This window comes from Desulfosarcina sp. (genome assembly GCF_055467485.1).
The window spans coordinates 115,344-172,320 of record NZ_JBUOIV010000004.1 but is presented as its reverse complement, the minus strand read 5'-3'; the positions used below and the strand labels follow the sequence as shown (position 1 = coordinate 172,320).

Here is a 56,977-nt window from a genome sequence, read left to right as displayed (position 1 = left end):
AGAATCCATTTTGAGGCACACTGACTGCCGGTCCTGACGAAAGGCCGCACAACTATCCATGGCAATGGTTCGCCTGCAAAAGTTCCTCTCCGAAGCCGGGGCCTGTTCCCGGCGCAAGGGTGAGGCGCACATCCTTGCCGGTAACGTCGCCGTCAACGGAAACGTGGTGGTCACCCTGGGCACCAAGGTGGATCCCGACACGGATGTGGTGCATCTCAACGGCGTGCCGGTGGGGAAACCGGATCATCTCGTCTACGTGATGCTCAACAAGCCCGAAGGCATTGTGGCCAGCTGCGAGCACCGGGGGGAGCCGGTGGTCACGGACCTGGTCGACCTGCCCCAGCGGCTTTTTCCGGTTGGCCGGCTGGACAAGGATTCCACCGGTCTGCTGCTGATGACCAATGACGGCCGGATCCATCACCGCCTCTCCCACCCCTCATTTGACCACGAAAAAGAGTACGACGTGACCGTGCAGTGGCCCCTTGCCGATCAGGCCCTTGCCGCCATGGAAAAAGGCATGCCGCTGTCCGGCGTGATGACCCGGCCCGCCCGGGTGCGCCGTATCTCCGGCAATCGCTTCCGCATCGTATTGATGGAGGGCAAGAACCGGCAGATCCGCAGGATGGTTAAAAAAGCGGGCAACCGGGTGGTCCGCCTGCACCGCATCCGTGTGGCTGATTTGAAGCTGGGCAACCTTGGGAAAGGATCCTGGCGGCATTTGCGTCCGGGGGAGCTGCGGCAGCTGTTGAAACTGCTGCAGTTAACAGGGTAGAAAAAACAGAAAATAACAAATCACAAATTCCAAATAAATCACAATAAACAAATTCCAAACCGTGCGAAAGGCAATTGCAGCCGGTGATGGCAAACAACCGTCGGTTTTCGATCTCGTTTGAGAGTTGGATGTTGAAATTTATCGGTTCAAAATTTAATGCTTGCAAATGTCTGTTTGCGGATTAACCAGGTTAGACATTCGACATGCGTTATGAAGGCCCCATCTATCGTCCCCCCAGCGAAGCCGGCTCCCTGCTGGTCCAGGCCACCGTCGGCTGCCCCCACAACCGCTGCACCTTCTGCATGGTCTACAAGAAGGGCCCCCGATACCGGGTGCGGCCGGTGGCGGACATTGTCGCCGACCTGGATCAGGCCCGGAACCTTCATGGCCGCGGTGTCCGCCGGCTCTTCTTTCCGGCGGGCAACACCATCGCCATGCCCACCGACGACCTTTGCCGCGTCTGTGCCCATGCCCGGCAGATCTTTCCGCACCTGGAGCGCATTACCGTTTACGGCTCCAGCCAGTACATCCATAAAAAGGGGCCTGATGCATTGAAGCGCCTTTGCGATGCGGGGTTGAGCCGCATCCATGTGGGACTGGAATCCGGAGACGACGAGATATTGAGGCTGATCCATAAAGGCACCACCGCCGGGCAACAGGCGGAAGCCGGGCAATGGACCATGGCCGCCGGCATTCAACTGAGCCTCTATGTCATGCTGGGCATCGGCGGTGCGGCGGGTACCCGGTCGCACGCCACCCGGACAGCCGACGTGCTCAATCGCATCGCCCCGGATTTCATCCGCCTGCGGACGTTTGTGCCCAAGCGCCACACGCCGCTGCTCAAGATGGTGGAAAGCGGCGCCTTTGAGATGCTGGGGCCACACGGGGTGCTCAAAGAGGCGGCCGCGATGATCCGCCGGCTGGACGTGAAGTCGCGGCTGACCAGCGATCACTACACCAATTACATCAACCTGGAAGGCCGTTTGCCCGGGTGTCGCAAGCGTTTGCTGACGCTGATCGACGATGCCCTCAAACGCCCGGAATCGGATTTCAGGCCGTTTTTCATCGGCGATCAATAGGTCGAAAGGGATGTGGGGGATGCTTGACTTGCCGTTAGCCGGTTGGATTGTTCTTTTATCTCGGTTGGATATGATGTATGTTGGCCTCCGATCGCAACCGGACGTCGGCCTGCAGGCGGATTCCGGTATTTGTAAAACGCATTCATTTCAAGGAGAAGCGGGTGATGTTGACCTTTGATGCGCTGGCTGCAAAACAGGAGAAGATAGCGGTGGTGGGCCTGGGCTATGTCGGGCTGCCCCTGGCCGTTCACCTTTCCAGGCACTTCGATGTGGTGGGATACGATTTCAAATCCAGCAGAGTCGCCGAGCTGAAGTCCGGCAGGGACCGCACCCTGGAAGTCTCCGATGAAGAGATGGCCGCCGCCACGGTGGCCTACACGGACGACCCCGCGGCCCTCGGCGACTGCCGGCTGATCATCGTTGCCGTTCCGACCCCCATCGACCAGTACCGCATTCCGGATCTGACCCCCCTGCGCAGCGCGTCCGAATCCGCTGGCCGCCATATGGCCGCAGGCAGTTGCGTGGTTTTCGAATCCACCGTTTACCCGGGAGCCACCGAAGAGGTGTGCGTGCCGATCCTCGAAAAGGAGTCGGGCCTTGTTTTCGGCAGGGATTTCACTGTTGGCTATTCGCCGGAACGGATCAACCCCGGGGACAAGGTGCACACCGTGGACAAGATCATGAAGATCGTTTCCGGGTCCGACGCGCCCACGGCCCGGCTGTTGGAAAAGGTATACGGCAGCGTGGTCAAGGCCGGCATCCACGTGGCGCCCACCCTCAAGGTGGCCGAGGCGGCCAAGGTGATCGAGAACACCCAGCGGGATCTGAACATCGCCCTGATGAACGAACTGTCCATGATTTTCGACATCATGGGGATCGACACCATGGCGGTGCTCGAAGCGGCCGGCACCAAGTGGAACTTTCTGCCGTTCAGGCCCGGCCTGGTGGGCGGGCACTGCATTGGCGTCGATCCGTATTATCTGACCTTCAAGGCTGAATCCATCGGCTACCATCCGGAGATGATCCTGGCCGGCCGGCGCATCAACGACGGCATGGGCAAATATGTGGCCGAGCGGGTCGTCAAGCTGATGATCCAGGAGGGCAGACAAATCAACCGCACCCGGGTCGGCGTGCTCGGCATCACCTTCAAAGAAGACGTGCCGGACCTTCGCAACACCCGGGTGGTCGACATCATCGATGAACTGGCCGATTACGGCATCGATGTCCTGGTCCATGATCCGCTGGCGGACCCCGACGAAGCCAGGACCTATTACGGCGTCGACCTGAAGGCGTTTGATCAACTCAAGGGCGTGGACGCCCTGGTGATAGCCGTTTCCCACCAATCTTTCCGGGATATGGGGCTGGCACACCTTGCCGGATTGTGCGGCGGGGGCCGGGCCGTGATCGTGGACGTGAAAAGCGCCTTCGAACCGGTTGATGCCGAAAAGGAAGGCATCAACTACTGGCGCTTGTAATCACCGTTCGCCTCTAAACGCCAGGGCCGGTCGGAAACGCACCCGGGGGGGCGGAGAGACCTCAACGCACCGCCCTCCCGGCGCCGCCGGTGGTGATCGGCCCTTGTATGCCCCGCAAAGGGATCCGGCTACATGTAATACCCCACGAACTCACCGCATTTGCTGTTGAAATAATCCATGGCCTCCTCGACGGTGTCAAAAATGATCCAGTCGCGCCTCAGGGTGCGGCCGGCCTGCCGTCTGATCCGTTCGATCTCGGTGTTTCCGAAATACTCGAAATAGTCGTGATAATCGGTGGTCAGTTCGTGCTTTCTCATGGACGCCCTCCGTTTACGGGTTTATCGTTTGAATGGATTCAAGACTAACACCCGGTTGTGACAGATGCGGTCACAGCGTTTCCTTTTTTTTCGTTGTGGTTCAAAAAAATGACGGCTATGCTGAATCGACAAACCGACCATTGAAGATGTGCCTTAGACAATCGCTCGAGATTGCCCCCCTTTTTTTCCATCCGGCCCCTTTGCCTGGGGATTTGTCAGGTTAAAGGGGGTGGAGGCGAGGGCTTCCAATTGAACGTTCGATATAGGGTGATTCAGCACATGCCGGATTATTCCGGCCGACGAAACAAGGAGGGAACGAAAATGGTCAAGTGGCTTGGCGTGTGGATCCTTATGGGGCTCGTGAGTTTATGCGGCACGGTATACGCCGGATCGGAGCTCAACATGCAGGACGGTATGTGGGAGATCACCTCTCAGGTGAAAATGCAGGGCATGACCATTCCCCCGATGACCTTTTCCCAGTGTATCACCAAGGACAATGCCGTACCGAAGACCAACTCGCCCGGACAGGACGACTGCACGGTTTCCGACATGAAAACCATCGGCAGCACGGTGTCCTGGTCGGTCGTCTGCGGCGAACAGGCCGGCAATATGAAGGGCAAGGGTAAGATAACCTACCACGGCGACCGGTTCGAGGGCGAGATGACCACTGAACAGATGGGGATGGTCATGGTGACCGAGATGAGCGGCAGGCGCACCGGTTCCTGCCAGTAACGGGTATCGACCCGAATGGCGTCAAGGACAAGATTGCCGCACCATTTTCCGCGATGTCCAATCGGACTGAGCGGCTTGAAAAAGAACGTAGCGGCTTTATTATTGGAAAATGCAGGCCGGTTGCTTGATGAAAATGATCCATGCAAGGGGGTAACTCAATGAAAGACCAGTGGGAACACGAACTGTCCTGTGCGGTTGCCTGTAGTCGATGCAATGCGAAGCTGGCTGCCAGGGACCAGCGAATTCTGTCCGTCTTCGACCACCAGCCCATTTGCCTGACCTGTAAACAAACGGAGGAGAAGCGGCCTGACTATGCTGACGTGTCTAAACATATGATCGGGACCTGCATGATGGAAACCGAGGTGATGTACGGTGATCCAGGCGGATATTGTTATTTTCATTTCTACCCCTTTACCTGTGACGGATGATCGGTTTTGGTCGGGTGAGACCCATGAACTATTTTCTGGATAAATTCCCGCCCACTGTAGAACAGGTCGTGGACAAACTGGTGGTGGACCTGTCGTTTGCCGAAAAAACCCGTCTGGCCAACATGAACGAGCCAGCGCTGGTCCGGTTCCACCGCTCCTACGGCATTTTCCTGCGCAGCGAATTCCGCCTTCCGGGAAACGATCCGTTAATGAAATCGTGCATGTCCACCGCATATGTAAAGACGATCACTCCCGAACAGGCATCCTACGTGATTTTGAAGGAACTCCAGAAACGACTGCAGGCCGGAAACACTTTGAAAGTCGTCAAGTAGAATCCATAAACGAACAAAATGTTGGTCGGGTATTTCCTTGAAAGCTACCGCCCGCATTTACCGTGCCTGTCCGATCCCTGGTCGATTAGCATAGTCCTACGCAGCGATTCTACCGACCCTCTTCCATGTGCTGCAGGCCGCGAACCATAACTATGCCGAGGCGCCGATCGAGCCATACCAGCGGCCACGATGAGCGGGGGTCCCGCTTCACCCCGACAAGCCGCGGGGAGTGTCCTGACACGAGCAGCAGCGCTGAGCGGCACCGCTGGGGTGAACATCGATTTCCACTTCGCCCGCCGATCCCGTTGACAACCACGGGAAGTGCGCCGGCTGTGGTGATTCAATCATGCCGTTCCAGACCCGTGGCGTGAAACAAGGCAGCGGATCGGATACGGCGTGGTTGGGGAGACGAAGAGGGAGGATAATTGACAAACGGTTGGGATCCATATAGGCTAAAGGCAAATATTCGCCTTGTTGAAGCATTTCCGGCCCTGCCCCTCGGTGTGTGACACTTTTCCTCCCGTAAAACAGGGCTTCATCTCCCGGGCTGCAGTGACGATGGCAACGGACAACTCGCTTGCGATACGCACCTTCTACACGCTCTGACCATTTGATATGGCTGTCACGGCTTCGATTCATGGGGGCGGTGGAAAAGCGAATGTGATTGTGTCTATGGTGTGGCAAGCAACGACTCCGGAATTCACCGGAGCGGGCCAATCTTGCCGGAAAGACGCAGATCGGCAAGTGACGCTGCGTTGGTTTTTAGCCTTGCCGCAGCGCGACGCCATGGCTGATTGGCGGCCATGGACGGTGCGGGAAACCCCAGGAGAAAGAATATGAGACAAAAATATCGCATTTGTCAGTCGCAAAAGAAAAACACCCTGAACATCAAAGAATTTGCCGTGCTTGATAAAGACACCAAGAATGTTGACTCATCCATGCTTCGTGAGGACCATTTTGACCTGATTTGCGATCAGGACTATGATGGAAAGACCATCGCCAGGGCTGTCGCCGCGGGCTGTGATGAACTGGTGGAAACATTGAGAACCCCGAACCTGTATCCCATCGCGCCTTACGCCGAAAAAATCGCCGAGTCGGTGATCGACCTGACCCAGGGGGATGAAGACCGCTGCGTTGAGCTTTTTTTTGATGACAATGAATTGTTTGTTTCCGAAATTTCCATACACCGGTGAATGAATGACTTAGCGGTTAACGTGACCTCACGTAATTTCACCACAAGGAGAACTGCATGACAGAAGAGATTAAATTTGAAATCGGCGAAAAATATGAAAATATGAAAGGGGCCTTCGAGGTGCTCGCCATACGAAGGGATTCCATGGATATCCGATGGGAAGATGGCGAGGAAATATCGACATCCATCGATCTGCAGCGGCGCATTATCGAACGGATGCAATTCGAAAAAGAGCAGGAACAAACCCAGGCTGCCCAGAAAGTCAAGAAAGCCAAGGCATCCACCGCCAAAGGGGGAAAACATTTTGCCGGTCTTGAAGATGCCGACTTCAGCAACACGGTGTCCAAAACCACCTGGCGCGGTCGTGGGCAACTCGGTGGTGCGGTGGCCCAGCGATTAAAAAACAAACAATTCAAATTCAACTCGTGGGCCGTGCTGCGAAAGCCCGAGGTTGCCTGGATAGATATCGTTCGTCAGAAGCAGGCCGATCTGAAGCTTCAGGCAAAATTTTATGCCCGTGTGGAAGATGAGAATTTCTTTTTTGGGGTTCACGTTCCCGCACCCGATCTCTCCGTAACTGAAAAGAGCGACTGGCGCGCGTTGATGGAGTGGCTGGAAAAGCCGGAAAACGATTCATGGCTCAATAAACAGTGCCTGTCTCACGACCTCTATCTGTGTGATCTGAGCAAGCAGGGATTCAGCGGGAAACTGGAAGCCAAAAAAGAAAAGTGGGTGAATTCGCTTTCGGACAAAAAGGATGCGCCCGTCAAATCCTTGAGCGCCTTTTTGTCAGCCGCCGGCAAGTCCGGTGTCATCGATCTGCGCATCGAAAAGCAGATGGCCAAGGACGCTGTCATTGACAAAAAACAAGCCATCGCCAGCGAAATGGCCACTCTTTTTGAAACCCTCATGCCGGTATACGCCGGTGCGGCCGAGCGCAACACCTGATCACGCACCGACATCCGGGTAGTCGAGCTTTCGGTCGACATCAACCCCATTTTTCGGCAACCGATTCCGCGTGGTGGCAGGCCACCTGCCGGTCATGAAGCAGCCGAAGATCGGGCCGCTGCCGGGTGCAGATGTCGGTGGTGTGGGGACAGCGCTTGTGGAAGGTGCACCCGGGTGGCGGGTTGAGCGGAGAGGGGAGTTCTCCTTTTAGAATTGCGCGGATCTTTCGTGCAGACTTGTCAACCCTGGGTGTGGATGCAAGAAGCGCCCGGGTATAGGGATGAAGCGGTTGTTCGAAGATGGTTTCCTTTTCACCCTGTTCCACGGGCCGTCCCAAATACATGACCATCAGGTCGTCGGCGATATGGCGAACCACGCTCAGGTCGTGGGAGATGAACAGGTAGGCCAGGTCCAGTTCCTCCTGAAGGTCCATAAGCAGGTTAAGCGCCTGGGCCTGGACCGACACGTCCAGGGCGGATACCGGTTCATCGGCCACCACCAATGCAGGGTTGAGCATCAGGGCCCGGGCAATGGCGATGCGCTGGCGCTGACCGCCTGAGAACATGTGGGGATAGCGCGAGTAGTGCTCCCGGCTCAAACCGACCTTCTCCATGATCGCCAGAGCGCGCTCCTGCCTTTGGCCGGCATTCATCCCGGTGTTTATCTTCAGCGGTTCCTCAAGTATGGCGCCCACTTTCTTTCGGGGATTGAGCGAACCATATGGATCCTGAAAAACAATCTGAACGTGCCGCCTCAATTTCCGCCGAATGGTGTCATCCCTGGCGTTGCCATCCATCCCGTTGATCTCGAATTGCCCGGCCGTCGGTCGCTCGATCATGGTGACCAGGCGCGCCAGCGTCGATTTTCCGCAGCCCGATTCACCGACGACGGCCAGGGTTTTCCCCTTGTTGATCGAAAAGGAGACCCCGTCCAGCGCCTTTACCGTCAACGGCTTCTGAAAGAGCCCCCCATTTTTTACCCGGTAGTATCTGGCAAGATCCCGAGCGTTGATCACCTCATCGTTTCTCATTGCTGCGGCGCTCCGTGGGCAAGGGGAAAATGGCATCGCACCGACCCAACGCCGTCGCTGCGCAGCAAGGGTGCTTCCTGCTGGCAGCGGTCCTCGGCAAACCGGCAGCGCGGGTGAAACAGGCAACCGTCGATCCGATCGTATTTTCCCGGAACCACGCCGGGGATAGTCGGCAACCGCTTCACGCCCGGGCTTCGTTCGGGAAGTGCATCCAGAAGGGCTGCCGTATAGGGGTGGCGCGGTGACGAAAAAATCTCGTCAACCGGGTGCTTTTCCACCACCTGCCCGGCATACATGACCACGACCTGCTGGACGGTTTCAGCCACCACTGCCATGTCATGGGTGATCAGGATCAGGGCCATCTGATTCTGCCGCTGAAGATCCAGCAAAAGGCGGAGGATTTGGGCCTGGATGGTGACGTCCAGGGCTGTAGTGGGCTCGTCGGCGATCAGCAGTTTAGGGCTGCAGGCAATGGCCATGGCAATCATCACTCGCTGGTTCATACCACCGGAAAGCTGGTGGGGGAAGCTTTTCAAGCGCTGTTCGGGTGCGGGAATGCCCACCTGATCCAGCAGTTCGATCGTGCGTGCCCGTCGCTGGTAACGGCTGCCGCCGCCGTGAACGGCCAGGGTCTCCGATATCTGATACCCCACGGTGAAGCAGGGATTGAGGCTGGTCATGGGTTCCTGGAAGATCATGGCGATATCTTTGCCGATGAGGCTGCGCCGCATCTTGGCGGACATGGCCAGGACATCGTAATTGTTGAATCTAAGGTTTTTTGCCGAGATAATGCCGGGGTAGGGGATCAGTCCCATCAAGGCCAATTGAGTGACGCTTTTACCGGAGCCGGATTCTCCCACCACACCCACCACCTGACCTTCATCCACGGCAAGGTCCACGTCATCAACGGCTTTAAAGCCTGAAAAATCAACCGAGAGGTGTTCGATCTGCAATAGTGTCATCAGCGTTTCAATTTGGGGTCCAGGGCGTCCCTGAGACCGTCACCGGCCAGGTTGAAAGCCAAGACGGTAAACAGAATCGCCAGGCCGGGAAAGGTGACCACCCACCACGCCCGCTGGATGAACTGGAGTGCGTTGGCCAGCATGGCCCCCCATTCCGGTACGGGCGGCTGGGCCCCCAAACCCAGAAAACCCAGCGCAGCGGCATCCAGAATGGCTGTGGAGAAGCCCAGCGTGGCCTGGACGATGAGCGGCGCCATGCAATTGGGCAGGATGACCAGGAACATCAACCGCAAGGGACCGGCTCCGCAGACGCGGGAGGCGGTGACGTAGTCTTTGGTCTTTTCGGTGAGCGCCGACGCCCGGGTGAGCCTTACGTAGTGGGGCAGCACCACTATGGCGATTGCCAGGATCGCGTTCTGCAGGCTCGGCCCTAAAATAGTGACGACGGCCATGGCCAACAGCAAACTGGGCAGGGCCAGCATGATGTCCATCAGCCGCATGACCATGGCTTCAAAATATCCGCCGATATAGCCCGAGGTGATCCCCAGCAGAATCCCGGCTGCCAGAGAGAGGGTAACCACCAGGACACCGACGAACAGGCTCAGACGGGCGCCGTGAATCAGCCGCGAGAGCATGTCCCGCCCCACGTCATCGGTGCCCAGCGGATAGGTCCACGTGCCGCCGTCCTGCCATGCCGGCGGGGTAAGGATCGCATCGCGATACTGTTCAAATGGACTGTGGGGTGCGAAGACATCGGCAAAGATGGCCACCGTGGATATGAAAAGAATGAAATAGAGACCGAGCACCGCGCCTCGGTTCTCTTTGAAATACGACCAGAACTCTCTGACGGGGTGCGGCGGCGCCTGCACGGAAGCTGCGGTGATGGCGATCTCGGACATGGAGGGTCCTCAGTGATTATGCCGGATGCGCGGGTTGACGATGCCGTACATCATGTCAACGAACATGTTAACCATAATGATCAGCGTGGAGATCAGCAGAATTCCTCCCTGAACCGAGGGATAATCGCGCCGGCGGATGGATTCGACAATCCATTTGCCCACACCGGGCCAGGCGAAAATGGTTTCGGTCAAAATGGCTCCGGCCAGCAGCACGCCGGTTTGCAGGCCGATGACCGTAATCACGGGGATCAGTGCATTGCGCAGGGCGTGGATGAGGGTCACGCGCCACGGGGCCAGGCCTTTGGCTCTGGCGGTTCTGACATAGTCCTCCTGCAGCACTTCGAGCATGGAAGAGCGGGTCATGCGGGCAATCACGGCCAGTGGAATGGTGCCCAATACGACAGACGGCAGGATAAGGTGGCTCAGGGCTGAAATGAAGGTGCCTTTTTCATCGGACCGCAGGGCGTCGATGATCATGAACCCCGTATCTGCATCGATCCAGTACAGGGCGGAGATGCGCCCGGATACCGGAGTCCAGCCCAACTCCACCGAAAAAAACAGGATCAGCAGCAACCCCCACCAGAAGATGGGCATCGAGTAGCCGGTGAGTGACACACCCATCACCGCATGATCGAAGGTGGACCCCCGCTTCACGCCGGCGATGACCCCGGCAGGCAGCCCGATGACCACGGCAAAGAACATGGCGAACAGGGACAGTTCGACGGTGGCAGGAAAGAGGGTCATGAACTCGACGAGCACCGGTTTTTTGGTGACGATCGATTTTCCCAGGTCGCCGTGAAGGATGCCATTGACGTAATTGGCATATTGGACAGGCAGCGGCTTGTCCAGGCCCAGCTGCGCTTTCAGTCTGGCATGGCGCTGGGGGGTGATGCCCCGTTCTCCGGCCATGAGCATCACCGGGTCTCCGGGAATCAAATGGATCAGGGCAAAGGTCAGAAGGGTCACGCCGATAAAGGCCGGAACTACCAGTGCCAGGCGCCTGATTAGGAAACGGATCATGGGGACTTGGTTGGTCGAAATAGCTGAAGCATTTATTGTCAGACGTTCACCGGTTCAGAGTTCGCCCTTCGGGGTCGTCAGTTGAACGCAGAACATCTGAACCGGTGAACGATTCGATTTACTGGATGTCCACGCCGTAGAACACAAACCCGCCAAACGGATCGATCCTAAAATCCCGGACTTCTTTTCTCACCGGGACGAAGACCACGGAATGGGCGATGGTGACCCAGGGTGCCTGGTCCTTGAAAATCACCTGGGCCTCTTTATACAGGCGGGTGCGCTCGGCTACGTCGGCGGTGACTTTGGCCTTCTGGATCAGATCCTCAAAGGGTTTGTAGCACCAGCGGGCCCGGTTTGCGGAACCGACGGCATCGCAGCCCAGCAGGACTGACAGGAAGTTGTCCGGGTCGCCGTTGTCACCGGTCCAGCCCAGCAATACGGTCTGGTGTTCACCCTCTTTGGAGCGTTTGAGGTATTCGCCCCATTCGTAGGTGACGATTTTAGCCTTCACACCAACCTTGGCCCAGTCCGCCTGGATGATTTCAGCCATGCGCCGGGCGTTGGGGTTATAAGGCCGCTGAACCGGCATGGCCCAGATGTCGGTTTCGAAGCCGTTGGAAAAACCCGCATCGACCAACATCTTCTTGGCCGCCTCAGGATCGTAGGCGTAGTCTTTCACCGCGTCGTTATAGGACCAGATGGTGGGGGGGATGGGGTTTTTGGCGATCTTGCCGGCGCCCTGGAAGACCGCCTCGATGATGGCCTGTTTGTTGATGGCCAGGCTCAGCGCCCTTCTAACATCCACATTGTCAAAGGGTTTTTTTTCCGTGTTGAATCCCAGATAGCCAACGTTCAGGCCTTCTTTCTCCAGCAATTGAATGTCTTTATCCGTGGCCATCTGGGCCAGGTCGGCCGGGTTGGGGTAGGGCATGACATGGCATTCGCCGGCCTTTAATTTGGCATAGCGGACCGATGCATCCGGGGTGATGGAGAATACCAGCTTGTCGATGGCCGCTTTGCCGCCCCAGTAGTCGGGGTGGGCGATGTAGCGGATGGTCGAGTCTTTCTGATACTGGACTAGAACGAATGGGCCGGTACCGACCGGATCCTGGTCGTTGAGGTCCGGGGTGCCGGCCTTCATCATTTGATCGGCATATTCGGCACTGTGAATGGAGGCAAAGTCCATTCCCATGTTGGCGATAAAGGGTGCTTCAGGACGGGTGAGGTGAAAGACGATGGTATAATCGTCCTTTTTTTCGATGCGTTCGATCAGCTTGTCCATGCTCATCCCGGTGAAATACTCGTAGCTTCCGCCGGATACCTTATGATACGGATGGGTGGGGTCCAGCTGACGGTAAAAAGACCACAAGACGTCGTCGGCGTTGAAATCACGGGAAGGGGTGAAGTTCTTCTTGGTGTGGAATTTCACGCCTTTGCGAAGATAAAAGGTGTAGGTCCGGCCATCATCGGAGACCTCCCATTTCTCGGCCAGGCCGGGGATTATTGTCGTGGTGCCCCGTTCGAACAGCACCAGCCGGTCGAAAATAGCCCGAGACGAGGCGTCGAAGGTGGTGCCGGACGTATACAAGGCCGGGGTGAAGCCTTCGGGGCTGCCTTCCGAGCAGTAGACGCAAGTTGTGGCAAAGGCGCTGGAAGCTGCGAAAAACATCGTCAGCGCGACACATACCGCTGTAAATCCTTTCCGATAGCTCATTGGACCTCCTCCTGGTTTGCACATTGATTAGGTTAATCCTGCCTTTTCGACGGTAGAAACGATTGGGTTGCATGCGGGGAATAATAAGAATATACACGAGGTGGAACGGCGTCGCAACGGGAAAAGCCCATCCGGACCGCCGGTTGTGAATATTCATTGACATGTCGCTTCCGTTTAATCCACATGGAACCCTCTCCGCGGCCCCGATGAGCGGGATCTCTGCTTCACTCCGAATAGTTGTCGGGAGGGTTCACCATAAGGATGTGAGTCTATTTTCGGTTCGCTCGCCAACCCCGCCGCAAGCGGCGAGGGATGCGCGCTATGGGGTTCACTCCTTCGTCGTTCCAGCGACATTTACCTGAATCGGTTGCGCGCTGGCAGGTCAATTAAGTTGCCCGGTCAATCACCATCTTTTGGTTGGCGCCGGTAACGATTGCCCACCACAAAGGAGGATGGATCCATGTTTTCCGCCGATCTTTACAGCCATCGACGACAACGCCTCAAGGCGGATGTCGGTTCCGGACTGATCCTGTTTCTGGGAAATAGACCCAGTCCGATCAACGCCCCGGACAACTGCCATTTTTTCCGCCAGGACAGTTCATTTCTTTACTTCTGGGGCATCGATCTGCCCGACCTGGCCGCTGTGATCGACGTGGAAGCGGATACGGAAACGGTGTTCGGGGAAGACCTGTCGATGGACGAGGTGATCTGGAGCGGGCCGCAGCCCTCCCTGCATGAGCGATGCCGGGGCGTCGGCGTCGACCGCTCAGCACCTTCAAGTCAATTGTCTGCGATTGTCGCCGAGGCGATCAAAGGAGGACGACCGGTCCATTTTCTGCCGCCATACCGCATGGATCAGACCATGCAGGTGGCCGGACTTTGCTCCATGGATCCGGCAGCCGTTGCCGGAAATACGTCCACACCGCTCATCCGGGCAGTGATCCGCCAGCGTTCGGTGAAAAGCGACGCGGAAGTGGCTCAACTCGAGGCGGCGCTGGCGATCAATGCCGTCATGCAGACCACTGCCATGCGCATGGCCACGCCGGGTCGATACGAGCGTGAGGTGGTGGGGCAAATAGAAGGCCTGGCCTATGGTCGTTCCGGCAGAAAGCCACCTTTCGGGACGATTTTTTCAATCGAAGGCCAGACGCTGCACAACCGTCGTCACGATAACCTGATGCAGGCGGGGCGCCTGGCGATATGCGATTGCGGCGCGGAATCGCCCATGGGCTACGCCAGCGATACGACCCGCACCATACCGGTGGGCGGCCGGTTTAGCGGTCGCCAAAAAGAGATCTACGAGATCGTGCTGGGCATGCAGGCGGATGCGCTGGCCGCCATGAAGCCCGGCATCCCGTATAAGGATGTTCACCAGATTGCCGCGCGACGGCTCTCATCGGACCTCAAGGATCTGGGTTTGATTCGCGGGGATGTGGACCGGGTGGTCCAGGCCGGGGCCTATGCCCTTTTCTTCCCCCATGGCCTGGGACATATGCTGGGTCTGGACGTGCACGACATGGAGTGCCTGGGAGAAGACCATGTCGGATACACGCAAGAGATCCGCCGGGACAGCCGCTTCGGCATCGACCGCCTGCGGCTGGCCAAACCCCTGGCGCCGGGTTTTGTGGTGACCGTAGAGCCGGGGATTTACTTCATTCCCCAACTGGTCCAACAATGGCGAAACGAAAACCGGTTTTCCGATCTGATCGATTACGGCAAACTGGAATCGTATCTGGATTTTGGCGGGGTTCGTATCGAAGACGATGTGCAGATAACTTCCACCGGAGCAACGGTCCTGGGCCCGCCCATTCCGAAGACGGTGGCCGCCGTTGAATCCTGCTGCAGGGGGTGAGGCGGCCATGCCGGGAAGCAACCGGATCAGTCGTTTTTAGCCTGATGCGCGGTATTCTTTTTAGACCGGGGAAGGGTGGGTACGGGATCCTCTTCTTCCAGCAAAATAATATACGAAAACGGTGACGAAAGGGGCGCGCCACTTTTTCCGGCGCTGTCCGTTGTCTCAGGCGAGCCTTTCCGCCGGCGAATCTCGTCGATTGAGATGGTTTTAGCCATGATTCAGATAAGCGGCGATCCGTGCCGCCGCATCGGGTGGTCGCCCTTGTTCATCAGGATATGAAGAGAGAAGGGCAATTAAACTGATTCAAGAATTGTAGCGTTTGTAGGACAGTAAAAACGGTTCCATTGCGATGTGCAATGATCAGACACGTGAGAACAGCTAACCTCCAACCAACCTTCTGATTGTTCACATTAAAAACAAATACACCCTTACACAAAAGCTGCCTTTTTTACAAGCGTTAATTGAGCAGTGACAGCCAGCGCAGGTTCTGTCCGCTTTGGCGGGACCAACCGCTGAACCGGCAATCGAAGCCAATCCATACCGTGCTGCGCAGTCCTGCCTGTACCGGCATCATATTCATCGTTGCGGCATGACCGGAGAAACGGTTTCTCTTTTTCTCAGGCAGGTCGATTGCCACTTACCGGAAAGGAAGGAAAAAATAGACCAGGAGCAGGAGAAGCAAGCCACGACGCGGCACCGTTGTGACGATCAAGTCACCTTGCTCGACACCCACAGCCCAAGCAGACCGGTTGGGGACGACCTTCGCAATAAATATTCATTAGCAAAATTTTGTTGACAAAAAAGCCAATTTATTGTGCATATAAAAGGCACCACGCTTCCCTTCGGTTTATCGGTAAAATATATATTTTATATCCAAACAATCGCAAAAGGAGGAGTATGATGAAAAGAGTGAGTCTGTTGGTTTGTTTAGTCCTGGCCGTGACGATGATTTCAGCCGGCAGCGCCATGGCCGGCCGCATTTTTTTCGGTATCGCCACCGGCGGCACCGGCGGCACCTACTATCCCCTGGGTGGCATGCTGGCCCAGCTGATTTCCAATGCCGTTGAGATCGATGGAAATAAATTGTCGGCCACCGCGGAAACCGGCAACGCCTCCGTGGCCAACGCGACCCTGCTGGGCCGGGAAGGTATTGAATCCGCATTCGTGGCCGCCGATATCCTGGATGCCGCCTACAAAGGGGAAAAACAGTTCGACGGCAAGGCGATCAAGAACATCCGCGCATTGGGCGCCCTCTACCCGGAGACGGTTCAACTGGTGGTCAGGGGCAATGCCGGCATCAACACCTTCATGGATATCAAGGGTAAATCGGTTTCCTCCGGTTCTCCGGGCTCCGGCCAGTGGCAGCTTCTGGGCGACCTGATGGTTGCCCACGGTATGGACCGCAAAGATCTTTCCGAGGATTACTCATCCTTTTCCCAGTCTGTGGAAAAGATTAAAGACGGTAACCTGGACGCCTCTCTGATCACCGCCGGCACCCCCACGGCGTCGGTGATGGAACTGGCCAATCACCACAGCATCAAGATCGTCCCGCTGACCGGTGCACCGATCGCCAAGTTGCGCGAAGTGCAGCCCTATTACGCGGAAACCATTCTGCCGGCCAACACCTATGAAGGCCAGACCGAAGATGTGAAGACCATTGCCGTGCGAGCCATCTGGGCCACCCACGACAAGCTGGATGACAACGTCGCCTACGAGATCGTCAAGGCCCTTTACGAAAACACGGAAACCCTGGCCAAGGTGCATGTCAAGGGCAAGGAAATCTCTCTTGAAAAAGCCCTGGAGTCCGTATCGATCCCCCTGCATCCCGGCGCTGAGCGCTACTATCGGGAAAAAGGTTTGATCAAATAGATGAAACCGACGATCGCAGGCGTGCTGGCCCTGGTGCTGGCCGCCTGCTTTCCGCTTGGCAGCCGATCCGTTGCGGCACACCCATGCCTGACGATCAGCCGGTTTCATACCCAGGTGATTTTGGGGAATTATCCGCTGCCGGAAGACGGTTCCTTTTCGCTTTCATTTATCCATTCGGTTTCCCAAACGCCGGTCCGGGATCACTACCGGGCCATCGATTGGCGAATCATCCAGACCGCCGAGACGTTCCAGGCCCATGGAGCGGGATTGCCTTCCGGGGTCGATGAACCCGGTGCAACCGGCTGGGAGCATCGCGACGGCCGTTTTATCATCCACATGGAACGGCAAATCCCAAGGCTTGTCGTCCGCACAGACCGGAACTATCGCAATCGCCTGCACATTGGCGGCCTTGAAATCAATCTCAACGGCTGGGATGACCAAGCCTTAGAACTGGCCGTCGTGCCGTGCACGACCCCATGAACCCCCATTTGAAGATGTGAGAAACAAAGGACGTTCCTAATGGTAAACGATCTTGTCGAGCCCGCCGTACCGGATGGCCCGAAGCCCCCGAATGCAGATGCGAGCGAGAAGGAATTCACCAAGCAGGATGTGGACGCCATCGTCAAAAAATACGATGCCGAGTCCAATTTCAGAAACCTGAAGGGCATCACGGCCAAAATTACCGTCGTCCTATGCGTGATACTGAGCCTGTTTCATGTATACACCGCCGGATTCGGGTTGCTCAACGAGGTGATGCACCGGACCGTGCACCTTTCTTTTGTGCTCGGCCTGGTGTTCCTGGTCTTTCCCCGGCGGCAACCCACGCGCATGGGGATCGCCTGGGGATTCGGGATCTGTTTTGCCCTGTTCTACCTGTTCCTGGCCTGGCAGCTCACCGACCGTTTTCAGGATGACCTGCCGGTGTGGGGTGCACCGGCGCTGTTCATCATGGTGCTGTTTCTCGCCATCACCGCCCTGCCCGTGGACTTTCTCAAAGGCAAAGGCGACCGGCTTTCCTTCTCGGACTGGCCCCTGGCCATCGCCGCGGGCGGAATATCCCTCTACCTGATCGTTTTTTTCAAGCAGATCTTTATCGAGAACATCGGCTTCCCCCAGATCGAAGAGTACGTCATGGGACTGCTGGCCATCATCATGGTCACCGAGGCCTGCCGACGGGTCATGGGCGAGACCCTTCCCGTCATCGGCGCCCTGGCCCTGATGTACGGCCTGCTGGGGCCCTGGCTGCCCGGGGTGCTGGGCCACCGCGGGTATGATATCGTCCGCATCGTGGAGCATCTCTACCTGGGCACCGAAGGTATCTACGGCATTGCCGTGGGCGTGGTGGCCACCTATGTCTTCCACTTCGTTCTCTTCGGCGTACTGGCCCAGGCATCGGGCCTTGGACAGCTGTTCATCGATCTGGCTATGATCCTGGCCGGCCGATATTCCGGCGGGCCGGCCAAGGTGTCGGTGGTCTCTTCCGGGTTTTTCGGCATGATTTCCGGCTCCCCCATTGCCAACACGGCGACCACCGGATCGTTCACCATCCCCATGATGAAAAAAAACGGCTTTTCCGCCCAGTTCGCCTCGGCGGTGGAGGCGTCGGCTTCCTGCGGGGGGCAGGTCACGCCGCCCATCATGGGTGCATCGGCTTTCGTCATGGCCGAAATGCTGGGTATCCCCTATAACAAGATCATACTCATCGCCATCATTCCTGCCGCGTTTCACTACCTGGCCTGCTTGAGCATGGTCCACCTGGAGGCCAAACGGCTGGGACTCAAAGGACTCTCCAGGGAGCAGATTCCCCAGTTGGTGCACATCATGAAAACATCCTGGCACCTGATGATTCCGCTGACCGTGATGGTGACCCTGCTTCTCATGCAGTACACACCCTACCTGGCCGCCTTCTGGGGCATCATCCTCTCCATCACCTGTTCTTACATCCCAATGATTACCAAGCGAATGGGGGTCGGACAGCTGGATGACTCCAAGACCCTGACCCCCCGCCGGCTGATCGAGGGCCTGGATCAGGGCGCCCGCTATGCCCTGGCCATCGGGGCGGCCTGTGCCTGCGTGGGTTTTATTTTGGGGATGATCACCCTCACCGGGTTGGGGTTCAAATTCTCCGGCGCGGTGCTTCAGATCGCTTCAATGCTCGGGAACCTGCTGGCTGCCCTTGATCCGTTCCAATTCTTGACCGTTCAGGGGGGGACCCTCTTTTTCGGTCTCGTGCTCGTGGCAATCGCCTGTATTGTCATGGGGGCGGGAATTCCCACCACACCCTGCTACATCATCCTGGCTTCTATCGCCGGTCCGGCCCTCAACGACATGGGCATCCCGCTGGTGGCGACCCACTTCTTCGTTTTCTACTATGGCGTGCTGGCCGATGTGACCCCGCCGGTGGCCCTTGCCGCCTATGCCGGTGCCGGTATCGGGGGGGCGGACCCCATGGCCACCGGTATGACCGCCTTCAGGCTTTCCATGGGCAAGGCGCTGGTGCCTTTCATGTTCGTTTATGCGCCGAGCATGCTGTTTATCGATTTTTCATGGATGGAATTTTCCATTGCCATGGTCAGCGGCGTGCTGGGCATTATCTCGCTGTCTGCCGCTTACATCGGGTTTTTCAGATACAAGGTGGGGCTTACGGGGAAAATCGCCCTGACCATCGGCGGACTGCTTCTGGTTTCCAGCAGTCTGGCGGTTATCCTTGTCGGCGCTGTATTGGTGTTGCTGATTCTGGTGCCCAATATCCTGAAGACCGGTCGGTCGATCCCCGCATCCGCCTGATCGGCGAGGGCACGCAACGCGCACCAGGAGACGGATCGTGGTTGACGGACAAAAAATGAATACGGACTATACGGTTCCGGCCCTGAAAAAGGGGCTCCAGATTCTTGAATTGTTTTCAGTCCGGCAGCGTGTGCTGACCATCGGTGAACTGGCCGAACGGCTGGAGGTCAGCACATCGGCCATCTACCGCACCATCGTGACATTGACCGAGATGAATTATCTTAAAAAAGCCGGTCGGAATGCATACGAATTAGGCTCCATGGTGCTTTCACGGGGCTTTTGTTATCTCGCCTCACGCGATATCCTGAACACGGCCGCCGGCCACCTGGACCAATTGCGCGATGAAACCAGTGCCTCCTGCCATCTGGCTATCCGGGAAGGGATTGAAGCCATTTACATCTACCGGGCGGCCTCACCTCAAGTCATGATGGTCAACGTGCCGGTGGGAACCCGTTTCCCATGTCACACGGTGGCCATCGGCCGTGCCCTGCTTTGCGGTCTCAGCGATGCAAGCCTCCGTACGCACTATTCCGGGATGCCCCTGGACGGATACGCCAGCGGCGAGATCAATTCGCTGCCGCAATTGCTGGTCGCCGTTGCCGACGCACGGCGGACGGGGATCAGTGTCAGTGGATCCGATTTTTCTACCGCCATCGCCACTCCGGTGCGGGATTACACCGGCAATGTCGTGGCGGCCATCAATGTTTCCGTGCCCGATTTTGTCATCGAAACGCCCGGCGTTCGCGACCACCTGATCGCCTGCCTGATGAACACCGCCAGAATCATTTCGACCGACATGGGCTGGCCGGACGAGCAGTAACCATCTGCGTCAACGGTCCTGACCATCGCGTCAGGGCCTTAGACCGTTATTCATTCATATCAAACCGAAGCGAGCTTATCATGAGAAAAATTGTTGAATGTGTTCCCAACTTTTCCGAGGGCAACAACCGGGAGACCATCGAAGCCATCGCCCAGGCCATCCGACATACGCCGGGCTGCACCCTTTTGGATGTCGATCCGGGAAAGTCCACCAACCGGACCGTCTACACCTTTGTCGGCGATCCGGAGGCGGTGGTTGAAGGGGCGCTGAACAGCGCCAGGGTTGCCAGGCAGAAAATCGACATGCGCACACACAAGGGGGAGCATCCCCGCATGGGCGCCATGGATGTCTGTCCGTTCATCCCCGTGGCCAACGTCAGCATGGACGAATGTGTGGAGATCGCCAAGACGTTTGGCCGGATGGCCGCGGAAGCACTGGGCGTCCCATTTTTCCTTTACGAGGAGGCAGCGGTCGATGATTACCGCCGCAAACTGCCCCAGGTCCGCAAAGGCGAGTATGAAGGCTTGGTCGGGCGCCTGAAGGAACCCGAATGGAAACCTGATTTCGGACCTGCCGAATTCATTCCCCAGTGGGGCGCCACCGCGACCGGTGCGCGGTCTTTCCTGATTGCCTACAACGTCAATATCCTGGGCACCAGCAACCAGGCCCACCGCATTGCCCTGAACCTTCGCGAGGCCGGCCGGGGTCCGGAAGCGCCCGGCCGGCTCAAAGCGGTCAAGGGCATGGGCTGGTTCGTGAATGAATACAACATGGCCCAGGTAACGGTAAACCTGAACGATTATCAAGTAACGCCCATGCATGTGTTGTTCGAGGAAGTCAAACGGGAAGCGGCGGCATTGAACGTCGGCGTCGCCGGTTCGGAAGTTGTCGGGTTGATCCCCCTGGCATCGATTATCATGGCTGCCGACTACTACATGGAGAAGGAAAACCTGTTTATCCTCGACGAGGATCAAAAAGTCCGGCTGGCGGTGGAACGGTTGGGGCTCAACAGCGTGGCGCCGTTCGATCCTAAAGAAAAAATCATCGAGTACCGGGTGGCTGAAGAAAAAGATGAGCCGCTCGCCGGCATGAGTCTGAGGGCCTTTATCGAAGAAGTGGCTTCCCGTTCGTCGGCTCCGGGCGGGGGATCGGTGTCGGCCGCCATGGCGGCCATGGGAGCCGGGCTGGGGGCCATGGTGGGCAAGCTTACTTACGGGGTTCGCAAGTTCGAATCGGTGGACGCCCAGATGAGAAAAAGCATTCCTCCGCTGCACGAAGCGGCGGCAGGGCTGATTCCCATGATCGATGCGGATACGACGGCATTCAACGACTTCATGGAAGCCCTCCGCATGCCCCGCAACACCGATGCCGAGCGCGCACAGCGGACCGAATGCATGCAGGCTGGCCTCAAAAAGGCCATTGACATTCCCCTGACAACCATGAAATTGGGCGACGGCGCCTGGGATGCCCTTTGCGAAGTGGCCCGATACGGGAATCCGGCATCCAGATCAGACGTGGAGGTGGGGGCCAGGGCCCTGGAAACGGGGATTTGGGGTGCCTATAAAAACGTGATGATCAATATGGTCGAAATTACGGACGATACCTTCAGGACACGCATCACCCGGGAGGCAGAATCCATTGTGAGCCGCGCAGCTCAAAAGTGTGCCGAGGTGCTGGACATCCTCGAGGCCCGATAGGCAACTGCGCCAATCAGTCTGGATCCCTGGCTAACCGTTAAAAGAGGTGATCGATGGCAGATGCATTGGGACTGCTGGCTCTGCTGATCGGGCTGGAAATTGTGCTGGGCGTGGACAATGTTTTGGTGATCGCCATTTTTGTGGGCCGATTGCCCGAGAACCAGCGGCAAAAAGCCCGTGTCGTGGGGTTGAGCATGGCCATGCTGGCCCGCATCGTCATGTTGGCCGTGGTCGTGGCCCTGGCCAGCCTGACCCGGCCCGTTGTGGCCAATTTCTCGGTCAGGGACCTGATCCTGCTGGCGGGGGGATTGTTCCTGCTGTATAAAGCCGTTCATGAGATCCATCACACCGTCGAATTCCGAGATGCGGAGCATGGGTCTGACCAGCAGACCTCCGGCACCTTTGTGTCCATCATTACCCAGATCGTCCTGCTGGACATCGTCTTTTCAGTCGATTCGGTAATCACGGCCGTGGGCCTGACCCAGCAGCTGTGGATCATCGTATCGGCAGTGGTGCTCTCCTTTGTCGGCATTCTCTTCTTCGCCCGGCCCATCGGTGACTTCATCCTGCGCCATCCCGCCCTGAAAATTCTGGCATTGTCCTTCCTGATCACCATCGGGGTCACCATTTTCATGGAGGGCCTGCATAAACATGTGCCCAAGGCCTACATATACCTGCCCATGGGGTTTGCCCTGATGGTGGAAATGCTCCAGATGCGCTACGAGCACAACCGACGCCGGAAAAAGACGTGATGCCCGATGCCTGAGGACGTTTCATTGTCATTGTCTCCCCGGGATGCGGCGGATCCGGAAGGGATCCAACGGGCCCTGGCGCGGAAGATCGGGCGTGCGATTACCACCGACCGGTTCATGATCGTCCGTCGATCCGTCGATGCCCGCCGCCGTCCGATCCGGGTCAACCTGGGTGTTCGTATCTACGCCGACGGTGAAGCGCTGATGTCGGAGCGCCCGGTTTTCGCCTATCGGAACGTGGGGTCCGCGCCAGCAGTGGTGGTCGTGGGCGCCGGACCGGCGGGCCTGTTTGCCGCTTTGCGACTGGTGGAACTGGGCCTCAAGCCGGTGGTGGTCGATCGGGGAAAGCCCGTCAAGGCCCGTCGGCGGGATGTGGCAGCGCTGAACCGGCGGGGGGTATTGGACAGTGAATCCAACTACGCCTTCGGCGAGGGGGGTGCAGGAACTTTCTCCGACGGCAAGCTTTACACGCGATCCAAGAAAAGGGGAGATCACCGTCGGGTGCTCCACCGGTTTCATCAGCATGGCGCCGATGGATCCATTCTTTACGATGCCCACCCCCACATTGGATCCAACCGTCTTCCGGGAATTGTTTCGGCCATGCGGGCCACCATCGAAGCCCACGGCGGTGAAATACATTTTCAACAGAAAGTCGTCGGGTTGTCGGTTTCCGGCGGCCGGGCGACAGGCGCGATCCTGGCCGATGGTCATCGCATCGAGGGGCGGGCGGTGATCCTGGCTACCGGCCACAGCGCCCGGGATGTCTATGAGATGCTCATGGACAAAAAGATCGCCCTGGAGGCCAAACCCTTTGCCATGGGCGTGCGGGTGGAACATCCCCAAAAGCTTATCGACCGGATTCAATACCATGGCCAACCCCGGGGTGGATATCTGCCGGCGGCTGACTATAGCATTGCCCGGCAGGTGGACGGCCGTGGCGTTTACAGCTTCTGCATGTGCCCGGGTGGGTTCATCGTGCCGGCGTCCACGCAGGATGACGCCCTGGTGGTCAACGGCATGTCTTTTTCCAGACGGAATTCCCCTTACGCCAATGCCGGAATCGTGGTGGAGATCCGGCTTGTCGACATTCCCCGGTTGGAAGCATCCTACCCGTTGGCCGGTTTGGACTTTCAGCGGGCTATTGAGCAGTCGGCTTTTGTCAACGGTGGTGGCGGGGTGATCGCTCCGGCCCAGCGCCTGGCCGACTTTGTTGACAACCGATCATCCGACGGCTTGCCGGCTTGCTCCTATCCGCCGGGTGTGGTGGCTTCGCCCTTGCACCAGTGGCTGCCTGATCACCTCCGCCGGCGGCTCCAAACGGCCTTCAAGGTGTTCGATCGCTCGATGAAGGGATTTCTCACCAACGATGCGGTGGTGGTCGGGGTGGAGTCACGCACCTCCTCTCCGGTCAGGATCCCCAGAGACCCTCAGACGTTGCAGCATGTGTCGGTCCGGGGGCTTTTTCCTTGCGGCGAGGGGGCCGGGTATGCCGGCGGCATCGTCTCTTGTGCCGTGGATGGCGAGCGCGCCGCCGAGGCTGTCGTCCACTACGTCGCCCACCGCTAATCCTTTTTTTTATCCCTCTTTGGCGTAGTTCAGGATCAGGTCCATGTAAATCTGGGCGGCCAGTTTCACCTGGGACAGCGATACCGATTCTTCGGCGGTGTGGGCCTTTTCAAGCTGCCCCGGCCCCAAGAGGATGGGCTTGATCCCAGCCGCCCACAGGGTGTTGGCATCACTGTGGCTGGGAAAGCTGGTGGGCGAAAAGGATAGATGATGCCGGTCGTATACCGTTTTCAGCAGATCCACCAGCGGCCCCTTTTGGGGCAGTTCATAGCCGGCGTGGATCGTATTGAAATGGATGGCGGCGTCACATTGGGCATTGGTTTTCAGGTAGTTGGTATGTAGTTCCTCCAACTGAAAGGTGAGCTGCCCCATGTGGGTCAAGGCGGGAAGGTGAAGGTCGATCCAGGCCTCGCAATTGTCGGGTGCCGCAAAACCGGACCGGGCGCTGGTCAGATCCCGCAGGTTGTATACCCCGTCGGCAAGTTCCTGGTCGAAATGTTGAATATAGGCCAGCAGCAGTCGAAGCATGGCAGTGGCGGCGTTATTGGCCTGGGGCGCCAGGCTGGCGTGAACCCGCTGCCCCTGGGTGGTCAACTGGATTTCCAGGTAGCCGTAATGGCTCAGGCAGGGGCGCAGGTCGGTGGGTTCTCCCACGATGGCCGCCGAAAAGTCGTATTCCCTGACCAGGCGCTGGGCCCCGTCACCGTAGTCCTCCTCCCCGACGACAAGGGCCAGGGCAACGGGCCGGTTGGTGTGGCCGTTTTCCCACAGGGTGAGAAACGCCTCGATCATGGCTGCGCAACCGCCTTTCATGTCTGCCGTGCCCAGCCCGGCGGCAGTATCCCCGTCCAGGCTGTATTCATACGACTCCAGGTCGTAGGCTTCTACCGTGTCCAGGTGCCCAACCAGCACCAATTCCGCTTCCACGTCGTCAGGTTCCACGATCAGGTTGTGCCGGTCTTCATCGACTGCCTGGCGCACCACCGGCAGTCCATGGCGCTTGAGGTAGTTGTAGATAAAGTCCACCAGGTCGTTTTCCTTGCCGGGCGGGCTGTAGACATTAACCATTTTGCGCAACAGCTGTTGAAGGCGCCGCGTGTTGATTTGAAGTTTCTGCTTAACCATGGTCGCCTCGTTCTCCTTCATGGTCATCGACCGTATAGCGGATGATCCGGTCTTTGCGCCGTTCTTCCAGACGCCGGCGGTCATCGTCAACGTTCATGGTCAGGTACACATGCTGGCGTGAATGGTTGAAGCCCATTTTGCGAAAAAACCGAAGGGATGCGGCATTCTCGGCATCGGTGTCCACCATGATGATGCGCGCACCGGCATCGATCATCGCGGGCTTGAGTTGGCGGAACAGCCGCTGGGCGATACCGGTTTTCTGGTAATCGGGGCGTACCCCCAGCCAGATCAGATAACCATAGGTCCATGAATGGTGTTTTTCGATCACCGTGCCCAGGGCAAAACCGATGACCGCATGGTTTTCATCCTCAGCCACGAAGCAGAACTCGCAATCGGTCTGGAAAAACCCCACCACCTCGTATTCATCCCAGGTTCGGTGGGCATTGGGGGCGATGCGCGCGGTAAACAGCTTTTCTCCCAGATGGTAGATGGCGGGAATGTCGTCGATGGTCATTTGGCGGACCACTACGCTTTGCCCACCGGTTGAATCAGCGGGCCGTATCGTTGCCGGTGGTTGGTCGTTTTCCATGAATGCCTTCTCCTGTGGTAAATTTCCGGGGTGTGTGTCGATTCCCTTTTTTATCCACAGGAATCTATCACAACCCGGACATCATGCCAAATGGCTTTTATCCTGACATTTTTTCCATTTTCTTTTGTGCCGGGATGCTTTAGAATCGGATCATCGATTTGGACGGCATCCCAATTTTAGCAGCCAACGTCAAACCGCCAGCGTGGTGGCGCTAACCGTATACCCCATATTGGAGACCATGATGACACCTGCCATGCTCACCATCGGCGCTGCCCGCCATACATTGATCGCCCAGTCCGGCCGCATGTGCAACCGGCACGGTTTGGTGGCCGGAGCCACCGGCACCGGGAAAACGGTTACCCTGCAAACCCTGGCCGAAGGATTTTCGCGTATGGGCACGCCGGTATTTGCCGTGGATATCAAGGGAGACCTGTCCGGTATTGCCGCAGCAGGGTCGCCCCATCCAAAGATCGACGAACGACTGGCCAGCATTCCCTTGCCCGGATACCGCCAGCAGCCTTGTCCGACCTTGTTTTGGGATATGGACGGGAAAAGCGGGCACCCGGTGCGAACGACCATTTCAGAAATGGGCCCGCTGCTGTTAGGCAACCTGTTGGAACTCAACGATACCCAGACTGGGGTGCTCTATGCCGGATTCGATCTGGCTGACGACCAGGGGCTGCTGCTTCTGGATCTGAAAGACCTTCGGGCGCTGCTTGCCTGGATGGGCGATAACGCCGGTTCCCTGAAATCGGAATATGGAAACATCACCACCGCCAGTCTGGGTGCCATTCAAAGGCGCCTGTTGGTGCTGGAAGAGCAGGGGGCCGAGCACTTTTTCGGAGAACCGGCCCTGCAATTGGCCGATCTGATGCACACGGATTTCTCAGGGCGCGGGGTCGTAAGCCTTTTCGACGCCGGCCGGCTGATCCACCATGCACCGCGGCTTTATGCGGCCTTTTTGCTCTGGCTGCTGTCAGAACTGTTCGAGCAGCTGCCCGAAGCGGGCGATCCGCCGTCCCCGAAGCTGGTGCTCTTTTTTGACGAGGCGCACCTGCTTTTTTCAGGAGCGCCGAAACCGCTGCTGGACAAAATCGAACAGGTGGTCCGACTGATCCGATCCAAGGGTGTCGGGGTTTATTTCATCACTCAGAACCCCATGGATCTGCCGGACAATGTGCTGGGTCAATTGGGACTCAAGGTTCAGCATGCCCTACGGGCGTTCACGCCCAAGGATCAAAAGAGCATTCGGGCCGTAGCTGCGTCGTTCGTGCCCAACCCACTGTTTCATACCGCCGATGTGGTCACTACCCTGGGAATCGGTGAAGCCCTCGTGTCCGTGATGGGCGATGACGGCCGTCCCCAGCCGGTTCAGCAAACCCTGATCGCACCGCCGGAGGGCCGCATCGGTGCGATTTCTGATGACGAGCGGGCGGCCGTCATGCAGCGGTCTCCCATCCGTGGCCGCTATGATGCTTCTCTGGACCGGCAGTCTGCCTACGAGATGCTCAGGCAACGTGCGGAAGCTGCCCGGACAGCCGAGACGCAACGGTTGAAAGCGCTGGAAGCAGAGAAAAAACAGCGTCAGGATCAACGAAGCCAGCCTTCAGGCAACCGCCAGCGACAGACTGTCGGAGAAGCCATGATAAAAAGTGCCGCGCGTTCGATTGGCAGCACGATCGGCAGGCAGATCATCCGGGGGGTTTTGGGTTCCATTTTCGGTAAACGTTAATGAAAAGGAGATTTCCAATGCAAGATAACGGCGACGAACTGGAAGGTGGAGGCCCTTCGGATGAAGAAGACGTAGCGTCGGATGAAGCCCCTGAAGATGACGCTGTCCTGCATGAGAAAAACGGGACCTCGTCCCCCCGCGAAAATATCTGATGATCAATCCCTTTTCCATCCTCAATCGGTATCTGTTTCTGGAGATGCTGCCGCCGTTTTTTATCAATCTGGCCTTTTTCTCTTTTATTTTTCTGATGAAACAGATTCTCGACATCACGGACATGATCGTCAATCACAAGGTCGGTATTGTGCCGGTATTTCTGCTGCTGGCTTACACCATGCCGTATTTTCTCCAGTACATTATCCCCATGTCCACAATGATGGCGGTCTTGATGGCACTGCTGAGAATGTCCAGCGACAACGAGATTATGGCTCTCAAAGCAGGGGGGGTGAGTATTTACCGCTTGCTGACGCCGGTGCTGATTTTCAGCCTGTCGGGAACCCTGATCACCGGGTACATGACCATCTTTGGTGTTCCCCTGGGCGCCGAACGCTTCAAGGCGCTGCTTTTCGATGTGGCCACTGCCAACCTGAACCTCAGTTTGAAAGAGCGGACATTCAACGATAATTTCAAGCAGATCATGCTTTACGTCAACAAGATAGATCTGCAAAGCGGTGAACTGCATAATGTGCTCATTGAAGACAGCCGGACTGCAGGGGGCAATAATACGGTCGTTGCGCGAAGCGGGAGGCTTTTCGGCGAACCCAAGGAAATGGTTTACTATCTGCGGCTGTATGACGGAACGATCAGCCAGGTGGACATGCGCGACCGTTCTTCTCACACGATCAATTTTGAAACATACGACATCCGGTTGGATCTGAAGGATGTCTTTTCGACAACAAGCATCGCCAGTCAAGCTCCGGATGAAATGACCCTGTCCAATCTGCGGGCCTATTTGAAACGGGTCAAGGCCGACAAAGCCAAATACCTTGGCGCCCTTTTGCAATATTACAAGAAATTTTCGATACCCGTGGCCTGTCTGGCCATGGGACTGCTGGCCGTGCCATTAGGCATTCAGGCCCGCAATGCCAAAAAAGCATTCGGTATCGGACTGGGCCTTCTCTTTTTTCTGCTGTATTATATTCTCCTTTCCGTGGGAACGGCTTTTGGAGAGAACGGCAACTACCCGCCGGTGGTCGGCATGTGGATGCCAAACGTGATTCTCGGGGGATTCGGCATATATCTGCTGGTTATGTCGGCGAAAGAAAAAACGATCAGCATCAATTGGCTGTCACCGATTTTAGAAGGAATCGTAAAACGGGTCGAAAGAAGATGACGATTCTCTACCGCTACGTCACCAGGGAGATACTTGCCAGCTTTTTGATCGTGCTGGTTGCGGTGCTCAGTATTTATGTGGCGGTCGATTTCATAGAAAAGATTGATAATTTCATGGAGGCCGGTGTCCCCGCCGCCCGTTGTGTCGTCTACCTGTTGTACAAGCTCCCCTTTATTTTTGTCCAAATCGCACCGGTGGGGTTTTTGTTGTCGATTCTGGTCGCCTTGGGGTTGATGAACAAAAACAACGAAGTCATCGCCCTTAAAAGCTGCGGCATCGGCAAGAACCGACTGCTCAAACCGACGCTGGTACTCGGCGTGTTTTTCTGTGCGGGATTGTTTCTGGTTGCCGAAATGGTGGTGCCGGCCTTTATGGTCAATGCCAACCAGATCTGGCTCAAAGAGGTCCGCAAAAAGAACATCTACGCGTCCAAGACTAATGATATCTGGATGCGAGCCGCCCGACAGATCATCCACATCAAACAATATGCGCCCGAAGAAAAACGCGTTACCGGCATCACGATCCATACCTTTGACGACAACTTCCGGCTGGTAGAGAGGGTCGATGCCGTAGCTGGCGTGTTTGAAAACGGTCGGTGGCAGCTCGACGATGCCGTTCAACAGGTTTTTGAAACAGACAGCAGCGACCAACAAGTCAAGCTACGCGACAGGATTGCGGCCGACATCGATCTAAACCCCGATGACCTGTCCCAGGCGGCCAAACAATCCGATGAAATGGGATTGGCCGAACTGGGAAGGTACATCCATAAAGTGGAGAGGGAGGGGTATGCCGCCACCCGTTACCGGGTAGACTATCACAGCAAAATTGCCGCTCCGTTTGTCTGCATCTTCCTCAGCGTGCTCGGCGCCGGTCTCGCCCTGCGGGGAAAAATGCGCGAAGGGATGCCGGTGAGCATTACCTATGGATTGGGAATCGCCTTTCTCTATTGGATTTTCAACAGTTTTTGCCTTTCGCTGGGTTATGCGGAGATGATGCCCCCCGTGATTGCGGCATGGTTGGCCAATCTGGTTTTTTTCAGTTTTGCCGGATTTTTGATACTCATGGCCAATTGAACCGAGATAGCAAGCACATTCCCCCCGGCTTGCCGCGGGGAGGGTTCAAAAACAGCTGGCCAGCCGGCGGTGATTTAACGACGACAGAGGTTCCTATTGGTATACGTTTATAATCTAGTAATGGGCTTAGCCATTTTTCTGATGTGGCCGGTATGGCTCCCCTTGGTGTGGACCCGCAAAAAGCGTCGTCGCACCTTCATTGAAAGATTGTTCATGGAGGCCCTTCCCAGCAGCGAAAACCAGCGGCGTAAAATTTGGATCCATGCCCTTTCGGTGGGCGAGGTGTTGTCGGCAGAGCCCCTGGTAAAAGCGCTGGCCCTCAAGCACGGCGCCCGGTCACTGGCCTTTACGTCGTCCACCCTCACCGGTTTTGAAATGGCCACCCGTTTGATAGCGCCGCATGTGTGCGCGATCAGACATTTTCCCTATGACACCCTCTTTTCGGTGAACCGGGCGCTGCGTGTCATCAAACCACGCCGTGTGGTGATCGTGGAAACAGACGTCTGGCCGAACTTCCTCCACCGGTTAAAAAAGCGCAGGATCCCCGTCTATCTGGTAAACGCCCGGCTTTCTGACCGAACCTTTCGCGGCTATAAGCGTGTCCGTTTACTGATGGCGCCGCTGCTGTCGGTGTTTAGCCGGATCTGTGTGCAGACCGAATCCGATCGGCTGCGATTCCGGGCGATAGGCGTTCCTGACGATCAATTGGTGACGGTGGGCAATATAAAATTCGATCAGGCCCCCGTTAAAATGTCGACTGCCGAACGTAAACAATATACAAAGATATTCAACCTCTCTGCGGACCCGCCCATCTGGGTGGCCGGCAGTACCCATGAGGGGGAGGAGGAGATGCTTTCGACCGCCTATCACAAGGTGCGTGCGACAGGCATCCACACCGTGCTGATTGTCGTGCCAAGGGACCCGGACCGGGCCGATGCCGTGTGCCGGATTTTCAAGCGGGCAGGATACGATGCCGTGACCCTGGCGCAGATGGAAAGGCAGCCCACACCGTCCAGTGTGGTGGTGATCGACCGCATCGGGATGCTTCGCAGCCTGTATGCGCTGGCAGACCTTGCATTTGTGGGCGGCAGTCTGGTACGCGCGGGCGGCCACAACCCATTGGAGCCGGCTTCTGTGGTAAAGCCGATTCTTTTCGGCCCCCACACCGATGATTTTCGCTGGATCTGCCAGATCCTTGAAAAGTCCGGCGGCGCCATCCGTGTTCACACTGCCGATCAGCTCGCCGCAAGGGTTGTCCATCTGATCGAAAACCGGGCAGACAGCCGTCGTGTGGGCCGTTGCGCCTATGGGGTGTTTGCCAAGCACAAAGGGGCTGTGTCACGCACGCTTGCGGTCATCGACGCACCCGCCGACAGAATGGATCAATGACCCGATTAACACACCAATTTGAACGGATCAGGAACCGAATTGAACTGGCTGCCAAGGGAGGGGGGAACGCGCCGTTATTCTCCATTGAAACCGTGTTATCGGTTATCTCGGCTGTCTACGGCGGCCTCATGATCCTGCGTGCGCGCCTGTATGAAACGGGTGTGCTCCCATCCAAAACCCTTCCCTGCCGCGTGGTGTCCATCGGCAACCTCAGCGCCGGCGGAACAGGCAAAACGCCCACGACGATTCTGGTTGCGCGGATGATCCGGGATATGGGTTTCCGCGTGGTGGTGCTGAGCAGGGGATACCGCGGGCGGATGGAAAAATCAGGGGGGGTTGTCAGCGATGGCCGGACGATCTTCAAGGACCCTTCAGACGCCGGGGATGAACCTTACCTGATGGCCGGGATCTTGACGGGCATTCCAGTGGTGGTGGGCCAGCGACGATACGAAGCCGGCATGATGGCCGTGAAGCGATTCAAACCGGATGTGATCGTACTCGATGACGCCTTTCAGCACCTGCATTTAAAAAGGGACCTTGACCTGCTCCTTCTGGACCATCGGAAGCCATTTGGCAACGGACACATCCTTCCTCGAGGGATGCTGCGTGAGCCGCTTTCGGCAGTTCGTCGGGCGCATGCGGTGGTCTATACCCGCAGCGAACAGGCCCTCACGCCCCCCATCCGTCGTCGATTATCAAGCCTGCAACCGGTTTTTTTCACCACCCACCATCTGATCATCAGAAAGACCGATCAAACAGGTAGCCGATTGACAGGTGATACATTGGATATCCAAACCCTCAAAGGAAAAAGAACCGTCGCTTTTGCGGGGCTGTCGGACAACGCCCAGTTCTTCGACTCATTGGCGAAGGCAGGCTGCAAGCTTGTCCGTGCATTTTCTTTTGCAGACCATCATCGTTATGATCGCGACGATTTAGAGCGGATCTCCGCGGCGGCCTTGGAAAAAAAAGCCGACGTGCTGGCTACCACGCTAAAGGATTATGTAAAAATCGAAAACGGTAGACAATGGCCAGTGCCGGTGATGGTCGTCGACGTAACCATTAAACTGGCCACGGATGAGGAACTCTTTTTCAAGACACTCGCTGATGCACTGCCAGGTAAACCCGCCTGAACGATTCCCCTGCCTTTATCACGAAAACCCGGCCCCTTATTCACCCGTTTGGGTCTCCGTAACCCAAGCCGGCGCTGAACCGGCGCTATCCAAACGATCGAGCTATAAAAGTTTTTAATAGCTGAAGGATCATGTTTTAAAATTTTTAATGGTTGCGGTTGTCGCGATTATTTTTTCAGATATCGAAAACGCATTGGATTGAAAATTTATCGAGCAAAACAAGGTAGATGATATAGGCAGTGTTTTTTTTGAAATTTGGATTCAGTGTGGCATAAAACTTGTTTGCATATAGCATGAATGCCGAACAGGGGAGATAACATGCAGGAACATTCCAGGTCTAAATTAGATGAATGCCGTATGGACATCGGATGTTCGCCAATTCAAACGAGAAAGATGTTCAAGATGAAGAATCGGGCAGGGTTTTCACTGATGGAATTGTTGGTGGCCATTGCGATTTTCAGTATCTTGGCAGCGATAGCCATACCCAATGCCATTTCATGGCGTAGGAACGCCCAGTTCAATTCAGCCGTGCGTAATGTCAAGGCCAATATGGAATTGACGCGCATGTTTGCGATCAGGAGCAATCTACCGGCCGACGTCGTTTTCGTTGACGGCGCCAATGCATTTTCGACGGTCCGGAGAAATCGCGTCGGCGGCGCACTGGTAGCGCTTCCCCCCCAGGTGTTCCAGCTGCCTCCCGGGATAACCTTGGCGTCGACGTTTGCAGGTGATGTGCTCAATTTTAACAATCGCGGACTGGCATTCAACGCGGGTGTGCCCAATCCCGGCACGGTGACCGTCACTGGACCCAACGGGCTCGCCTTCAACATTACCGTTAGTATTGACGGCAGCTCACAAGTCCAATAACGGCCGTCACCCAGGAGGAACATCAATCAATGAGACGCTCAGACCAATTTGGATTCACACTCATCGAACTGATGGTTGCCATGGTCATCGGATCCATCCTCATGTTGGGGGTGATTTCCGCCTACCAGATCCAGGTGGGCACCAAAAACACCCAGGAGGCGCTCACGGACATGAACACGACGGCCCGTGCGGCCCTCGAGATCATTGTCCAAGAGCTCAGTACAGCCGGCTGCGATCCCAACAATACCGATACGGCAGGGATCGTGAATGCTACGGCCAACGATCTGACCTTTACCATGGACATCGGCGATTCCGCTGGTAACACGTTCCGGCCTGACGGCCTGCTCGATGGCCCCAATGAACAGATCCGTTATGCCGTCAACGCCAACGGGAATTTGGGGCGGGACCGCTTGGATGGGGCCGGCCTTCAGCCCCTGGCGCGCAACGTGGACGCGGTGAACTTCGTTTATCTGGATGGCAACAATCCGCCCCTCGTGATTCCGTCTCCCGTTGCCGCCAACAGGCTGGGTGATATCCGCAGCATCGAGATCACCATCGTGGCCCGAGCCGGGCGGGCGGCGCCAGGATTCATGAAGACGACGGATGACAATACGGTCTACTTCAACCAGCGGGGAGATCAGATTTTTGACCCTCCCGCAGGCGATTCGTTTCGGCGACTGCTGCTGACCACCACCGTCGTTTGCCGCAATTTAGGTGTATAACCTCAGCGGGCAGATTCAAAGGAGTTCAATCGATATGGCACGAACACGTTTTGTTTCCAATGCCGCCGGGTTCACGCTCATCGAAGTGCTGGTCGCCATCGCCATTTTTTCCATCGGCCTGATGGCCATGGGCGCGCTTCAGACCCGCGCCCTGATGAGGACCGGGGATGTGACCCGGAAAACAGAAGCCTGGACGCTGCTCGCGGAGCAGGCAGAACGGCTCAAGCAGCTGCCGTTCTACGTGGATTACCCACCCGTGAATTTTTCTCCAGACCTGACAGCCGGGGTTCATGCGCAGAATTCTCCGGACGGACGCTATACTTTTCAATGGCAGGTATCTGACAACGAACCCTTCGCGCCGCAGAACCAGGCGGCGCTGCCGGGTCCCGGTGCGCCGGCCGGCAATTACACGGTTTCCAAACGGATTGAGCTGGTTGCCATCCGGCCGGGCGGCAACCCGCTGGCACCCCTGGCCCGGGTGGAATTTTTCAAGGTGGTGTGGGGAGGCACGTTTCTTCCTCCTTGAAGTCGACACCAGAGAACGAACGTACGCGTTTTGAACCGTCAATCCACGAGGATTTCAAAAATGATTTGTCCAACCATGCATAGAACACCATCGAGGCCGGCTGCCAGCGATCTGCTGGGTCGTGCGCCCTCACCCATCGCCAACGACAGGGGGTCAGTGATGGTCCTGGCCCTGATGATCATGGCAATTATGATGGTGATCGCCATTGCTTCCTCCGACACGGTGGTTACCGAGAATTTTATCATCCGCAATGTCGGCATTCACAAAGAGAACATCAATCTGGTGGAGTCGGCCCTCCTGGAAGGGTTGCAGCGATTCATGCAGATCCCCGATAACAACCCGGCTAACTTCGACCCGGACATCTCCAATACGGACTGGATCAACAACCGCGCCGACGCCTGGACCACCGGCGCCTGGTACAACCGGGGTGATGTCAGCACGATGCTGAATGCCAACAATTCCATCGCTGCTGATGCAGGTGGCAACCTGCTAACCCTTGCCAACCGGGGCGAGGCAGCCAATGGGGTGCTGCGTTATGCCGTTGTGGGCTGGGCGCCGTGGATCTTCGCTACCGGGGGCAGTTCGAGCCTGGTGATGGGCGGGGGGGCCGTCTGGCATACCGGCCGGGTTCTCGGAGAATATGTCTCCACAGACGGGGGCGGCGCAGATAACGGCAACGGCATGCTGCGCATGGAACTCGGCCTCAGGCGACAATGGTAGTTATTCGTTTACCGGAAGCGCCGGTGCGATCAAACCGCGTACGCACACCGGTAAACCCACACAATATCGAAAGGCAGGTCAGGTATGAAACCATCGATAATCAACAGCGATAAATGGCGTGGGCTGAAAGGGTTCATTCTGGTCATGGGCGCCTGTCTGGCCGTGCTGACAGCCGGCAGCAGCGTCAATGCGGCATCATGCATCGACCTGGCCGATATCCCCCTTGACGCGCTGGAGCAGTCGGCTCCGGGGCTGATCATGTTTGTCCTGGATGACTCGGGCAGCATGGACTGGTCCTTTATGACGCCGCCGGGATCACCAGGAGAGTCCGACGGCCTGTTCAAGGGATATTACTATGTTTTTTCCAATGCCGGCGATGATGTCTACAACGCGCCCAACCTCGAAGACAACACCGCCGACCGCATGATCTGGATGTCCCAGTGGTCCGGGTACAACGGAATGTATTACAACCCCGTGACTGAATACACGCCCTGGCCCACCTTCGGCAATGCCGACGTCGACAACCCCCGCTCCCATCCCAATAACGCCGTCAACACACTGGACATGACGGCCCTGTGGCATGAATGGATGGACTTTGGCGTGATTGTCGATAACAGCGATGCAACCGGATTTGTGGCATCCGCCGGTTGGGCCAATGGTACCGGGGGGCAGTATAACAATTACCTGTACAGCAGCGGCGCCCAAGCGACGGTCACCGCCACCTGGACAGCCGATAACCTGGATCCGTCGACTACCTACGACGTGTACGCCCGCTGGTTGAATGGCGGTACGTCGCGGCTCACCGATGTGCATTATCTAACCTATGACGATACGACCCAAGTGGCGGACACCGGTGTCAACCAGCAGTTGAACTTCGACACATGGATGCCGATTGCCAGCAATGTCACCTTTTCGACGGGAATCGGTGTGGTCAGCATCTCCGAGCCCGGCGGTGCAAGCCAGGTGTGCGCCGATGCCGTCAAGTTTGAGCCCGCAAACAACCCCATCAGCGATATCGCGCGGCGTCACTACTATGTCCGGAATACAAGCGGCACCTACCTGGTCAACCTGTTAAACGGTGCGTTCGAATACTACCGGGTCAATCTGGCCAGTGCGACCGACAACCGCGAAGTCGTCACCACCGCCAAACTGACGCGACTGACCGATGCGGATGCGGCGGCCGCCGGCATCGTGACCGGCCGGACCTACGCCGAGGAAGCCCAGAACTTTGCCAACTGGTACTCCTTTTATCGGCGGCGCGAGCTGACGGCCATTAACGCCATCGCCAAATCGATCAACACCATGGACGGCGTCTATGTCGGCCTCATCTCCATCAATGGAAAACTGGCTCAACGCGTCCTGCCGGTCCGGGTGACGCTGGACAACGTGCTCTACGATGACTCCGCGTCTCTGCTGACAACCCTGTACGGCCTGACTATCAGTGCACAAGGCACGCCCCTGCGCAACGGACTCAAAAATGCCGGCCGGTTTTTCCAGGGCGCCTATCTGAAACCGAGCACCTTCTCGAGCTACACCAGCAGCGCGACCTACCCCTTTTTCAATGCCGACAAGGGCGGCACCTGCCAGCAGGCCTTCACCATCATCTTCACCGATGGGTTCTACAACGGCCCCGATCCGGGGATCGGCGACGCCGACAGCGACAACAATACGGCGTTTGACGGCCCTCCCTTTGCCGATGGCAACAGCAATACCCTGGCGGATGTGGCCATGTACTACTTCGAGAGGGATCTCAACACCTCCCTGGCCAACAACGTCGCCGTCACCCAGGTCGATCCGGCCAACCACCAGCACATGGTGACCTATACGATCGCCTTCGGGGTCACCGGCAGCCTGGATACCGCGCTCTATGCAAAATGCCCCACGGGCGCCTGTCCCGATCCCTGGCCGGGCACCGGTTCGGATTCCGGAAAAATTGACGACATGTTCCATGCGGCTATCAACGGGCGTGGCCAGTTCATCGCCGCCAACAACAACGAGGAACTGGTTGCCGCTCTCGAGGCACTAGGCAAAGACATCGACAGCCGGCTGGGTTCGGCGGCGGCCCTGGCCACCAACTCGATCCAGCGCCAGGTAGGCGCGGTGATCTACCAGGGGACCTACAACTCGGCCAACTGGTGGGGCGAGGTTTCAGCCCTGCCGATAAACCTGACCACCGGCAATGTGGAGACTCCCGTATGGCAGGCCAGCAATTCAGTGCCGGCCTGGGACCTTCGCAATATCCTTTCCTACGATGGTACCGCAGGCATCGCTTTTAATGCCGGCAGCCTGAGCGCCGCCCAGGTCAGTCAGCTCGAGGCCAGTGGGCTGGGCACCGCCGACCAGATTGTCAATTTTATCCGCGGTGATGCATCCAACAGCGTCGCCTCTGGCGGCACCCTGCGTAATCGCAACCATCCCTTGGGGGATTTCGTACATTCGGCACCGGTTTACTTCAAGGGCATGGTTTACATCGGCGCCAACGACGGCATGCTTCACGGCCTCGATGCCGCCACGGGTGCGGAGTTGTTCGCCTATGTGCCCAACCTGGTATATGGTCACCTCGCCGAACTGGCCGACCCGAGTTACAGCCACAAATTCTATGTGGACGGTACGGCAACGGCGGCAGTGGTCAACAACAGCCGGGACATACTGGTCTGCGGACTGGGCAAAGGCGGTAAAGGCTACTTTGCCCTGGATGTGACCAACCCGGGTACAATGGATGCGGCCGACGTCCTCTGGGAATACTCGGCTTCGGCCGCCAATGATTTAGATCTGGGGTACACCTTCACCCGTGCTTTCATCGTGGAGTCGGAAGCATACGGTAGTGTGGTGATTTTCAGCAACGGGTATGGCAGCGAGAATGGCTCCGCCGTTCTGTATGTTCTGGATCCGGTGACCGGCGCGGTAATCAGGAAGTTTGATACCGGGGTTACCGGCTGTAACGGGCTGGCCACACCGGCAGCGGTGGACGTCGAGCTTGACGGCCTCGTAGATTACGTCTTTGCCGGCGATCTGAAGGGCAACATGTGGAAGTTTGACCTGCGGGGGGCAAGCACCAGTGACTGGTCATTTGCTTACCTGGACGGCGCTACCCCCCAACCGCTGGTCAGCGTAAGAAATTTCAATGGGGATATCCAGCCCATCACCACCCCGCCCGAAGTGATGCTGGATTGTGCATCAGACGGAGACGTTCGCGGACTGATGGTGATCTTCGGAACCGGCCAATACCTCAACGTTGACGATTTTACCAACGTTCCCGAACAGTCCTTCTATGGCATATGGGACCGGGGGCCGCTCATTGAAGACGCGGACGGGCTGACCGTGGCCCGAAGTAGCTACCTGGGGACTTTTGATCCCGCCAGCGACTCTCTGTCGAATATGCCCAGCGGCATCACCCTGCTGCACCAGACGTTCGATGTATTAAACGCCGGCCTTGAATTCGGCGCCCTCAGTGACAAGCCGGCGGATTGGTATGATGACACGGCCAACAGCGGCACCCATGTGGGATGGTATTGGAACATGCCCGTAGCTGGTGAACGCATGATCAATAATCCCTTGCTGCGAGGGGGACATGTGATCCTGATATCGACGAATCCATCGTCCTCTCCCTGTGAATCGGGTGGAACGTCCTACATCAACATTGTCAACGCCTGCACGGGCGGTCGACCCTACTCGCCTCAGTTCGACGTGAATAAGGACAACAAAATAACGGACATCGATACGATTTTGGGGCCGATGGGCAACCAGATTCTACCGTCCAGACAGGAAAAACCGTTGACCATATTTACCCCTCTCGAAGTCGGCAACACGCTGTATCTTCCGGATTCTGAAGGCGGGCACGAGAGCGCACCCCTTGAAGTGATCCGATCGGGAATGTTTTTCTGGCGGGTAATTGGACAATAAACCTTCGCAGGTGAAATGAGGCACCAAGCATAAAGGAGACAGGCACATGGCTTTCACATGCAAGCGCAAAAAAACAGTCGCGGGATGGCTGATCGGAATACTGATCGCAGGGGGATGGTTAGCAACGGCCGGTATGGCTGCCGACAAGGGCATCCAGAAGCATAACGGCCGCACGGCGAACGTGGCCATTCGCCAGATCAAACCTCTTGAATCGAGCGCCCCTGATGCCACCCTTCGCCCCCAGGACGTTTTTGATGTGGTCGGAACGTTGAATGCGATCGATGGCAATCAAATTACGATTGCTGACCGGCAACTGATCCTCGCGTCCACGGTAAGTGTCCACGGAATTGCCAAATGGGCCCAAGTGGGGGTGAGGCTCAACAAGGCCGGAGAGGTAGTGGTAATTGAAGTTGTTTCCAACGAACCCCATTGACCAGGGTGGTGAACATGTGGATGTTGATCAGGAATCTTCTCTTGGCAGGCATGGTTGTCTTTTGGGTGAGTCCGGCGTTGGGCGAGTATTATCAATATACCGACCAGAACGGGGTGTTGCGCTTCACCGATAATCTGGCCAGTGTTCCGCCGGACCAGCGGCCGGATGTAAAAACGCACCAATCGGTCGAAAGCCAACCGGTTCAAAAGACAACTGGCCTAACCGTCAATGAAACGTCGAGCCGGTCCACAGCAGCAACGGAACCAGAGACCGGGTCATCCGGAGCTACCTGGCAAGGGCGAAATTCGCAAAAAAAGCAAGAGATGGATCAAATGCATGCGGATTTGAAAACCACCTTCGATGCGCTCGAGGCCGAACGGTCGGTACTCGAGGCCAAGGCACCGCCACAAGGGGCGACCAATGAGGAAAAGGTTGCCTATGCTGATCAGGTGGAGGCCTTGAATGCCAAAATTGCCAGCTATGAAGAAAAACTCGAGGCCTATAATCAGAAAGTCAACGCCTACCATTCACAGGTCAAGAAATAGCAAACCTCATTGAAGCCATGGCGCGCCTTTTTTACCTGAGACCGGCCGGGCTGTTTGGCACATCCAGAAACCAACACCGCCGCCCCCCGCGCCAGCGAGTGGCGGCGGTCGTTTACCATGCCGCCATATTGGCTGCCGACCAGCTGCATGATGCAGCAGAAGTGAACCCCGTCAGTGTTTCGACGTTTCGCACAGGCGGTCTGCTTTACCAGTCGATCCGCTGTCGGGTGCCAAGCCCGAAGCGGTTGTCGATGTAATAGAAAGCGGTTGGCCTAAACGTATAGAGGTGTGCCTTGAAGCGTGAAAAAAAGGCTTCCAGGTCTGGTGACGGGTTTTCTGGAAAGAATTCCCTGGCAAAGCTAAATCGCTTCAGATACATGGCAATCACTTTGATCGACCATGCCACGGAGTGAACCCGTTCCAGCGTCCCCTGCATCTGAATGCCGCGAATGGCCTGCCATGAATCCGCCGCGCGGAACAGCGATGCAGCCGCCTTTCCCGAAACCATGGCCTCTGTAATATGGCGGCTTTGGGGTGAGGAAAAAAAGTAGAAACCCCTGTTGGCGTATACATAGTACACCGGCGCCGACCACGGCCCGGATTCACCGGCCGTGGCCAGCGTCAATGTCGACTCACCCTGAATCAAGGCGATCGCCGCTTCCCGCATATCATCGGATGTTAAAGTCCCGTTTACTGTCAATGATGCTTCCAAATCCGCTTATCCCTTGACCAACCCCACTGTCCTGACCGCCCGTTCCATCTGCTCGATGCGCTTTTCCAGACTGCCCGTGTAACCGATGGAAAGGCGAATCAATCCCGGTGAAAGTCCCATTTTTTCTTGCTCCTCACGGCTGATTTCCGACGAGGTACTCGCCCCGGAACAGGACATCAGCGTATCGAAGTATCCCAAAGAGACGGCGATGTAGCCGAAATCCTCCTTGTTCTGGAGTTCATCCAGCAGGTCGTCAGCCCGATCGCGGGTGCCGCAGTCGATGGTAAACATGCCGCCATAGCCGTAACCCGTGTTGATCAGACTCGTGACCAGGCTTTGCTGGGCAAAGGAATCCAGACCCGGATAGACCACCGGTACACCCAGTTCTTCCAGCCGGCGGCAGATGGCCAGGGCCCGACGGGAGTGTTCGCGCATGCGCAGAGCCAGATGAGGCAGGCGCTGGATGATATCGTAGGCCATGCGTGGATCCATGGTGGGCCCCAGCAGCATGACCCGACCGGTATGCAGGTCCATGAGTTGGTGGACCATCGCCTTGGTGGTGCAGATGGCGCCGGCCACCAGATCGCTGGCACCGTTGATGTACTTGGTCATGGAGTAGACCACCACGTCCGCTCCTAAACGGGCCGGGGAGATCATCATCGGGGTGAATGTGTTGTCGACGACCAGGGAGAGACCATGGTCATCGGCCAGTTTGGACAGTGCACGGATATCGGCCACTTTCAACGTCGGGTTGCCTAAGGTCTCTGTATAGAGCACGCGGGTTTTCGGGGTGATCGCCCGTTCAAAAGCGGCTGTGTCCGCTGGACTCACAAATGTGGTGGTGATGCCGAATTGTGGCAGCAATTCATTCAGCAGGGCGTGGGTTCCGCCATAGATGGTATTGCTGGATACGATATGATCACCGCTTTTGCAGAGCTGGAGCAGGGTGCATGAAATGGCGGACATGCCGCTGGCGGTGCATACGGCAAATTCGGTGCCCTCCATGGCTGCCAGATAGCGGGCCAGGGTGTCCACCGTGGGGTTGAAATGCCGGCTGTAGAGAAAGCAGCCCCCTTGCTCCGGGCCGCGAATGCCGCCGAAAATCTCCGGCATGGTTTCCGGGTCCATCACGGTGAAGGTTGATGAACGGGATATGGATGGGGTTACGCCGCCGTGCTCACCAAACTCCCTGCGGGTTTCACATAAGGCTTGTTCCGGGTGAAAATTGTTCATGTTTTACCTTCCTTTTTTTTCTTGCCGATTGAAAACGCCATACCCACGACTTCACCCAATCGATGATAATTTCCGGTTCCCATGGAGTAGATCAGCGGGTCCACCTGGGTGGCGTCGGGCTTGCCGTCGGCCAGGCAGTTTTCATCGACATGGGTCTGAATCACTTCTCCCACGATTAAGGTGTGGGCACCTAAATCCAGTGTGTGGCGCAGTCGGCACTCCAGGTTAATCGGGCATGATGCCACCAGGGGGGTATACTTCAGATCGCCGGCGAACAGATCGAAAACCGTCGATTTGTCGACCTTGCGACCCGAATAGATGCCGCAGAAATCCACCTGCTCAACCAGACTGGCAGATGGTATGTTGATGGAAAATTCAGCGTTTTCGCGGATGCCTTTAAGCGTGTGGCGCTCGGCGCGGATGGCCACGGAAATGGCCGGTGGTTTTGACGAAGCGATACCGCACCAGGCGGCGGTCATGAAGTTGGCACGACCGTCCACCATGGCACCGACAAGAACAGACGGAGTTGGAAACATAAGGGCTTCAGGGCCCAGGCGGGATTTATTCATTCAGACCTCCTGACAAATGCTTGCCGGTTTCACCTCCCGGGTTGATGAACCCGTGTTTTTCATAGATTGTGCGTGCACGATCGGAAGCGATGAAGGCTAAAAATTTTTTTGCATGTTGCGGATTGGGAGACTGTTTCAATCTACAGATATAGTAATTGATGCATTTCCGCTGGTCCAGGTCGGGTCCGGGTTCGATGACGCTGACGGGCAGCTTGCGAAGCCGGGCGTGCACGGCTTCCGTGGCCCAGACGGGTCCGACGTCAACGGTTCCTTTCTGTAATCGCAACGGTGTTTCACGATGATGCACCACAGTCATGATGGTCGTGCCCTCGGCCCGCTTTTCCTCCATGATCCGCTGCACCAATGCGTCTCCACCCGCATCACGGTACATCTTCATGATGTGGTGGGCGATATCTTCGTGGGCCGGATCCGGTTGAGAGATGCGAACAGATTCGCCGCCCAGGTCTGATACCGTAGCGATTGATGCCGGGTTGGCGGTCGGCACGAGCAGCGTCAGTCGGTTGTGAAGATACAGGCGGTGGCTGCCCGGTACTATTTTTTGGGCGTCGGCCAGCCGTTCCATGGCTTTTTCACTCACCGATGTATAGATGTCCGCCGCTGCATCGATGCGTTGACCACGAAAAATGGCGCCACCGGCAAGAATCTGCTTGAGCTGAATCCCTGGAGGCAGCGTCTGATAGTAGATATGGCGGATCTCGGGATACAGCTGCTTGAACGCCGACACCAGTTCCTGCATGACCATGAACTGGTTTCCTGCCATGAACAGGTTCAACTGGCTTTGCCGACTATTTTCTAGCTGGTGTAGATCGTCTCTGCGTGAATCGGGAATGACCGGGAGACTGGTTGCTTCAGTCATGGTGGGCTCCCTCGAGAGATAGGATCGGCATCTTGATCAGACGAAATCGAATGATTCGTTCATGGTGAAGGCGATCGGCATGCTCAATGCCAAAAATAGCCGATCACCTGTTCGCATAAAGTGCTAACGATCACCCGGGGTCGCTTCGGTATTGGCCCAATAGGGAACCGGTCCTGCGCCTTTTTCTTCCCAGGCGTTGTTATCCATCCCAATTCCGGCCAATTCTTTCAGTGCCTCGCGGATTTCGCGGGATCCCCTGTCGTGGATCTGTTTTACCGTGGCATGTTCAGCCAATACCTGCGAAAGTGAAAACCGACCGTTGCTGTTTTTCAGATTGACATAGAGCAGGTCGCGTATGGAGGCCCAGCTGTCACGACGGGTCTGGTTGGGAAGCGGGGTCAGATCGTCCAGTTGCCGCAACCATTTTTTCAGAAAGCGGGAGTAAAGGTATTTTTGGGCGATGGCGAGCCAGAAAATGAGGATGACGCCGCTCAGCAAACCTGCGCCGGTGATCTGGAGCACCGGGTCCAGGCCGGCAAATGGCGGCAGGCTCATGAGACCCAACCCGCCGGCAACGCCACCTATCAGCGAAACCGCCAATCCGGTGAAAAAAGCCTTCACTCGGAACAACCGCGCTTTCTTGCGATAGCTGATCATACCCTCGAGGAAATGGCAAAGCCTTTCACCATGCGTTTCCACGAAGGAGGCCAGGTTGTCCAGCCGGTGGCAGGGCGCCTGAAGCACCGCTTTTTTCAGCTCCTCGCGCTGGTTTTCCAGATAGTCAAGGTAGGTGGCCTGAGGATCTTCGGAACGACCCGATTTTTCCGTGGCAGACGGTGAATAGGTCAGATGGATCATGGGGATGTCCTTGCGTCCGGTTATCTGCGACAGATTCCAACACAAGGTTCCATATACGCGCAGCAGGTCAGTCATGGATGCGCATTCGTCGATGCGGTTGAGCACGTATAACACCCGGTCCTCGAATGTCTTGGCCGGAAGGGTATCCCGCAGGCTGGTATGGGCCTCCCTGACGGTACCTGCCTTGTGGGGATCGAACAGCACCAGCACCAGGTCGGCAATCTGGGCCAGATCGCCAATGACGTCCTGATAGTTGTATCCCCGGTCCCTTTCGGTAATGCTGTCGAGCATGCCGGGTGTGTCGATGATGGCCAGGTTTTTTAGAAACGGGGAATTGACCTTCTTGAGCTTGAAATGGGAGGCGAACCGCTGGCCGTGTTTCTTCATGGTCTCGAAGGGATATTCGGGATCGTTGAGCAAAAATTTACCATCCCGCTGATCGGTGACCCGAACCGGTGCACCCTCCGGTTCACTCTCGGCATATGTAAGAACGGTAAAGGAATCGTCCGTGGGCGCCTGTCCGGTACCTTGGACGGTCGTTCCCAAAAATTCATTGATCAGGGTGGATTTCCCCGACGAGTAGTTGCCCAGAACCAGAACCTGGGGGCGCCATTTTATATTGGTTTCCAGGGGCACTTCGCTGTAGCCGTAGCGCATGGCCACCGGTGTCAGTTGCTCGGAAACCATCTCCAGCAGTTCGGTTCGCAGGGCAGTGATATAGTTGTCACGATACATGAAGGTCTCCGGGCGCTATACGGGTGTGTTTGTTATTTTCATCATAAACATCAGTAGGTATAAGGGGTTCCCGAAAACAAATCAAGCCCATAGACGTTAACCTGATGAATTTGACAGACGGTCTCGGGCGCCGCGGAATTGCCATTCGGCGCACGCTCTTAACGCCTGCCGGATCATTTGTCCGGCTGCCTTCCGGTTGGCGTTACGCTATCGATCAGTGGCCGCCGCATCCGCATCCACAGTCGCTGCAGCTGCCACCGGCCGCCATGGCCTTCACCACTTCCTGATCCTGTGCCCTTACCACATCGACCACGGTGACCTCGAGCGAAACAGGAGCCAAGATGCCGGATGGTTTGCTCAAGGGAAGTTTAAGATGGCCCATGTAGTCACAAAGGGTGCCGGCGGTCAGGTCCAGTCTGACCCGGTCGCCCGCCAGCTTTCCATACAGCGCTTTTTCAAAGGGGGTGATGCCGGCAGACCCGATGCCATAAATAAAAACGAACGGTATACTGCTGCGATCGGCAACCGGTGGTTCGACGGTCTGAATGTCCAGGGTGATCTTCATCAGGTTTTCGATTGTCAGGGGGTGTTCGGTCATAAATACCTCCACGGGTTATTTAAATAGTGAAACGAGGGCGGCAACCCAGTCGGTAAAGCGGTCGAACCAGTCGCGGCGGAGCGCTGGCATTGCCGGGGAGACGAAAGGTCGCTGAGGTGGGATGCCGCTGCCTTCTCCCAATTGTGACACCGCCAAGCGCTCATCTTTTGCGTGACGGGCCGACGGTCCCGACATGTCCGGGCTGCTCAGGCTCAACGTGGCCGTGTTGCCGGCGGCCTGAGCGTTCCATCTGCCCACGACGAAACGCGATAGGGAGGTTTTAACAGCTGGTTTTAGATTCGGCAGATGCCCGATCAGGGTGCTCACGCAATGACCCTGCCAGTCCTGCCTGCTGAGATGGATCCGGTCGGAAGCGATGGTGCCATAAAATTCTCGAAGATTGTTTTCTGACAGTGGTCGGTGTTGACGGAGATTGCCGGTTTTGTTCAGCATGGTTGAAAGGTGATCGAGCTGTATCGTGGATGCGGACATGCAGCAGTCTTCTCTTTCATCAAGGCGGTTGAACTGCCGTAAATATAAACGAATATAGAACGATGTAAATATCGAGGGTCGCTGCCGTGTCAACGGTTACAGCGCATTTTCATCCACCACCCTGTTCTTGCCGGCTGCCTTGGCCTTGTAAAGGCATTGATCGGCCCGGTCAACCAAACGCTTTACCGTGTCGCCCGGTCGGTAGGTGCTGACCCCGATACTGACGGTGATGGACACCGCGTCCGCCGCAGGGGAGTCGTCTGCGGCGTAACGGGCGGCGGCAATGGACCGGCAGAGCTGCTTGGCTTTTTTGGTGGCATTTCGAAGAGAGGCGCCGGGCAGGATCAGCGTGAACTCCTCCCCGCCGTAGCGGGCCAAAAAGTCGTCACTTCGCACTGCGGCGCGGCATTTTCCGGCGAAGGCCAGCAGCATCCGATCCCCCACGGTATGCCCGTAGGAGTCATTCAGCTGCTTGAAATCATCGAGGTCCATCATCAGCAGGGAAAAGGGTGACCGGGTGATCGTGTTCCGCTCCACCAGCGTTTGCAGATGCTGGTCCAGCGCTTTACGGTTATTGACGCCGGTCAGGCCGTCGGTGTTGGCGGAATGGCGGGCCTTGTCCAATTCCCTCTTCAGAGTATCCACCTGGCTGGAAAGGGAGTCGAGCGCTTTCTGGTCAAGGCTTTCCTTCTCGCGGACCATGGCCCGCATTTTGTCGACCTCGCGAACCAGTTCACTTTTAATGCGTTTGATATCGTCCAGACGGGTGATCTCCTCAAAGCGTTCTCCCTGTGAGCGAATGCTGCTGTAAAAATCACGATTTTCGTTGTCCAACCCGCCCATGGCCGCCGTCATCAGATCGATGATCTCCCTGAATTCGGTTTCACGTTCACCGATGTACTTTTTCTGGCGCTGGATGTGGTCTAAAATCTTGACCTTTTGCCGGTCGAACTGGGTGGCGATGGTTTTCGTCTTTTCATCGCGCTGAAATTTTTCCTGAAGGGCCTCCAGCTGTTTTTTAAAGTTCTCGGCATCGATTTCGGAGATGTCCAGCGTATATTCGCGGACAAAAAGGAACAGGGCCCGGATACTTTCTGAAAATACGTCCAACCGCTCGCGGGCGTCATTAATCGCTTTGGTGAGCGCTGCCGGATCAGTTTCGGGCGGGTTGGATTTGCCAAAAAGCTTCATTTTTAGTCATCCTCTTCGAAAATGGGGCCCTGTGTTTGGGTGTGTGGTTTGATCCATTACCCATCTTTGAGATAGTCGACGCTAATCGGTTCCAGGGCCTTTCGCATGGTCATAAACCGTTCCTTCATACCCATGAGCCAGGCTTTATGGTCCTTGACGTCCTGACGGGTCAGAAACAACTGGTGGTCTGCAGGATTTATCTCTACAACGGCAGTGCCATCCATCATGTGAATGATGCCAGCGTTGCTGCAAAGCAAGCAGCGAACCGTGTCGGGTCCCATGAAACGGAACGCGTCGCCATCGCACAAGGGGCAGTTGGGGCCGGTTTTGTGAATTTTCGGACCGAAGAGGCTTTGGGCCAAGCTGCTGGCGGCTTCTCGGTTGCCTTGATCCAAAAGGATTTCACCGGGAAGTGCGCCATACACCGCCTGGGTTTGCCTGATGTCGGCCAGAATCAGTTTGAGAAAACGCTCGATGTCCAACAGGGTGCCGCCTTCCATGCCGGGAATGCCTGCCACCGCCACGCCCACGGCCGGTTTGCCCCAAAGTCGGTCCTCCGAGCCATAAAAAGAAAGCCCGCGGTCCAGAAACCTTTTCAACGCACTGTGGGCACCCAGAAAACAGGCTGGCGCGGCCAGGATAACAGCATCGGCCGATCCGATGGCATCCAACACGATGGAACATTCATCGTCGATCACACAATGACCGTCATTGAACAGGCAACGGTAACACCCCCGGCACGGGTCGATCTGAAAATCAGTCAGCCGCAGCAGGCTGAGTTCGCAGGGCCTGGCCAGGTTCCGAAACACCGCTTTGACCATGATTTCGCAGTTGCCCAACCGCCGCGCCGAACTGACGATACCTAAAATCTTTTTCATCGAATGAATTTCCGGAAAAAATACGACAATGATGTCCGTCGACGCCTTTTGGGATGATCCGGACCATATTTACTTCGTTCCACCCAAGATCCCCCTGATGGCCGTTGGAATTTCCGCCGGCATCAGAACCACCTTGGCGTTTGGCGACGTGGACAGGCTTTTCAGCGACTCCACGTATTTTTCACCGATCAGGTACATCACGGGGATCTCATTGTCACCGATGGCCTCGGTGACTTTCTGGATGGCCCGCTGACTGGCCTCGGCAAGGACGACTTTGGCCTGGGCATCGCGTTTGGAAGCCTCCAGACGGCCTTCTGCCTCTAAGATGGCCGCGGCCTTTTCGCCCTCTGCCCGGGTCACCGCGGCCCGCCGCTGACGCTCGGCCGCGGCCTGCTCTTCCATGGCGGACTGCATGGTCTGGGAGGGGTTGATATCCTGGATCTCGACGGTTTTCATGGTGATGCCCCAGTCCGAAATGTCGTCGGAAATGGCCGCCTTGAGTTTGGCCTTGATCTGGTCGCGGGAGGAGAGGGCATCGTCAAGGTCCATCTCACCAACGATGGCACGCAGGGAGGTCTGTACCAGGTTCTGGATGGCGAACTGGTAGTTCTCCACACCGTAAACCGCCTTTTCCGGAGAAATGATATTGATGTAGGCGACGGCGTTGGCAATGATAACGGCATTGTCTCTGGTGATGACCTCCTGGGAGGGGATGTCCAGCACGATGTCCTTGGTGGTGACTTTATAGGCCACCGTGTCGATGTAGGGGATGATGATATTCAGGCCCGGGCCAAGGGTTTTTTGATATTTGCCCAGCCGCTGAACTACGTGCTTGCTTCCCTGGGGAACGATGCGCACGCCCAAAACCAGGGTGACGATTACCAGCACGGTAAAGACAGCCACAACGATCAATCCGTCCATGTTATCCTCCGAATGGTTGGGTCAGAACTCGCTTTAAAGGTCATTTCATTTCAACCAGATGATCTGGGAATCAGTCTGGGGTCCAGTTGCTTTACGATGGCAGGGAACCATTGGAAATACGGTGTCAACCCCTATGGCAAAATGAATAAGTGGCAGCCATTTATGCTTTTTTAACCACCAGGGTGTTGCCGGAGATGTCCGCAACCGTCACCCGGTCACCTGCGGCGACGGCACTGTCGCAAATGAACGCCCATTCATCCGATCCCAGCAGCGGAGTGGTGAATCGAACCATGCCCCGGCGGCCACTTTCAGGGGCCCGTATCACCTGTCCGGTTTCACCGATGGCCGCCTCGCGGGCAATTCCCGCCCGGGTCCGGTCAGTCATCATCGGCCGTATGAATTTAAACCAAAGAAAGGTGAACACACACGAGGCGATGACCCAGATGAACAGCTGCCAGGTGAAACTGATGCCGGAAAAGAGCAACAACAGGCCGGCTACCACTATTCCGCCCAGCCCGAACCAAAAGATGGTGAAACTGGGAACGAAGATTTCGGCCATGATGAGAATCATGCCAAATACCAGCCAGTGCCAGTATTGAACGGTGATATTCATAATGTTTCCTGAAAAGGGAAAGGGGGTTATTTTTTAGCAACCGTCCATCGGTGCAAGCGTCGAGGTTTGGCTTGTTGAGATCGTCATATGTTCGATATTCCTGTTTCCCGTCTCCAACGACTATCGGCAGTTTCAGTTCGAACAAAAGGGAATTTGTTCCTTTCCAATAAGCGTTTCAAACAAAAAATCTTAGCACAAATTCTGACCCGGGGGAAGACGGCCGGCACGTCGCTTGGCTTGCCGGCCGGTCCAAACGTCAGTCCAAACTCCAGCTTGATCAATTTTTCTGACTCGTCTATATTACCCTGTAATTCTTGTACGGCCCGGTTTTCCTTGCTGCGGACAATCGGTACACGGCAATTTCAATGGAGGAAATATGGTTGTTGACCGGATCGGAGAAATTGCCGACGGTGTCTACATGTTGGGGCACCGCGCCGTGCCGGTCTTTCTTGTTGACGGTGAGCGGCCGGCCCTGTTCGATGCCGGGCTGGCCTTTCTCGGACCGGTGTATGCCCGACAGATCCGGAAGGTGCTGAACGATCGCCAGCCGGGGTGGTGCTTTTTGACCCACTCCCATTTCGACCACTGTGGCGCCGTAGCCTATCTCAAGTCCCAATTCCCGGAAATGCAAGTGGTCTGCTCGCAAAAGGCCGCCAATGTCTTTGACCGGCCCCATGCGATTTCCCTGATCGTCGATCTCAACCAGTTCGCTGCCGGGATGGCGGTTGATTTTGGCGTCGATCCGGGTAACACGACCTTCGAATCGTTCAGCGTGGAGTTAACCGCTAAAGAGGGGGATTGTTTCGAGATATCACCGGATCTCACCGTCCAGGCCATGGAAACACCCGGGCACACATGGGATTTCCTCTCCTATTTCATACCCCAGCTTAAGTTGCTCGTTGCTTCGGAAGCCTTGGGCACACCGGATGAGACGGGCTACATCGTGACCGACTGTCTCGTGGACTACGATGTCCACTTCCGCTCCATGCAGCGGTTGAGCACACTGGATATAGAAACGCTTTGCCTGGGGCATGTTTATTCCTGCACCGGCGATGACGCCAGGCGGCATGTGGCTGAATCCCTGGTGCAAAGCCGCCGGTTTCGCAGCATGGTTGAGCGGTTTCTGGTCGCGGAAAACGGTCATATCCCGGCAGTGATGAAGCAGGTCAAAGCGGTTGAGTGGGATGGCAAATCCGGGATCCGGCAACCCGAGCCGGCTTATGTGCTCAACCTGGAAGCCCGCATCAACACCGTTGCGCGAAAATGGCAGGCAACGCGAAAAAACCACGAACCCAATCATCAGCAGAGATCTTCATATGGCTGCACCTGATCTGACCGTCGACATCGGCGGCCTGGAGCTTCAGAATCCGGTGATGACCGCTTCGGGCACCTTCGGCTACGCACGGGAGTTCGACCACTTTATTGACCTGAACCGCCTGGGTGGCATCATCGTCAAGGGCCTCTCCCTGAACCCCTCCAAAGGAAACCCGCCGCCGCGCATCGTCGAGACCGACTGCGGCATGCTCAATGCCATCGGGCTGGAAAACGTGGGCATCGATGGATTTATCAAGGATAAACTACCTTTTTTAAAGACCCTTCGCCCGCCTACCATTGCCAACATATACGGCAAGACCGTCGAGGAGTATGCGCTGCTGGCCGAACGGATGGAAACCCTCGATGCTGTAAAGGGACTGGAGGTGAACATCTCCTGCCCCAATGTCAAAGAGGGCGGGGTGGCCTTTGGCTCAGATCCGGCAATCGCTGGCGAGGTGGTCAGCGCCGTCCGGGAAAAGACGACTAAACACCTGATGGTCAAGCTCTCTCCCAACGTCACCGACATCGCCCGGATGGCCAGGGCAGCTGAAGATGCCGGAGCAGATGCCCTGTCGCTGATCAACACCATCACCGGTATGGCCGTTGACTTGTCCACGCGTCGTTCGAAACTGGCCAATCTCACCGGCGGCCTCTCCGGGCCGGCCATCAAGCCCGTTGCCCTGCGCATGGTCTGGCAGGTGTCCCAGGTGGTAAAAATACCCATTGTCGGTGTTGGCGGCATCATGAACGCCACGGATGCGTTGGAATTCATGATGGTGGGTGCCACGGCCGTGCAGGTGGGGACAGCCAATTTCGTCAATCCGGGCAGCACCCTGGCAATCATCGACGGCATGCAAAAGTGGCTGCAGCATGAAGGCCTCGATAATGTGAATCAGTTGATCGGGACACTGGTGACGCCCTGACAGAAGCCAGGTAAACGGAGGACTGATAACTGAGGACAGCGGTTCGACACACGGTGTCGATGGAATGGGCATGGTCGTCAGGGAACTTAACATTTACATCGCAAACAGAAAAAAGCCCTTCGTGGTCGTATATGTGAATGCCACTGCTCAGCCTATCATACCCGCTGAGGCGGTGATTCCGCTTTTTTTAAATTAAAGGATTGCAATTGATCAGGATTTCGGTAGATTCGCCAAGGATGTTGGCAGCGTCAACAAAACACTGATCCGGTTCGTTTACAAATATTGCCGTCCGATTGAGTGCCATCGGATCGGCGCTGACAAACAAAGGAGAGAAGAATGAGCAAAAGCGTGTTTGCGTCTGCCATGGCCGTGGTGTTCGTATTCGTTGTCGCCGGCATCGGTTACGCTGGCGAAGTGGAAATCCTGGGAGTGAAGTTTCCCACAGAAAAGGTTGTCGAAGGTAAAACCCTCAAATTGAACGGGGTCTCCTACCTAAAGAAACTCGGCTTCGTGAAGGTCTATGCGGTTGGCCTTTACCTTGAAAACCCCACCAAAGACCCCAGAGAGGTCATCGAATCCGAACAGGTCAAATACATGCTCACCCACTACCTGACCAGCAAGGCCACCGCCAAAAAAATCAGCGAAGGATTCGTCGAACTCATGGAGGAGGGCAACCCAAAGGACCTGGTGGATGCCAACCGTGCGGATATCGACAAATACGCCTCCTGGCTGGATGCGGATATGAAACCGGGATTGACTTCCGAATCCGTCTATGTCCCCGGCAAAGGGATCACGCTGACCTACCAGGGTCAGGTTAAGGGAACCATCCCGGGGAACACCTTCGCACAAATGTACTATCGTTACAATGTCGGCGAAAATGCGGATAAAAAGATCCGGGAGGGGCTGCTGGGAATGTAAAAAAAGAGGGACGGCTGAAGGCTTGAGACTGAAGGTGCAAAGAATCTGGACGGCGGTTGGCTTGCCGCCCCGTCCTTTTCATTCGTCGAAGCCCAGCCGGGCAGCATCATTCACGCTGCACTGGTTGCCCCCAAGAAAAGGTCTGGGGCAGGCTGATTTACTTCATCCTGCCCTTTTCTAGTTTGCCACGCATGGCGCAATTCATTAAGGTGAACGTCTATTCTCGGCCGCATTGGCGTTTTGAAACATTGCATCGATATCTGCGCCAACGCCGAACCCTTCGCTCCGTGAACCCCAGTAATATCCCCCCTCCCTGTGACCGGATCTGTCACACCCAGGCGATAGATTGTCGACCATGATGAACCGTTGGTGAGGCGGTTGCTTTTACTTAAATGGTGAAAGGGCATGGAGATGAGACAGATCGCTTACGGAGTGGTGGACTGCTGCTGGATGATCATCATCGTTATGGTCGGCGCCATGGTGACGCTGATCGTTGGCGCTTGAGCACGCAATCCGGTCAGCCGGCATCAAGGGGAAACTGTCGGGAAAACGCCTCTGCGTTTTCCACCAGATCGATGCCGCTGCCGGTGATGGATGCGGTGCAGGCGGCATAGGGAAGACACTCCACTGACGGTGAGAGGGAGACGAAGCCTTTTTTTTCCAGGTAGACCATGTTCCAGTTCAATGCTTTGACCGTCGTCTGGCAGGATGTCTCCAATTGGGGCAGTTCCACTTCGGCCAAGGGATGTTCCTGAAAAAGATCATACAGGGTCAGCAGGATGCATCGGCGAAGGGTGAAGCTGTCTTTGTGCGGTTGATTGTTCAGAATTTGACCTCGACAGTTATAACCGCAGAAACAGGCCGGAGAACATCGCCCATAACAAGACGGCGGCTGTGCCGGCCAGGCATAGACTCCCCAAGAGGCGATGGCGCATGTTTTCCTTTTTGCGATCTTGATATCCCATGAGGCGTCCCATCAGGATGCCTGCTGCCATGCCGCCGCCGTGGGCCCAGTTGTTGATGCCCGGTATAATCACCCCGAACAGGACGATGCCCAGCGCCCAGCCACCCACTTGGCGATAGATCGCATGACCGTAGGTGCCGCCACGGCTTTTTCCATAATAAAGCGAGGCCCCGATGAGGCCGCAGACGGCAGCCGATGCGCCAATGGTAAAGCTGACACCGGCCAAATAGGAGACCATAAAACCGGCCACACCGCTCAGCGTGTAGATGACGATCATGCGATGGGTGCCGTATTCACCAATGACCAGGGGAGAAATCTGACGAAGGGCCAGCATGTTGAAAGCGAGGTGAAGAATCCCGCCGTGAAGATAGGATGCCGATACCAGGGTCCACCAGTGATGGAAGCGGTCAATGGGGATAGCGCCGGTGGCGCCAAGCAGGAGCAGACTTTGACTGTCCGGTGCGAGAACGCTCATCGGGTTTGCCGACAGATTCATCCCGCGGCCGCTGATCAACAGGGAGAGCAGGTACATGGCGGCATTGACGACAATGATCGTGTTGATGAGCCGATCGGCGCTGCTGAACCCCTTGGCGAGAAAGCCGTTTTTCCATCTGGCTCCCGGTGTCCCCAGGCCGCAGTAGGGGCATTTGCGTTCATCGGCACTGACCAGTTTACGGCATCCGGGGCAGAGCAGGGCATTTTTTCGAGAGTCGTTCCCGTTTACCATGGACATCCTTTAGTTATCGAGAGGTCAAACGGTTTTCCATTCAGCGATTAAAGGTTTTGTTGTTCCTCAAGATTACCCGATCAAACCAGCCGGAAAGAAATTAAACGCGAAGTCAACAAGCCTGAACGGTAAACCACAACCATTTTTCTACCATTTCCATTGCACCGGATTATCGTCCGCCAGATCGGCTACCGGACGACTGATGCGGTCCAATTCATCCAACTCGGACTCGGTTAACGTGACGTCGGCCGCTTTGGCATTGTCTGCGGCCTGCCGGGCATTGCGGGCGCCGGCAATGGCGCAGACACCGGGTTTGGCGATCACCCAGGCCAGGGCCAACTGGGCCATGGTAATGCCTTTTTTCTCGGCCATGGGTCGAAGTGCGCCTAATGCCTGTTGCACATGCGGGTAGAGATCCGGCTGAAACAGCCGATTGCTGCTGCGGTGGTCCCCTTTCTCGAATTGGTGATCCGGACCGAATTTTCCGGTGAGCAGTCCCTGGGCCATGGGTGAATAGGCCAGGATGGTCACCTGGTTTTCCCGGCACCAATCCAGGCTGCCGGATTCCACATGGCGCCATAACAGAGAGTAGGGGGGTTGGAGACTCTCTATGGGCCCGATTTCACATATGGCTTTGAGTTGATCCAGAGAGAAGTTGGAGACACCGATAGCGCGGATTTTTCCTTGGTCCTTGAGGTCTGTCAGGGCCTTCATGGTTTCTTGCATGGGCACTGGTTTGGCACCGAAGGAACCCGGGGGCCAGTGAATCTGATAGAGGTCCAGGTAGTCGGTTCCCAGGTTTTTAAGGGAGCGGTGGCAGGCGGCGATCACCTGGTCATATCCGAGATGGTTGGAAAACACCTTGGACAGAATCAGCACTTTGTCCCGGTAACTGCCGATGGCCTTGCCCAGCACCTTCTCCGAGTGCCCGTTTCCATATACCTCAGCCGTATCGAAAGTGGTGATGCCGGCGTCCATGGCCGCCTGCACGGCCCTTTGGCTTTGCGCATCATCGATGCCCGTCCACATGGATTTGCCGGTCTGCCAGGTGCCCATGATTATGGGGGACAGGTGGATGTCCGTATTTCCAAGCACTCTTGATTCCATTTTTCCTCCCTTTGCGATCCCATTGCATGTTTGCCAGGCTGGTTGACGCACCCGTGACGATTTGCCGGCTTGACCAAACGTATTTAGCTATTTACAGTAGTGCCCGTTTTAGTGAAAGGCAAGCAGAAGCGGTCAGAAGGGGTAGCACGGGCTTGAAACAACGACATCAAATTGCAGTCAGAACGCTGGTAGACATCGTTCTCCGAGCCGGTGACCTGGACATGCGATTTGCCATGTCCGGGCGACCCCTCGAAGGGATTCGAGCCCATCAGAAAATACAGCGACAACGGCCTGATGGGTATCGCGCAGAGGTGCCGGTCTCCTTGGAAGTGGAGACGACGGACCTGATCCTGATCGTTGCCGGTCGAATCGATGGTGTACTCGAAACCGATGGAGCGATCATCGTCGAAGAGATCAAATCCACCACCACAGACCTGAAAAGCCTCCAAAAGGAGCCGGATCGATGCCATTGGGGCCAGGCCAAGGTTTATGCCTACCTGCTGGCCCGTGCGCAGGACCTCGGGGCGGTGACCGTCCAACTGACATATTGCCATCTGGATACCGGCGACACCCTTGAACTGGTCGAGGAGTTGACCCGTGACGCTCTGGAAGCTTTTTTCCAGGAACTGATCGACCGTTATCTGAAGTGGGCCACGACCCTCGTCCGGTGGCGGCACCTTCGCAATGCGGCCATCATTTCAATCGGCTTCCCCTTTATGCCTTATCGAGCCGGCCAACGCACCATGGCGGTCGCCGTTTATCGAACCCTCCGGGATGGCGGCCAGGCGATTATCCAGGCGGCGACAGGCATCGGCAAAACCATGGCGGTGCTCTTCCCTGCGCTCAAGACGCTCGGCGAGGGCTATACCGACCGGCTTTTTTTTCTTACTGCCCGCAATACCGGCAAGGCTTCTGCCATCAGCGCCCTGAACATCCTGCAGGCGTCGGGGCTTCGATTGAAGCGGGTTTCCCTGACTGCCAAGGACCAGATCTGCTTTTGTCCCGACGCCACCTGCA

At 56.6% G+C, this 56,977-nt stretch carries 55 protein-coding genes (1 of these 55 running past the window's edge); 33 read left to right on the top strand and 22 right to left on the bottom strand.

Annotated features, from left to right (window positions below; translation table 11 throughout):
* Positions 1–58: 58 nt before the first annotated feature.
* The 3 genes from ACZCED_RS03755 (at position 59) to ACZCED_RS03745 (ending at position 3,326) form a co-directional block, all read left to right on the top strand.
* Complete coding sequence (locus tag ACZCED_RS03755) at positions 59–772, top strand: pseudouridine synthase (protein WP_464860237.1); 714 nt, start codon at positions 59–61, stop codon at positions 770–772.
* A gap of 203 nt (positions 773–975) precedes the next feature.
* Complete coding sequence (locus tag ACZCED_RS03750; protein ID WP_462971035.1) at positions 976–1,851, top strand: B12-binding domain-containing radical SAM protein; 876 nt, start codon at positions 976–978, stop codon at positions 1,849–1,851.
* A 77-nt stretch (positions 1,852–1,928) separates the two neighbouring features.
* Positions 1,929–3,326 (top strand): nucleotide sugar dehydrogenase, encoded by a 1,398-nt coding sequence (locus ACZCED_RS03745; RefSeq protein WP_462971036.1) that lies wholly within the window; start codon positions 1,929–1,931, stop codon positions 3,324–3,326.
* A 128-nt stretch (positions 3,327–3,454) separates the two neighbouring features.
* On the opposite strand, the gene ACZCED_RS03740 is transcribed toward ACZCED_RS03745, so the two are convergent.
* Positions 3,455–3,643, bottom strand: coding sequence for a hypothetical protein (locus ACZCED_RS03740; protein ID WP_462971037.1), 189 nt, complete (start codon positions 3,641–3,643; stop codon positions 3,455–3,457).
* Between the two features lie 321 nt (positions 3,644–3,964).
* Between ACZCED_RS03740 and ACZCED_RS03735 the strand changes: the two genes are divergently transcribed.
* From ACZCED_RS03735 to ACZCED_RS03715, 5 genes are all read left to right on the top strand, one after another.
* A complete protein-coding gene (locus tag ACZCED_RS03735; RefSeq protein WP_462971038.1) occupies positions 3,965–4,375 on the top strand; it encodes a DUF3617 domain-containing protein in 411 nt (136 codons plus the stop codon).
* Positions 4,376–4,533: 158 nt separating this feature from the next.
* Complete coding sequence (locus ACZCED_RS03730; protein WP_462971039.1) at positions 4,534–4,803, top strand: hypothetical protein; 270 nt, start codon at positions 4,534–4,536, stop codon at positions 4,801–4,803.
* Between the two features lie 23 nt (positions 4,804–4,826).
* Positions 4,827–5,135 (top strand): DUF6794 domain-containing protein, encoded by a 309-nt coding sequence (locus ACZCED_RS03725; RefSeq protein WP_462971040.1) that lies wholly within the window; start codon positions 4,827–4,829, stop codon positions 5,133–5,135.
* 836 nt (positions 5,136–5,971) lie between these two features.
* Positions 5,972–6,328, top strand: a complete 357-nt coding sequence (locus ACZCED_RS03720) for a hypothetical protein (protein WP_462971041.1) — start codon at positions 5,972–5,974, stop codon at positions 6,326–6,328.
* 56 nt (positions 6,329–6,384) lie between these two features.
* Positions 6,385–7,275 carry a hypothetical protein gene (locus ACZCED_RS03715; protein WP_464860236.1) on the top strand — a complete coding sequence of 297 codons (891 nt, stop codon included), beginning with the start codon at positions 6,385–6,387 and terminating at the stop codon, positions 7,273–7,275.
* 40 nt (positions 7,276–7,315) lie between these two features.
* Here ACZCED_RS03715 and ACZCED_RS03710 read toward each other — a convergent pair whose 3' ends face one another.
* The 5 genes from ACZCED_RS03710 to ACZCED_RS03690 all read right to left on the bottom strand — a co-directional run bounded on the left by ACZCED_RS03710 (position 7,316) and on the right by ACZCED_RS03690 (position 12,900).
* A complete protein-coding gene (locus ACZCED_RS03710) occupies positions 7,316–8,305 on the bottom strand; it encodes a peptide ABC transporter ATP-binding protein (RefSeq protein WP_462968416.1) in 990 nt (329 codons plus the stop codon).
* Positions 8,302–9,267: an ABC transporter ATP-binding protein gene (locus ACZCED_RS03705; protein WP_462968415.1), complete on the bottom strand. Its 966-nt coding sequence runs from the start codon at positions 9,265–9,267 to the stop codon at positions 8,302–8,304. The genes ACZCED_RS03710 and ACZCED_RS03705 overlap by 4 nt, the downstream gene beginning before the upstream one ends.
* Positions 9,267–10,166: an ABC transporter permease subunit gene (locus ACZCED_RS03700; protein WP_464860235.1), complete on the bottom strand. Its 900-nt coding sequence runs from the start codon at positions 10,164–10,166 to the stop codon at positions 9,267–9,269. The genes ACZCED_RS03705 and ACZCED_RS03700 overlap by 1 nt, the downstream gene beginning before the upstream one ends.
* Before the next feature lie 9 nt (positions 10,167–10,175).
* Positions 10,176–11,186: an ABC transporter permease subunit gene (locus ACZCED_RS03695; RefSeq protein ID WP_462968413.1), complete on the bottom strand. Its 1,011-nt coding sequence runs from the start codon at positions 11,184–11,186 to the stop codon at positions 10,176–10,178.
* Positions 11,187–11,304: 118 nt separating this feature from the next.
* On the bottom strand, positions 11,305–12,900 hold the full coding sequence (locus ACZCED_RS03690; RefSeq protein ID WP_462968412.1) for an ABC transporter substrate-binding protein: 1,596 nt from the start codon (positions 12,898–12,900) through the stop codon (positions 11,305–11,307).
* 460 nt (positions 12,901–13,360) lie between these two features.
* Here ACZCED_RS03690 and ACZCED_RS03685 point away from each other — a divergent pair, with 460 nt between their 5' ends.
* The 8 genes from ACZCED_RS03685 (at position 13,361) to ACZCED_RS03650 (ending at position 24,246) form a co-directional block, all read left to right on the top strand.
* Complete coding sequence (locus tag ACZCED_RS03685; RefSeq protein ID WP_464860234.1) at positions 13,361–14,752, top strand: aminopeptidase P family protein; 1,392 nt, start codon at positions 13,361–13,363, stop codon at positions 14,750–14,752.
* 900 nt (positions 14,753–15,652) lie between these two features.
* Positions 15,653–16,624: a TAXI family TRAP transporter solute-binding subunit gene (locus tag ACZCED_RS03680; RefSeq protein WP_464860233.1), complete on the top strand. Its 972-nt coding sequence runs from the start codon at positions 15,653–15,655 to the stop codon at positions 16,622–16,624.
* The gene (locus tag ACZCED_RS03675; RefSeq protein ID WP_464860232.1) at positions 16,625–17,104 is read left to right on the top strand and encodes a DUF1850 domain-containing protein; all 480 of its coding nucleotides are present in this window, start codon (positions 16,625–16,627) and stop codon (positions 17,102–17,104) included.
* A 39-nt stretch (positions 17,105–17,143) separates the two neighbouring features.
* Positions 17,144–19,411 carry a TRAP transporter permease gene (locus ACZCED_RS03670; protein ID WP_464860231.1) on the top strand — a complete coding sequence of 756 codons (2,268 nt, stop codon included), beginning with the start codon at positions 17,144–17,146 and terminating at the stop codon, positions 19,409–19,411.
* Between the two features lie 37 nt (positions 19,412–19,448).
* Positions 19,449–20,231, top strand: a complete 783-nt coding sequence (locus ACZCED_RS03665) for an IclR family transcriptional regulator (protein ID WP_462968406.1) — start codon at positions 19,449–19,451, stop codon at positions 20,229–20,231.
* 80 nt (positions 20,232–20,311) lie between these two features.
* A complete protein-coding gene (ftcD, locus tag ACZCED_RS03660) occupies positions 20,312–21,928 on the top strand; it encodes a glutamate formimidoyltransferase (RefSeq protein WP_464860230.1) in 1,617 nt (538 codons plus the stop codon).
* A 53-nt stretch (positions 21,929–21,981) separates the two neighbouring features.
* Positions 21,982–22,680, top strand: coding sequence for a TerC family protein (locus tag ACZCED_RS03655; protein WP_462968404.1), 699 nt, complete (start codon positions 21,982–21,984; stop codon positions 22,678–22,680).
* Between the two features lie 6 nt (positions 22,681–22,686).
* Positions 22,687–24,246 carry an NAD(P)/FAD-dependent oxidoreductase gene (locus tag ACZCED_RS03650; protein ID WP_462968403.1) on the top strand — a complete coding sequence of 520 codons (1,560 nt, stop codon included), beginning with the start codon at positions 22,687–22,689 and terminating at the stop codon, positions 24,244–24,246.
* Between the two features lie 9 nt (positions 24,247–24,255).
* On the opposite strand, the gene ACZCED_RS03645 is transcribed toward ACZCED_RS03650, so the two are convergent.
* Positions 24,256–25,371 carry a M20 family metallopeptidase gene (locus ACZCED_RS03645; RefSeq protein WP_462968402.1) on the bottom strand — a complete coding sequence of 372 codons (1,116 nt, stop codon included), beginning with the start codon at positions 25,369–25,371 and terminating at the stop codon, positions 24,256–24,258.
* Complete coding sequence (locus ACZCED_RS03640; protein ID WP_462968401.1) at positions 25,364–25,960, bottom strand: N-acetyltransferase family protein; 597 nt, start codon at positions 25,958–25,960, stop codon at positions 25,364–25,366. Before ACZCED_RS03640 ends, ACZCED_RS03645 begins: the two co-directional genes overlap by 8 nt.
* Before the next feature lie 238 nt (positions 25,961–26,198).
* Between ACZCED_RS03640 and ACZCED_RS03635 the strand changes: the two genes are divergently transcribed.
* The 13 genes from ACZCED_RS03635 (at position 26,199) to ACZCED_RS03575 (ending at position 40,330) form a co-directional block, all read left to right on the top strand.
* Complete coding sequence (locus tag ACZCED_RS03635) at positions 26,199–27,692, top strand: helicase HerA-like domain-containing protein (RefSeq protein WP_464860229.1); 1,494 nt, start codon at positions 26,199–26,201, stop codon at positions 27,690–27,692.
* A 17-nt stretch (positions 27,693–27,709) separates the two neighbouring features.
* Positions 27,710–27,844, top strand: a complete 135-nt coding sequence (locus tag ACZCED_RS03630; protein WP_462968399.1) for a hypothetical protein — start codon at positions 27,710–27,712, stop codon at positions 27,842–27,844.
* Complete coding sequence (gene lptF, locus ACZCED_RS03625; RefSeq protein WP_464860228.1) at positions 27,844–29,022, top strand: LPS export ABC transporter permease LptF; 1,179 nt, start codon at positions 27,844–27,846, stop codon at positions 29,020–29,022. Before ACZCED_RS03630 ends, lptF begins: the two co-directional genes overlap by 1 nt.
* Positions 29,019–30,095: an LPS export ABC transporter permease LptG gene (lptG, locus tag ACZCED_RS03620; protein ID WP_462968397.1), complete on the top strand. Its 1,077-nt coding sequence runs from the start codon at positions 29,019–29,021 to the stop codon at positions 30,093–30,095. Before lptF ends, lptG begins: the two co-directional genes overlap by 4 nt.
* Before the next feature lie 213 nt (positions 30,096–30,308).
* Positions 30,309–31,484: a 3-deoxy-D-manno-octulosonic acid transferase gene (locus tag ACZCED_RS03615; protein WP_462968396.1), complete on the top strand. Its 1,176-nt coding sequence runs from the start codon at positions 30,309–30,311 to the stop codon at positions 31,482–31,484.
* Positions 31,481–32,614, top strand: coding sequence for a tetraacyldisaccharide 4'-kinase (gene lpxK / locus ACZCED_RS03610; protein WP_462968395.1), 1,134 nt, complete (start codon positions 31,481–31,483; stop codon positions 32,612–32,614). Before ACZCED_RS03615 ends, lpxK begins: the two co-directional genes overlap by 4 nt.
* A gap of 402 nt (positions 32,615–33,016) precedes the next feature.
* Positions 33,017–33,481, top strand: a complete 465-nt coding sequence (locus ACZCED_RS03605) for a GspH/FimT family pseudopilin (protein WP_464860227.1) — start codon at positions 33,017–33,019, stop codon at positions 33,479–33,481.
* Between the two features lie 29 nt (positions 33,482–33,510).
* Entirely contained in the window at positions 33,511–34,203 is a 693-nt protein-coding gene (locus tag ACZCED_RS03600) for a prepilin-type N-terminal cleavage/methylation domain-containing protein (protein WP_462968393.1), read from the top strand.
* A gap of 34 nt (positions 34,204–34,237) precedes the next feature.
* Positions 34,238–34,729 carry a type IV pilus modification PilV family protein gene (locus tag ACZCED_RS03595; RefSeq protein ID WP_462968392.1) on the top strand — a complete coding sequence of 164 codons (492 nt, stop codon included), beginning with the start codon at positions 34,238–34,240 and terminating at the stop codon, positions 34,727–34,729.
* A 75-nt stretch (positions 34,730–34,804) separates the two neighbouring features.
* Positions 34,805–35,449, top strand: a complete 645-nt coding sequence (locus tag ACZCED_RS03590) for a pilus assembly PilX family protein (RefSeq protein WP_462968391.1) — start codon at positions 34,805–34,807, stop codon at positions 35,447–35,449.
* 84 nt (positions 35,450–35,533) lie between these two features.
* Positions 35,534–39,352, top strand: a complete 3,819-nt coding sequence (locus ACZCED_RS03585) for a PilC/PilY family type IV pilus protein (RefSeq protein ID WP_464860226.1) — start codon at positions 35,534–35,536, stop codon at positions 39,350–39,352.
* A gap of 46 nt (positions 39,353–39,398) precedes the next feature.
* The gene (locus tag ACZCED_RS03580; RefSeq protein WP_462968389.1) at positions 39,399–39,785 is read left to right on the top strand and encodes a hypothetical protein; all 387 of its coding nucleotides are present in this window, start codon (positions 39,399–39,401) and stop codon (positions 39,783–39,785) included.
* Between the two features lie 50 nt (positions 39,786–39,835).
* Positions 39,836–40,330, top strand: a complete 495-nt coding sequence (locus tag ACZCED_RS03575) for a DUF4124 domain-containing protein (RefSeq protein WP_464860238.1) — start codon at positions 39,836–39,838, stop codon at positions 40,328–40,330.
* A 205-nt stretch (positions 40,331–40,535) separates the two neighbouring features.
* Here the strand turns inward: ACZCED_RS03575 and ACZCED_RS03570 are convergent, their stop codons facing one another.
* From ACZCED_RS03570 to ACZCED_RS03520, 11 genes are all read right to left on the bottom strand, one after another.
* A complete protein-coding gene (locus ACZCED_RS03570; RefSeq protein WP_462968388.1) occupies positions 40,536–41,042 on the bottom strand; it encodes a pyridoxamine 5'-phosphate oxidase family protein in 507 nt (168 codons plus the stop codon).
* 6 nt (positions 41,043–41,048) lie between these two features.
* The gene (locus ACZCED_RS03565) at positions 41,049–42,275 is read right to left on the bottom strand and encodes an aminotransferase class I/II-fold pyridoxal phosphate-dependent enzyme (protein WP_462968387.1); all 1,227 of its coding nucleotides are present in this window, start codon (positions 42,273–42,275) and stop codon (positions 41,049–41,051) included.
* Entirely contained in the window at positions 42,272–42,844 is a 573-nt protein-coding gene (locus tag ACZCED_RS03560; protein WP_462968386.1) for a flavin reductase family protein, read from the bottom strand. The genes ACZCED_RS03565 and ACZCED_RS03560 overlap by 4 nt, the downstream gene beginning before the upstream one ends.
* On the bottom strand, positions 42,837–43,721 hold the full coding sequence (locus tag ACZCED_RS03555; protein WP_462968385.1) for a molybdate ABC transporter substrate-binding protein: 885 nt from the start codon (positions 43,719–43,721) through the stop codon (positions 42,837–42,839). The genes ACZCED_RS03560 and ACZCED_RS03555 overlap by 8 nt, the downstream gene beginning before the upstream one ends.
* A 123-nt stretch (positions 43,722–43,844) precedes the next feature.
* Positions 43,845–45,314: a dynamin family protein gene (locus ACZCED_RS03550; protein WP_464860225.1), complete on the bottom strand. Its 1,470-nt coding sequence runs from the start codon at positions 45,312–45,314 to the stop codon at positions 43,845–43,847.
* A gap of 214 nt (positions 45,315–45,528) precedes the next feature.
* Positions 45,529–45,912: a hypothetical protein gene (locus ACZCED_RS03545; RefSeq protein ID WP_462968383.1), complete on the bottom strand. Its 384-nt coding sequence runs from the start codon at positions 45,910–45,912 to the stop codon at positions 45,529–45,531.
* A gap of 15 nt (positions 45,913–45,927) precedes the next feature.
* Positions 45,928–46,365 carry a hypothetical protein gene (locus ACZCED_RS03540; RefSeq protein WP_464860224.1) on the bottom strand — a complete coding sequence of 146 codons (438 nt, stop codon included), beginning with the start codon at positions 46,363–46,365 and terminating at the stop codon, positions 45,928–45,930.
* Between the two features lie 135 nt (positions 46,366–46,500).
* Positions 46,501–47,595 carry a GGDEF domain-containing protein gene (locus tag ACZCED_RS03535; protein WP_462968381.1) on the bottom strand — a complete coding sequence of 365 codons (1,095 nt, stop codon included), beginning with the start codon at positions 47,593–47,595 and terminating at the stop codon, positions 46,501–46,503.
* A gap of 56 nt (positions 47,596–47,651) precedes the next feature.
* The gene (locus ACZCED_RS03530) at positions 47,652–48,473 is read right to left on the bottom strand and encodes a flavodoxin family protein (RefSeq protein ID WP_464860223.1); all 822 of its coding nucleotides are present in this window, start codon (positions 48,471–48,473) and stop codon (positions 47,652–47,654) included.
* A 69-nt stretch (positions 48,474–48,542) separates the two neighbouring features.
* Positions 48,543–49,394, bottom strand: a complete 852-nt coding sequence (locus ACZCED_RS03525) for an SPFH domain-containing protein (protein ID WP_462968379.1) — start codon at positions 49,392–49,394, stop codon at positions 48,543–48,545.
* Positions 49,395–49,554: 160 nt separating this feature from the next.
* A complete protein-coding gene (locus ACZCED_RS03520) occupies positions 49,555–50,007 on the bottom strand; it encodes an NfeD family protein (RefSeq protein ID WP_464860222.1) in 453 nt (150 codons plus the stop codon).
* 376 nt (positions 50,008–50,383) lie between these two features.
* Between ACZCED_RS03520 and ACZCED_RS03515 the strand changes: the two genes are divergently transcribed.
* From ACZCED_RS03515 to ACZCED_RS03505, 3 genes are all read left to right on the top strand, one after another.
* On the top strand, positions 50,384–51,337 hold the full coding sequence (locus tag ACZCED_RS03515; protein WP_464860221.1) for an MBL fold metallo-hydrolase: 954 nt from the start codon (positions 50,384–50,386) through the stop codon (positions 51,335–51,337).
* On the top strand, positions 51,324–52,244 hold the full coding sequence (locus tag ACZCED_RS03510; RefSeq protein ID WP_464860220.1) for a dihydroorotate dehydrogenase: 921 nt from the start codon (positions 51,324–51,326) through the stop codon (positions 52,242–52,244). The genes ACZCED_RS03515 and ACZCED_RS03510 overlap by 14 nt, the downstream gene beginning before the upstream one ends.
* Positions 52,245–52,580: 336 nt before the next feature.
* Positions 52,581–53,162 carry a chalcone isomerase family protein gene (locus ACZCED_RS03505; RefSeq protein ID WP_462968375.1) on the top strand — a complete coding sequence of 194 codons (582 nt, stop codon included), beginning with the start codon at positions 52,581–52,583 and terminating at the stop codon, positions 53,160–53,162.
* A gap of 517 nt (positions 53,163–53,679) precedes the next feature.
* Here the strand turns inward: ACZCED_RS03505 and ACZCED_RS03500 are convergent.
* The 3 genes from ACZCED_RS03500 to ACZCED_RS03490 form a co-directional block, all read right to left on the bottom strand.
* Positions 53,680–53,904, bottom strand: coding sequence for a hypothetical protein (locus ACZCED_RS03500; protein ID WP_462968374.1), 225 nt, complete (start codon positions 53,902–53,904; stop codon positions 53,680–53,682).
* A 100-nt stretch (positions 53,905–54,004) separates the two neighbouring features.
* Positions 54,005–54,853, bottom strand: a complete 849-nt coding sequence (locus ACZCED_RS03495; protein ID WP_462968373.1) for a rhomboid family intramembrane serine protease — start codon at positions 54,851–54,853, stop codon at positions 54,005–54,007.
* 147 nt (positions 54,854–55,000) lie between these two features.
* On the bottom strand, positions 55,001–55,960 hold the full coding sequence (locus ACZCED_RS03490) for an aldo/keto reductase (RefSeq protein ID WP_462968372.1): 960 nt from the start codon (positions 55,958–55,960) through the stop codon (positions 55,001–55,003).
* Positions 55,961–56,112: 152 nt separating this feature from the next.
* Between ACZCED_RS03490 and ACZCED_RS03485 the strand changes: the two genes are divergently transcribed.
* Positions 56,113–56,977, top strand: the 5' end (the start) of a protein-coding gene (locus ACZCED_RS03485) for a helicase C-terminal domain-containing protein (RefSeq protein WP_462968371.1). Its footprint extends 1,475 nt past the window's final position; only the first 865 of its 2,340 coding nucleotides appear in the window; it begins with the start codon at positions 56,113–56,115; the stop codon falls past the right edge of the window.

Bases quoted from the DNA above. Each gene is read 5' to 3' on its own strand.
- ACZCED_RS03755 (WP_464860237.1), top strand. From the start codon at position 59: ATGGCAATGGTTCGCCTGCAAAAGTTCCTCTCCGAAGCCGGGGCCTGT.
- ACZCED_RS03750 (WP_462971035.1), top strand. From the start codon at position 976: ATGCGTTATGAAGGCCCCATCTATCGTCCCCCCAGCGAAGCCGGCTCC.
- ACZCED_RS03745 (WP_462971036.1), top strand. From the start codon at position 1,929: ATGTTGGCCTCCGATCGCAACCGGACGTCGGCCTGCAGGCGGATTCCG.
- ACZCED_RS03740 (WP_462971037.1), bottom strand. From the start codon at position 3,643: ATGAGAAAGCACGAACTGACCACCGATTATCACGACTATTTCGAGTAT.
- ACZCED_RS03735 (WP_462971038.1), top strand. From the start codon at position 3,965: ATGGTCAAGTGGCTTGGCGTGTGGATCCTTATGGGGCTCGTGAGTTTA.
- ACZCED_RS03730 (WP_462971039.1), top strand. From the start codon at position 4,534: ATGAAAGACCAGTGGGAACACGAACTGTCCTGTGCGGTTGCCTGTAGT.
- ACZCED_RS03725 (WP_462971040.1), top strand. From the start codon at position 4,827: ATGAACTATTTTCTGGATAAATTCCCGCCCACTGTAGAACAGGTCGTG.
- ACZCED_RS03720 (WP_462971041.1), top strand. From the start codon at position 5,972: ATGAGACAAAAATATCGCATTTGTCAGTCGCAAAAGAAAAACACCCTG.
- ACZCED_RS03715 (WP_464860236.1), top strand. From the start codon at position 6,385: ATGACAGAAGAGATTAAATTTGAAATCGGCGAAAAATATGAAAATATG.
- ACZCED_RS03710 (WP_462968416.1), bottom strand. From the start codon at position 8,305: ATGAGAAACGATGAGGTGATCAACGCTCGGGATCTTGCCAGATACTAC.
- ACZCED_RS03705 (WP_462968415.1), bottom strand. From the start codon at position 9,267: ATGACACTATTGCAGATCGAACACCTCTCGGTTGATTTTTCAGGCTTT.
- ACZCED_RS03700 (WP_464860235.1), bottom strand. From the start codon at position 10,166: ATGTCCGAGATCGCCATCACCGCAGCTTCCGTGCAGGCGCCGCCGCAC.
- ACZCED_RS03695 (WP_462968413.1), bottom strand. From the start codon at position 11,186: ATGATCCGTTTCCTAATCAGGCGCCTGGCACTGGTAGTTCCGGCCTTT.
- ACZCED_RS03690 (WP_462968412.1), bottom strand. From the start codon at position 12,900: ATGAGCTATCGGAAAGGATTTACAGCGGTATGTGTCGCGCTGACGATG.
- ACZCED_RS03685 (WP_464860234.1), top strand. From the start codon at position 13,361: ATGTTTTCCGCCGATCTTTACAGCCATCGACGACAACGCCTCAAGGCG.
- ACZCED_RS03680 (WP_464860233.1), top strand. From the start codon at position 15,653: ATGATGAAAAGAGTGAGTCTGTTGGTTTGTTTAGTCCTGGCCGTGACG.
- ACZCED_RS03675 (WP_464860232.1), top strand. From the start codon at position 16,625: ATGAAACCGACGATCGCAGGCGTGCTGGCCCTGGTGCTGGCCGCCTGC.
- ACZCED_RS03670 (WP_464860231.1), top strand. From the start codon at position 17,144: ATGGTAAACGATCTTGTCGAGCCCGCCGTACCGGATGGCCCGAAGCCC.
- ftcD (WP_464860230.1), top strand. From the start codon at position 20,312: ATGAGAAAAATTGTTGAATGTGTTCCCAACTTTTCCGAGGGCAACAAC.
- ACZCED_RS03655 (WP_462968404.1), top strand. From the start codon at position 21,982: ATGGCAGATGCATTGGGACTGCTGGCTCTGCTGATCGGGCTGGAAATT.
- ACZCED_RS03650 (WP_462968403.1), top strand. From the start codon at position 22,687: ATGCCTGAGGACGTTTCATTGTCATTGTCTCCCCGGGATGCGGCGGAT.
- ACZCED_RS03645 (WP_462968402.1), bottom strand. From the start codon at position 25,371: ATGGTTAAGCAGAAACTTCAAATCAACACGCGGCGCCTTCAACAGCTG.
- ACZCED_RS03640 (WP_462968401.1), bottom strand. From the start codon at position 25,960: ATGGAAAACGACCAACCACCGGCAACGATACGGCCCGCTGATTCAACC.
- ACZCED_RS03635 (WP_464860229.1), top strand. From the start codon at position 26,199: ATGATGACACCTGCCATGCTCACCATCGGCGCTGCCCGCCATACATTG.
- ACZCED_RS03630 (WP_462968399.1), top strand. From the start codon at position 27,710: ATGCAAGATAACGGCGACGAACTGGAAGGTGGAGGCCCTTCGGATGAA.
- lptF (WP_464860228.1), top strand. From the start codon at position 27,844: ATGATCAATCCCTTTTCCATCCTCAATCGGTATCTGTTTCTGGAGATG.
- lptG (WP_462968397.1), top strand. From the start codon at position 29,019: ATGACGATTCTCTACCGCTACGTCACCAGGGAGATACTTGCCAGCTTT.
- ACZCED_RS03615 (WP_462968396.1), top strand. From the start codon at position 30,309: ATGGAGGCCCTTCCCAGCAGCGAAAACCAGCGGCGTAAAATTTGGATC.
- lpxK (WP_462968395.1), top strand. From the start codon at position 31,481: ATGACCCGATTAACACACCAATTTGAACGGATCAGGAACCGAATTGAA.
- ACZCED_RS03605 (WP_464860227.1), top strand. From the start codon at position 33,017: ATGAAGAATCGGGCAGGGTTTTCACTGATGGAATTGTTGGTGGCCATT.
- ACZCED_RS03600 (WP_462968393.1), top strand. From the start codon at position 33,511: ATGAGACGCTCAGACCAATTTGGATTCACACTCATCGAACTGATGGTT.
- ACZCED_RS03595 (WP_462968392.1), top strand. From the start codon at position 34,238: ATGGCACGAACACGTTTTGTTTCCAATGCCGCCGGGTTCACGCTCATC.
- ACZCED_RS03590 (WP_462968391.1), top strand. From the start codon at position 34,805: ATGCATAGAACACCATCGAGGCCGGCTGCCAGCGATCTGCTGGGTCGT.
- ACZCED_RS03585 (WP_464860226.1), top strand. From the start codon at position 35,534: ATGAAACCATCGATAATCAACAGCGATAAATGGCGTGGGCTGAAAGGG.
- ACZCED_RS03580 (WP_462968389.1), top strand. From the start codon at position 39,399: ATGGCTTTCACATGCAAGCGCAAAAAAACAGTCGCGGGATGGCTGATC.
- ACZCED_RS03575 (WP_464860238.1), top strand. From the start codon at position 39,836: ATGGTTGTCTTTTGGGTGAGTCCGGCGTTGGGCGAGTATTATCAATAT.
- ACZCED_RS03565 (WP_462968387.1), bottom strand. From the start codon at position 42,275: ATGAACAATTTTCACCCGGAACAAGCCTTATGTGAAACCCGCAGGGAG.
- ACZCED_RS03560 (WP_462968386.1), bottom strand. From the start codon at position 42,844: ATGAATAAATCCCGCCTGGGCCCTGAAGCCCTTATGTTTCCAACTCCG.
- ACZCED_RS03555 (WP_462968385.1), bottom strand. From the start codon at position 43,721: ATGACTGAAGCAACCAGTCTCCCGGTCATTCCCGATTCACGCAGAGAC.
- ACZCED_RS03550 (WP_464860225.1), bottom strand. From the start codon at position 45,314: ATGTATCGTGACAACTATATCACTGCCCTGCGAACCGAACTGCTGGAG.
- ACZCED_RS03545 (WP_462968383.1), bottom strand. From the start codon at position 45,912: ATGACCGAACACCCCCTGACAATCGAAAACCTGATGAAGATCACCCTG.
- ACZCED_RS03540 (WP_464860224.1), bottom strand. From the start codon at position 46,365: ATGCTGAACAAAACCGGCAATCTCCGTCAACACCGACCACTGTCAGAA.
- ACZCED_RS03535 (WP_462968381.1), bottom strand. From the start codon at position 47,595: ATGAAGCTTTTTGGCAAATCCAACCCGCCCGAAACTGATCCGGCAGCG.
- ACZCED_RS03530 (WP_464860223.1), bottom strand. From the start codon at position 48,473: ATGAAAAAGATTTTAGGTATCGTCAGTTCGGCGCGGCGGTTGGGCAAC.
- ACZCED_RS03525 (WP_462968379.1), bottom strand. From the start codon at position 49,394: ATGGACGGATTGATCGTTGTGGCTGTCTTTACCGTGCTGGTAATCGTC.
- ACZCED_RS03520 (WP_464860222.1), bottom strand. From the start codon at position 50,007: ATGAATATCACCGTTCAATACTGGCACTGGCTGGTATTTGGCATGATT.
- ACZCED_RS03515 (WP_464860221.1), top strand. From the start codon at position 50,384: ATGGTTGTTGACCGGATCGGAGAAATTGCCGACGGTGTCTACATGTTG.
- ACZCED_RS03510 (WP_464860220.1), top strand. From the start codon at position 51,324: ATGGCTGCACCTGATCTGACCGTCGACATCGGCGGCCTGGAGCTTCAG.
- ACZCED_RS03505 (WP_462968375.1), top strand. From the start codon at position 52,581: ATGAGCAAAAGCGTGTTTGCGTCTGCCATGGCCGTGGTGTTCGTATTC.
- ACZCED_RS03495 (WP_462968373.1), bottom strand. From the start codon at position 54,853: ATGGTAAACGGGAACGACTCTCGAAAAAATGCCCTGCTCTGCCCCGGA.
- ACZCED_RS03490 (WP_462968372.1), bottom strand. From the start codon at position 55,960: ATGGAATCAAGAGTGCTTGGAAATACGGACATCCACCTGTCCCCCATA.